At 41.9% G+C, this 41,325-nt stretch carries 37 protein-coding genes and 2 pseudogenes; 23 read left to right on the forward strand and 16 right to left on the reverse strand.

Translation table 11 applies throughout. The annotated features are described in order from the left end of the window. From HHA43_RS09655 to rimI, 3 genes and pseudogenes are all read left to right on the forward strand, one after another. Positions 1-120: pseudogene (locus HHA43_RS09655) on the forward strand (elongation factor Tu); the annotation flags it as partial. A gap of 288 nt (positions 121-408) precedes the next feature. After that, complete coding sequence (locus HHA43_RS09660; RefSeq protein WP_168542534.1) at positions 409-1,290, forward strand: metal-dependent hydrolase; 882 nt, start codon at positions 409-411, stop codon at positions 1,288-1,290. Between the two features lie 106 nt (positions 1,291-1,396). Beyond that, positions 1,397-1,855, forward strand: a complete 459-nt coding sequence (rimI, locus tag HHA43_RS09665; RefSeq protein WP_168461469.1) for a ribosomal protein S18-alanine N-acetyltransferase — start codon at positions 1,397-1,399, stop codon at positions 1,853-1,855. A 40-nt stretch (positions 1,856-1,895) separates the two neighbouring features. Here the strand turns inward: rimI and HHA43_RS09670 are convergent, their stop codons facing one another. The 3 genes from HHA43_RS09670 to trxB all read right to left on the reverse strand — a co-directional run bounded on the left by HHA43_RS09670 (position 1,896) and on the right by trxB (position 4,533). Further along, a complete protein-coding gene (locus tag HHA43_RS09670) occupies positions 1,896-2,711 on the reverse strand; it encodes an arginyltransferase (protein ID WP_168418252.1) in 816 nt (271 codons plus the stop codon). Positions 2,712-2,735: 24 nt separating this feature from the next. Then, positions 2,736-3,467: a leucyl/phenylalanyl-tRNA--protein transferase gene (gene aat / locus HHA43_RS09675; RefSeq protein ID WP_168418251.1), complete on the reverse strand. Its 732-nt coding sequence runs from the start codon at positions 3,465-3,467 to the stop codon at positions 2,736-2,738. A 112-nt stretch (positions 3,468-3,579) separates the two neighbouring features. After that, positions 3,580-4,533 (reverse strand): thioredoxin-disulfide reductase, encoded by a 954-nt coding sequence (trxB, locus tag HHA43_RS09680; protein ID WP_168418250.1) that lies wholly within the window; start codon positions 4,531-4,533, stop codon positions 3,580-3,582. Positions 4,534-4,851: 318 nt separating this feature from the next. Between trxB and HHA43_RS09685 the strand changes: the two genes are divergently transcribed. Continuing rightward, positions 4,852-8,016, forward strand: a complete 3,165-nt coding sequence (locus HHA43_RS09685) for a DNA translocase FtsK (protein WP_168542536.1) — start codon at positions 4,852-4,854, stop codon at positions 8,014-8,016. A 108-nt stretch (positions 8,017-8,124) separates the two neighbouring features. Here the strand turns inward: HHA43_RS09685 and HHA43_RS09690 are convergent, their stop codons facing one another. The 6 genes from HHA43_RS09690 to HHA43_RS09715 all read right to left on the reverse strand — a co-directional run bounded on the left by HHA43_RS09690 (position 8,125) and on the right by HHA43_RS09715 (position 12,525). Continuing rightward, positions 8,125-8,412 carry a PA4642 family protein gene (locus tag HHA43_RS09690; protein WP_168418248.1) on the reverse strand — a complete coding sequence of 96 codons (288 nt, stop codon included), beginning with the start codon at positions 8,410-8,412 and terminating at the stop codon, positions 8,125-8,127. Positions 8,413-8,505: 93 nt separating this feature from the next. After that, positions 8,506-8,778, reverse strand: coding sequence for a cell division topological specificity factor MinE (minE, locus tag HHA43_RS09695; RefSeq protein WP_004975292.1), 273 nt, complete (start codon positions 8,776-8,778; stop codon positions 8,506-8,508). 2 nt (positions 8,779-8,780) lie between these two features. Further along, positions 8,781-9,593: a septum site-determining protein MinD gene (gene minD, locus HHA43_RS09700; RefSeq protein ID WP_004975294.1), complete on the reverse strand. Its 813-nt coding sequence runs from the start codon at positions 9,591-9,593 to the stop codon at positions 8,781-8,783. A 68-nt stretch (positions 9,594-9,661) separates the two neighbouring features. Continuing rightward, positions 9,662-10,384 carry a septum site-determining protein MinC gene (minC, locus tag HHA43_RS09705; protein ID WP_168418247.1) on the reverse strand — a complete coding sequence of 241 codons (723 nt, stop codon included), beginning with the start codon at positions 10,382-10,384 and terminating at the stop codon, positions 9,662-9,664. Between the two features lie 139 nt (positions 10,385-10,523). Then, positions 10,524-11,582 carry a preprotein translocase subunit SecA gene (locus tag HHA43_RS09710; protein ID WP_168542538.1) on the reverse strand — a complete coding sequence of 353 codons (1,059 nt, stop codon included), beginning with the start codon at positions 11,580-11,582 and terminating at the stop codon, positions 10,524-10,526. A gap of 16 nt (positions 11,583-11,598) precedes the next feature. Beyond that, positions 11,599-12,525 carry an acyltransferase gene (locus tag HHA43_RS09715; RefSeq protein ID WP_168418245.1) on the reverse strand — a complete coding sequence of 309 codons (927 nt, stop codon included), beginning with the start codon at positions 12,523-12,525 and terminating at the stop codon, positions 11,599-11,601. A 257-nt stretch (positions 12,526-12,782) separates the two neighbouring features. Here HHA43_RS09715 and HHA43_RS09720 point away from each other — a divergent pair, with 257 nt between their 5' ends. The 10 genes from HHA43_RS09720 (at position 12,783) to HHA43_RS09765 (ending at position 23,032) form a co-directional block, all read left to right on the forward strand. Further along, positions 12,783-13,436, forward strand: a complete 654-nt coding sequence (locus HHA43_RS09720; RefSeq protein ID WP_168418244.1) for an OmpA family protein — start codon at positions 12,783-12,785, stop codon at positions 13,434-13,436. A 178-nt stretch (positions 13,437-13,614) separates the two neighbouring features. Continuing rightward, positions 13,615-15,654, forward strand: a complete 2,040-nt coding sequence (locus HHA43_RS09725) for a UvrD-helicase domain-containing protein (RefSeq protein WP_168418243.1) — start codon at positions 13,615-13,617, stop codon at positions 15,652-15,654. 83 nt (positions 15,655-15,737) lie between these two features. Further along, positions 15,738-16,190: a dUTP diphosphatase gene (gene dut / locus HHA43_RS09730; RefSeq protein WP_168418242.1), complete on the forward strand. Its 453-nt coding sequence runs from the start codon at positions 15,738-15,740 to the stop codon at positions 16,188-16,190. 237 nt (positions 16,191-16,427) lie between these two features. Further along, positions 16,428-17,867, forward strand: a complete 1,440-nt coding sequence (locus tag HHA43_RS09735) for a phosphomannomutase/phosphoglucomutase (RefSeq protein WP_168461474.1) — start codon at positions 16,428-16,430, stop codon at positions 17,865-17,867. A gap of 10 nt (positions 17,868-17,877) precedes the next feature. Continuing rightward, positions 17,878-18,783 (forward strand): acetylglutamate kinase, encoded by a 906-nt coding sequence (gene argB, locus HHA43_RS09740; RefSeq protein WP_168461476.1) that lies wholly within the window; start codon positions 17,878-17,880, stop codon positions 18,781-18,783. A gap of 213 nt (positions 18,784-18,996) precedes the next feature. Beyond that, a complete protein-coding gene (locus tag HHA43_RS09745) occupies positions 18,997-19,797 on the forward strand; it encodes a GNAT family N-acetyltransferase (RefSeq protein WP_168461497.1) in 801 nt (266 codons plus the stop codon). 90 nt (positions 19,798-19,887) lie between these two features. After that, positions 19,888-20,736: a class II glutamine amidotransferase gene (locus HHA43_RS09750; RefSeq protein WP_168526187.1), complete on the forward strand. Its 849-nt coding sequence runs from the start codon at positions 19,888-19,890 to the stop codon at positions 20,734-20,736. 262 nt (positions 20,737-20,998) lie between these two features. Further along, the gene (locus tag HHA43_RS09755; protein ID WP_168418238.1) at positions 20,999-21,454 is read left to right on the forward strand and encodes a bacteriohemerythrin; all 456 of its coding nucleotides are present in this window, start codon (positions 20,999-21,001) and stop codon (positions 21,452-21,454) included. A 175-nt stretch (positions 21,455-21,629) separates the two neighbouring features. Further along, positions 21,630-22,715, forward strand: coding sequence for a hypothetical protein (locus tag HHA43_RS09760; RefSeq protein WP_168526189.1), 1,086 nt, complete (start codon positions 21,630-21,632; stop codon positions 22,713-22,715). Then, entirely contained in the window at positions 22,712-23,032 is a 321-nt protein-coding gene (locus tag HHA43_RS09765) for an RnfH family protein (protein WP_168461480.1), read from the forward strand. The genes HHA43_RS09760 and HHA43_RS09765 overlap by 4 nt, the downstream gene beginning before the upstream one ends. A 45-nt stretch (positions 23,033-23,077) precedes the next feature. Here the strand turns inward: HHA43_RS09765 and HHA43_RS09770 are convergent, their stop codons facing one another. After that, positions 23,078-23,476 carry an outer membrane protein assembly factor BamE gene (locus HHA43_RS09770; protein ID WP_168418235.1) on the reverse strand — a complete coding sequence of 133 codons (399 nt, stop codon included), beginning with the start codon at positions 23,474-23,476 and terminating at the stop codon, positions 23,078-23,080. Between the two features lie 112 nt (positions 23,477-23,588). Between HHA43_RS09770 and fur the strand changes: the two genes are divergently transcribed. Then, positions 23,589-24,026 (forward strand): ferric iron uptake transcriptional regulator, encoded by a 438-nt coding sequence (gene fur / locus HHA43_RS09775; RefSeq protein ID WP_004975325.1) that lies wholly within the window; start codon positions 23,589-23,591, stop codon positions 24,024-24,026. A gap of 57 nt (positions 24,027-24,083) precedes the next feature. Here the strand turns inward: fur and HHA43_RS09780 are convergent, their stop codons facing one another. Continuing rightward, positions 24,084-25,202 (reverse strand): PilT/PilU family type 4a pilus ATPase, encoded by a 1,119-nt coding sequence (locus HHA43_RS09780; protein ID WP_168418234.1) that lies wholly within the window; start codon positions 25,200-25,202, stop codon positions 24,084-24,086. A 21-nt stretch (positions 25,203-25,223) separates the two neighbouring features. Continuing rightward, positions 25,224-26,261, reverse strand: coding sequence for a type IV pilus twitching motility protein PilT (locus HHA43_RS09785; protein WP_168418233.1), 1,038 nt, complete (start codon positions 26,259-26,261; stop codon positions 25,224-25,226). 124 nt (positions 26,262-26,385) lie between these two features. On the opposite strand from HHA43_RS09785, the gene HHA43_RS09790 reads away from it, so the two are divergent. Then, positions 26,386-27,075, forward strand: a complete 690-nt coding sequence (locus tag HHA43_RS09790; RefSeq protein ID WP_168461499.1) for a YggS family pyridoxal phosphate-dependent enzyme — start codon at positions 26,386-26,388, stop codon at positions 27,073-27,075. A gap of 435 nt (positions 27,076-27,510) precedes the next feature. After that, positions 27,511-27,756, forward strand: a complete 246-nt coding sequence (locus HHA43_RS09795) for a hypothetical protein (RefSeq protein WP_168461482.1) — start codon at positions 27,511-27,513, stop codon at positions 27,754-27,756. A gap of 89 nt (positions 27,757-27,845) precedes the next feature. Here HHA43_RS09795 and HHA43_RS09800 read toward each other — a convergent pair whose 3' ends face one another. Together HHA43_RS09800 and HHA43_RS09805 are read right to left on the reverse strand one after the other, a co-directional pair. Beyond that, complete coding sequence (locus tag HHA43_RS09800) at positions 27,846-31,457, reverse strand: AAA family ATPase (protein ID WP_168542540.1); 3,612 nt, start codon at positions 31,455-31,457, stop codon at positions 27,846-27,848. A 9-nt stretch (positions 31,458-31,466) separates the two neighbouring features. Beyond that, complete coding sequence (locus tag HHA43_RS09805; protein WP_168418229.1) at positions 31,467-32,717, reverse strand: exonuclease SbcCD subunit D; 1,251 nt, start codon at positions 32,715-32,717, stop codon at positions 31,467-31,469. Positions 32,718-32,966: 249 nt separating this feature from the next. Between HHA43_RS09805 and HHA43_RS09810 the strand changes: the two genes are divergently transcribed. From HHA43_RS09810 to HHA43_RS09820, 3 genes are all read left to right on the forward strand, one after another. Next, a complete protein-coding gene (locus HHA43_RS09810) occupies positions 32,967-33,929 on the forward strand; it encodes a GGDEF domain-containing protein (RefSeq protein ID WP_168418228.1) in 963 nt (320 codons plus the stop codon). A 319-nt stretch (positions 33,930-34,248) separates the two neighbouring features. After that, positions 34,249-34,695: an ABZJ_00895 family protein gene (locus HHA43_RS09815; RefSeq protein WP_168418227.1), complete on the forward strand. Its 447-nt coding sequence runs from the start codon at positions 34,249-34,251 to the stop codon at positions 34,693-34,695. Between the two features lie 136 nt (positions 34,696-34,831). Then, on the forward strand, positions 34,832-35,752 hold the full coding sequence (locus HHA43_RS09820; RefSeq protein ID WP_168418226.1) for a TIGR01777 family oxidoreductase: 921 nt from the start codon (positions 34,832-34,834) through the stop codon (positions 35,750-35,752). A gap of 21 nt (positions 35,753-35,773) precedes the next feature. Here the strand turns inward: HHA43_RS09820 and HHA43_RS09825 are convergent, their stop codons facing one another. Both HHA43_RS09825 and hemB read right to left on the reverse strand, forming a co-directional pair. After that, positions 35,774-36,892 carry an NAD(P)/FAD-dependent oxidoreductase gene (locus tag HHA43_RS09825; RefSeq protein WP_168418225.1) on the reverse strand — a complete coding sequence of 373 codons (1,119 nt, stop codon included), beginning with the start codon at positions 36,890-36,892 and terminating at the stop codon, positions 35,774-35,776. A 14-nt stretch (positions 36,893-36,906) separates the two neighbouring features. Beyond that, positions 36,907-37,920, reverse strand: a complete 1,014-nt coding sequence (gene hemB / locus HHA43_RS09830) for a porphobilinogen synthase (protein WP_168418224.1) — start codon at positions 37,918-37,920, stop codon at positions 36,907-36,909. A 120-nt stretch (positions 37,921-38,040) separates the two neighbouring features. On the opposite strand from hemB, the gene HHA43_RS09835 reads away from it, so the two are divergent. The 3 genes and pseudogenes from HHA43_RS09835 to HHA43_RS09845 all read left to right on the forward strand — a co-directional run bounded on the left by HHA43_RS09835 (position 38,041) and on the right by HHA43_RS09845 (position 41,093). After that, positions 38,041-38,538, forward strand: coding sequence for a thioesterase family protein (locus HHA43_RS09835; protein WP_154320424.1), 498 nt, complete (start codon positions 38,041-38,043; stop codon positions 38,536-38,538). Positions 38,539-38,723: 185 nt separating this feature from the next. After that, positions 38,724-39,500 (forward strand): annotated as a pseudogene (locus HHA43_RS09840) (thermostable hemolysin). Further along, complete coding sequence (locus HHA43_RS09845; protein WP_228278943.1) at positions 39,501-41,093, forward strand: AMP-binding protein; 1,593 nt, start codon at positions 39,501-39,503, stop codon at positions 41,091-41,093. The last annotated feature ends 232 nt before the right edge of the window (positions 41,094-41,325 follow it).

Genomic DNA, 41,325 nt, shown 5'->3' on the forward strand with positions numbered 1-41,325 from the left:
AACGTAGAAATGTCAGTAGAATTAATCCACCCAATCGCAATGGACGCTGGTTTACGCTTCGCGATCCGTGAAGGTGGTCGTACTGTAGGTGCTGGTGTTGTTGCTAAAGTAACAGCATAATCACTGTATAGTGTGAAAAAGCGCTCCATTTGGAGCGCTTTTTTTATGGTTATTTTTTATCTAAATCACAAAACAAATTTAAAGTATTGCTATTTGTGCTTTTGCACCACAAAAACAATTTCACTCATCATTATTTTCGTTCCTCATGTCCTGAACTGACAATTTGCTGTCCTTAACTGCACTTAAACAAAAACGAGAAAACTTTAAGATGAAAGCAAGTCAAAAATAAGAAATACGTCGGTTACTGAATAGATGTATTGGTTTTGCAGTAATCGAGGGAGATAAAATATGAATGCTAAAGTCAGTATTAGTCAGCGAGCAGGAGCAAGTTTCCCTGTACGTCGCATGAATTTTAACTTTGATACAGTGCCAGAATATTGGATGAGTGGGAATGCTGGTCTTACCCATTTTATGACTGCATTATCTGCTTTATTCCCTGCAGGTGAAAAGTTCTTTATAGACAGTGTGCGTGCTGTACGTTATCACCCAATGCTAAAAGACAATGCTGAATTGCAAAAAGAAATCAGCGCTTTTATTGGTCAAGAAGCCATGCATACACATGAGCATGTGGGCTTTAATGCTTCAGCGCAAAAGTTTGGACATGATGTTGATACTTTAGATCGTCATACTGATACAGTCATTCAGACTACACGCAAGCTGCTTGCCAAAATCGCAAAACCTGTTGGTATTACACAGGAAATGGTGGATTTAACTGCAACCACAGCCTTAGAGCATTTTACGGCTACGATTGCCTCACAGTTACTCAGCAATTCTCATATTCAAGAGTTGATGAGTGACGATACTATGAAAACCATGTGGTTATGGCATGCCATTGAAGAAAATGAACATAAAGCGGTTGCGTATGATGTATTTGAAGGTGTATTTGGTAAAGGCGTAAAAGCCTACGCATTACGAACATCATCATTAGTGATTTCAATGCTAACTTTATTTTTCGTGCAAAATTATTTTTTACTACGTTTACTCAAACAAGATCAGCAGTTGAATCTTGAAAACTTAAAAATGATTTATCGTTATGCTTATAGCCCATCGAAAGGCGTGATTACCGGTATGGCAAAAGAAATGTTGCTGTATTTTAAACCAAGTTTTCATCCTAATGATGTTGATACTACGAGTTTGTTGGATACATGGAAAGCCAAATTAGGCTTCTAAACTTTTCCCTTTGGTCAGGCAACGCACGTTGCTTTTTTTTTTGCTCGATTTTTTTGTTATGACTTCTATAATGCCTACATCTTAACACCTAACAAGATCATTTCTTATGATTCGATTAATGCAAGCTGGCGATGTGGCCGATGTTGTTGCAATTGAAAATTTGGTACAAAGCCATCCGTGGTCGGCTAAGCAGTTTGCTGAAGCGGTAGAAAACTATCACACCACGGTCATTGAGCAGGCGGGGAAAGTGGTGGCTTTTTGTATTTTGCAACCCGTGTTGGATGAAGCCAATTTGTTGTTGATGGCAGTGCATCCTAGTCAGCAAGGCAAGGGTTTGGGTTATCAATTGTTAGAACATTCAATTGCCGAGCTGAATAATCAACCTGTGCAAATTTTTTTGGAAGTGCGCGAAAGTAATGAGGCTGCAATTGCGCTGTATGAAAAATCAGGCTTTCATCAAATTGATTTACGTAAAAATTATTATCCTAAACCTGATGGCACACGTGAGCATGCCATTATTATGGTGAAATCTTGCAGCGACGATTTTGCCAGTTTGTTTAAGTAAACGTGAAATCTCAACACATTTAGTATGGGGTTACTGTATTTTATTTAATGATCGAGTTATTCCAACCCAAGGGCAGCGTCGTCATTAAGGAGTTTCCCAATTGCTGAACCTCATCTGCATTTAGACTGCGGTTAATGCGTCGCCATTGACCATCTAAAAGCAGTTCAAGTGGCACATATTGGGACTTGTAATTCATTTTGTTTGAATGTGGCACCCAATAGCCTAAGTAGACATATTGCAACCCCAAGTGTTGGGCTTGTTCAATCTGCTTTAACACTGCAAATGTTCCTAAGGAGCGACGGCTCTCGTCAGGATCAAAAAAAGTATAGACCGCAGAAATACCGTCATCTAAATAGTCGCAGGTCGACACACCAATTAAGCGATCTTCCTGCCACATTTCTAAAAAGAAACTGTGGGTGCAGCTGTGAATTAAAAACTTTTCAAACTGATCACGGCTAGGCGGGAACATATCGCCATCGGCATGACGTTCATTGATATAGCGTTCGTACAGCGCATAATGTACATCACTAGCATCTTGTGGTTGGGTAATTTGGATGTGTAAATCTTGATTGCGTTTCCATGCTTTCTTTTGGGTGCTGTTCATGCCAAATTCCGCAACAGGAACACGAGACGACAGGCACTGACGGCAAAGGTGACACTCAGGGCGATAGACAAAGTCACCACTGCGACGAAAACCTAGTCGAGATAATTCAGACAGGGTTACGACATCAATTTTATGTGCAGGGTCTAAAAATACCATGCGTGCAGATTTTTCAGATAAATAACTACAATCGTGCGGCGGGGTAATGTAATACTGCAAATCATTTAGCAGGGATTTTGGGTGATATGAATTCATTTTCAAGATCCCTCTCTGTTATTGTCATTCAAGTAGGCGCGCATACTGCGCTATTGTTTTACTTGAAAATACACTGTCCTGATATTTTTTCCAATTGATGGCGGGCTGTTTTACAACATCTTGTAACGATTTAAGGTAGTCTTGGCGAGAAAGTGTACATGCACCCAAGCTAAGCAAATGCTCATTGACCAATTGGCAGTCAATCCAAGCTAAGTTTTGTTCTTGGCCAATCAGCATCAAGCTATAAAATGCCATTTTGGATACATCGGTGCGATGACTAAACATCGACTCACCAAAACAGCCTTGACCAATGGTGACGCCATATAAGCCGCCCACTAAAGTATTTTGTTCCCAGACTTCAACACTATAGCCATAACCTGCTGCAAACAGCTGACAGTAACCTTGAATAATGTCATCAGATATCCACGTTTCGTTGGCATAACTACGCGGCAAGGCACAATGGCGAATGACCTGCTCAAAGGCGTGGTTAATGGTGATCCGATAATCTATTTTTTTCATGTTGCGGACTAAGGATTTGCTTGGGTGATAATCCTTCGGAAAAATCACACAACGCGGTTCTGGGCTCCACCAACAAATGGGCTCACCTTCTGAAAACCAAGGGAACAAACCATGCGTATAGGCTTCATATAAAGTGGCAGGGGAGAGGTCTGCACCGACACAAATCAAGCCTTCACCTTCAGGATCAACCTCAATTGGATCTGGAAAAATGAATGATGAAGCTGGGAGCGTTTGCATATCAAGAGCCGTATACAGTTTTATATGATCTGCTGCGCATCATACCTAAAAATGTTGTGATAAAAAAACCGCTCCTGAGAGCGGTTTGTGTCTTTAAGGTAATGAGCTGAGTTTATTCGCCTAAGGCATCTAAATACTTTTCTGCATCTAGCGCAGCCATACAGCCTGAACCTGCAGAAGTAATTGCCTGACGGTAAACTGAATCGGCAACATCACCAGCGGCAAATACGCCTGCAACAGAGGTTTGTGTTGCGTTGCCTGCTGTGCCGCTTTGCACTTGAATATAACCATCACGTAAGTTTAACTGACCTTCAAACATGCTGGTATTTGGTTTGTGACCAATCGCAACAAACAAGCCTGAAACTTCAACATCTTGAGTTGAACCATCAGTGGTTGATTTTAAACGTACCGATGTTACACCAGTGTTGTCACCTAAGACTTCATCGACCTGATTATTCCAAAGAATGCTGATTTTGCCTTCTTTTTCTTTGGCAAATAAGTGATCTTGCAAGATTTTTTCAGAACGTAGCGAATCACGGCGGTGTACTAAGGTTACATGCGAAGCAATATTGGAAAGATACAATGCTTCTTCTACAGCCGTGTTGCCACCGCCCACAACCATTACTTTTTGATTTTTATAGAAGAAACCATCACAGGTTGCGCATGCGCTAACGCCTTGACCCATAAATGCTGCTTCAGATTCTAAACCTAAGTATTGTGCAGTTGCACCTGTGCAAATAATGAGTGCATCACAGGTGAATTCTTCCATATCGCCTTTAAGTACAAATGGACGAACATTTAAATTCACTTCATTAATATGGTCATACACGATTTCTGTGCCAAAGCGTTCGGCATGGGCTTGCATACGTTCCATTAACGCAGGGCCAGTTAAACCTTCAGGATCTCCCGGCCAGTTGTCTACTTCAGTGGTGGTGGTCAGCTGACCACCTAATTGCAAGCCTGCAATTAATGTCGGTTTTAAGTTAGCACGTGCTGCATAAACTGCTGCACTATAACCCGCAGGGCCAGAACCTAAAATAATTAATCGTGAGTGACGAGCGCTCATGCACAGCATCCTTTTTTTATTTAGAAATTTATGAAATTATACGTGAAACAGAATGACTTTGCTGTGTGAATAAATTTGATATTACTGATCAGGTAAATCGATTTGAGCTATATAGAAAAAGTTAACAACACACTTCAATAATCTTGCATCTTTTTCTAGGCAACACGTGCATAATATAAGGTCTGCGATACGTTTTATCTTGTAATCTTCTTCAAGGTTGCATAGATCAATTCAACGCAGAGGCTCATTCAAATAAGTGGCTTTTTAGACCAACGAGCAAACAAAAACATTGATGAAGAATTGGCAACAGGACAGTATATGACTGCGGTGTCGGGTGCTTATGCACAGCGCTTAATAGTGACTTTATTTTTGGTCTCTTTTGGAATTTATCTGTTTCTTGCAACAGTGACCTATACTCCATTTGACCCGGGCTGGATGCATATTTCCAGTGATACCCAACAGGTTTCGAATGCCAGTGGGGTTGCAGGGGCGTGGATTGCCGATTTACTATTTGGATTTTTAGGCTGGGCTAGTTTGCTTATTCCTGCTTATTTATTTATTGAAGCGTTACAAGTTTGGTGGCCACGTAGTTTTTTAAACCGCCCATTTCGTTATGCTGCCCAGTTTTTTATTTTGCTCGCCAGTGCAAGCCTATTGTATTTGTTTTGGCAAGTCCCTGCCGATACGCTAGATAACGCATCTGGGGGGATTATCGGTTTTGAGCTTGGGCAGAGCTTATCACAGCTTTTAACCATTTATGGGGCTACTGCATTTTTAGTGGCGTTCTGGGTTTTACTGTTTACTTTGGCCTTTGGTGTAAAGTGGAACAGAACTTGGGCGACTTTAAAAGCAACACCTGCCTATCTACAAGATTTATTTTACCGTAATGTGCCTGAGCCAGAATCTGATTTTGAACGTGCTGCACCGCAAGTGAAAAAAACGGTGGTTGCTGCTGCGCCTGCGGTACAGGCCGAAACTACAGCTGCACATGATGATCGTACATCTACAGAAATTGCAGTTGCACAACAAAATCAACAGATTGAAACGCCACATCCTGCAGCGGAGCGTATGTTTAATCACATGCAGCAACGTGAAGAAGATGAACAGGCACAACAGCTTTTAGTTCAAGATGAAATTGATGATGTAGAGCTAGAAAAAACCATTGAAAAAGCACATCAATTGGAACAAGACAGCCAGCGTATTGTGGCAACAGGTGAAGTGTGGCGTGCCTTGCAGGAAAATACTGACTCACAGCATAACCAAGACATTCATGCACTATTGCGTGCTTCAGAAGAACCTGAACACCCAATCCAAAGCAATTCATTAAATGATGGATTACCAACTACGTCTATGCCGCAGTCTGGCAATAAATCATCGTTAGATTGGGATGACGACCAAATTTTTGATGAGCTGTTAGCGGCTGTACCACAAGGCAAAACCGCCAGTGATTTACATAGCCCATTCCAAAGTGACAGTCACGTAGAAACACCAGAAACAGAGCGTGATTACGCTCAGTATGAGGCAAAAAATAATGAGGCTTCAGTAGATTTTCAGCGTAATGAATCGCACTTTACGCCACCATCAGATCATCCTGTTGTAACGCCTAAGCAGGTCAGCCAAGACAATCGCACAGCGCATGAACTTGATGGTTTAGATGATTTACTGGTGGATGATCTTTTGGGTGATGAGCCATTTGATGATCATACTCAGAATCCAACAAACACAGTACGTAGCAGCAGTAGTTATGCGCAAAGCTCTGCTTTTGTGCAGGCACCAATTCAGACGGCAGCAACTGCAGCAACAGTCGCAGGCTCAGCAACAGCAGCGCAGACGGCTACAACTGAAAAAGTTGCCTTATCTAAGGAAGCTTTTGTAGAAGCATGGCAGGAAACAGCAGGCAAGCCACAAGATGAAGATGACTTCGATTTTGATGCGCCTTTGACCGATGCCAGCGGCCGTCCAATGTCACGCGCGATGCAGGTCGCAGAAAAGCGTCGTGATCTTTCTCCGCTACCAGGTTTGGAATTGTTGGATAAGGTTGACCCGAATAAAAAGGTCAATTTTACGGCAGAACAATTGGCGCGCTTGTCTGAGTTGCTGGAAATTAAGTTACAGGAATTCAATGTCAAAGCCAAAGTGGTTGAAGCACAACCTGGGCCTGTAGTGACACGTTTTGAACTGGATTTGGCACCTGGGGTGAAAGCGTCAAAAGTGACCAATATTTCTCGTGACTTGGCACGTTCTATGTCTATGGCATCGGTGCGTGTGGTGGAAGTCATTCCAGGCAAGCCGTACATTGGTATTGAAGTGCCAAACAGCACCCGAGAAATGGTGCGTTTGATTGAATTATTGCAAACCCCTGCTTTTGAAGATCCGAACGGTATTTTATCCATGGCGATGGGTAAAGATATTTCAGGCAATCCAGTGATTACAGAATTGGGCAAAGCACCACACATGCTAGTTGCAGGTACAACAGGTTCAGGTAAATCGGTTGCGGTGAACTCAATGATTTTATCGATGCTGCTGAAATATAAACCTGATCAATTGCGTTTAATTCTGATTGACCCGAAACAATTGGAATTGGCTAACTATAATGATATTCCACATTTATTGACACCTGTCGTGACTGATATGAAAGATGCAGTCAGTGCTTTGAATTGGTGTGTCAATGAAATGGAACGTCGTTATAAGTTAATGTCCTTCCTTAAAATTCGTAAGTTAAGCGACTATAACCGTAAGGTGGAAGAGGCGCTTGCTAGTGGTGAAGACCTGATTGATCCAACTTGGAAACCGAGTGATTCTGCTACACAGGAACGTGCTCCACGCTTAACTCCATTACCTTCTATTGTGATTGTGGCAGATGAGTTTGCCGATATGATTATGCAGGTCGGTAAAAAAGCAGAAGAAATGATTACCCGTTTGGCACAAAAATCACGTGCAGCAGGGATTCATTTATTGCTTGCGACTCAGCGTCCATCGGTAGATGTGATCACAGGTTTGATTAAAGCCAACATTCCAACCCGTGTGGCCTTGCGCGTAAACTCAAAAATTGACTCGCGCACTATTTTGGATGCAGGTGGTGCAGAAGACTTGCTTGGTCATGGTGATATGCTGTTCTTGGGGCCTGGTAAAATTGAACCAGAGCGTGTGCATGGTGCGTTTATTTCAGATGATGAAGTCAACCGTATTTGTGATGCATGGCGTGAACGTGGTGACCCAGACTATGTGGATGAAATCTTGACACCATTTGATGAAGAACCCTCTTCACGTGGTTTTGAAGATGGTGAAGGCAATCCAGACCGCGACGTGCTTTATGATCAGTGTGTGGCGTTTGTATTGGAAACACGCAAAGTTTCGACTTCGTCTTTACAGCGTAAATTTAGCTTAGGTTATAACCGTGCAGCACGTATTGTCGATCAAATGCAAGAACAAGGTATTGTCAGTGAGCAGGGGCCAAACGGAAAACGTGAAATTTTAGTTTAGTTTTTTCTCATTCTGTTTTATGTTAAAAAAATCCCGCAATGACGATTGCGGGATTTTTTATTTCATTATCTTTTGCTGAATTTAGCTAAAGAAAGACAGCTAAATCGTTTAGGCAAACTTAGCCAAAACTGCTAAAAACTCATCTTTTTGACGAGGGAATTCAGCAATCACGTCATGAATACGTTGACCTTCAGGATTGGTGGCATTCACGTCACGACCATCGGCAATAAACTGGGTCAATAAGCGCTCATAGTCGCTTGGACGCATGTGTTTAAAAGCATGATATAACACATGGAAATCTGCATTGACACCTGCAGGTGGCAACTGATTTAAGTAAGCAAACACACGTTCATCTGACCATGCTTCGTTAAAGGTTGCAGGTTGAGATAATGCCATAGCAATCTCCTTTATATTCTTTTGAAAAAATAGGGCAAAATAACTTGCGTTATTTTGCCCTGATTCAATTTGCTTGACTAATCAGTATTCAGATTATCGCTCTTCAGGCAAATTGATATTCATTTCTAGCATTTCAATATTGGCTTCTGAACGTACTGACATTTGAATGTGTTGTTCATCTACCCCACGCACGTAGCGGTTCACCACTTGCATGATTTCTTTCTTCATCTGATCAATTTTTTCTTGGCTTAAGCGTTTACCAAGACCTTGTTCAGAAGCAACAATCACTTTTAAGCGATCTTTTGCTGTTTGTGCGCTAGATGGCTTATCTTCACCGCTAAATAATTTGCTCCAAAATCCTGCCATGTCTACGCTCCAAATAATCGTGCTAACCAGCCCTTAGGTTTCGCTTCAATATGGCGAAACGGACGTTCTTCACCTAAGAATCGTGCAACCAAGTCATCATAAGCCTGACCTGCAGCAGCATCGCTATACAGAATGACAGGTTTACCTTCGTTTGATGCTTGAAGTACGCTCTTACATTCAGGAATTACGCCTAAAGTAGGGACACGTAAAATATCTTTAGAAATGTCATCAATCGTTAGCATTTCTTGTTTATCGGCACGTTCTGGGTTGTAACGTGTAATACACAGGTGCTTACGGATACGACCTTCGTTTTGTTCTACTTTTTTAGTTTTGCTGTCGAGCATACCAATAATACGGTCAGAGTCACGTACTGAAGAAATTTCAGGGTTGGTCACAATAATCGCTTCATCGGCATGATACATCGCTAAAATAGCACCGCGCTCAATCCCTGCAGGTGAGTCACAAATAATGTAATCAAACTCTTGTGCTAGCTCATCCATAATACGTGCCACGCCTTCATCGGTCAGGGCATCTTTATCACGGGTTTGAGAGGCTGGAAGAATATAAAGGTTTTCAATATCTTTATCGCGAATTAATGCTTGTTGTAAACGCGCTTCATTATTTAAAACATTCACAAAATCATAAACAACGCGACGTTCACAACCCATAATTAAGTCAAGGTTACGTAAACCCACGTCAAAATCGATAACAACAGTTTTGTGACCACGTAGGGCTAAACCTGTTGCAAAAGATGCACTTGTAGTGGTTTTACCTACGCCACCTTTGCCTGATGTTACGACAACAATTTTCGCCACCGAATCCACTCCTGTTATGGTTTAAATTCCCCTATATTTTTTGGGGATTTTTGGTGATTATTTATACATTAAAATTGTAGAGCTTCAAATACAAGCTCTTGGTTATCATTTAAGTAAATATGCACAGGTTTTTTGGTCACATGCTGTGGAATGTCGTCCGCAACGCAATATGTGCCTGCAATAGATACCAATTCTGCTTCAAGGGAATGGCAGAAAATTCGTGCTGTAATATTCCCGCCCGCGCCGGCAATGACTCTACCACGTACACTACCATAAATATGTATATTTCCTGAAGCAATCACTTCTGAACCGCTATTAATGCCTGCGGTTAAAATGATGTCGCCCTGATGCTGTACCAAACATTGACCTGTGCGCAAAATTTCATCGTGATACGACGTAATATGTGCCACTGCAGGTGCAGTTTCAGCGACTTGATTTTCAGCCTGTTGTTCTGCGGCGGGCTCAGGTTTAACTTCCACCACTTGTTCTTTGGTCGCTTTCACTTCCTGAAGTGGGCGGTCTTGTGGAATCACAGGAAATTGAATGGCACGTGCCTGATCGCCCAATAGTCCTTCGGTCACCGCAATTGGCTGTGCCTCTAAACTAATGAGTAATTGAATCAGTGCAATCAGTTCCTGTTCGACTGAACTTTCAATAACCACCAAAACACCTGGTGGAAATGATTTTTGCAACATTGGGCTTAGTTGCTGGCGGATCGCATCATGATCATTGGTGTCTAAGCTAATGCGAATCGCATTGACCAATCTGCCTTTTATCCGTATGTCAGCCATAATAATTCCTTAACACTTCTGACTCTGCTGGTTGTCGAAGTCATATTATAAATAGAGCAAATCCTAGAACAAATTGGGTGAATTCTCTAGTTGCATGACTAAAAATATTTATCCCAATCGTAAAAATGTTAAAACGCACTCATGAAATATTCTGTTGTTGTCCTTCATCTAAAATTTGTTGCCATTGTTTGACTTTTACTTGTTTGCGAATGGCTTCCAAACTTTCAAATACTGCTGACTCTACTAATTTATCAATATGCTGATTATGTTCAACTTCTATATGACTAATTTTTTCGGCAATCATTTGATACGTCGGGTTGCTGGACTGTGCGTTCGGTTGTGCAAAAGGTTCAATCAAGCCTTGGGTGATGTTTTCGCCTAGTCGCTGACCAATACTTTGAATTTGCTGTTCAATACGACCACCAACCAATGGAATCAGACGCAGAAGCTGAGTTAGCTCAGGTGTATCTTCAATGGCTTGATTGACTACCAGCCCTACATTTTTTGCAATTTGGTGGCGTTGGGCTTGCAACTCTTTACCCAAGGATTCTTGCAGAATATCCGCCAGTGCAATGGCCAGTAACTGACGATGCCGCTCGACCAAATCATCAATAAACTGTTTGTGTGTGGTGCTAGTGGTCAGTTCACGCTGTACGCCATTCAGCACAGTCAGTACCACTCGGCTACTCAGTTCTTCCATCAATAAGCTGTAATAGAAGTTGCCACGTTTATACCAACTATTTGGGATGACTTTATAACCGTGACTATGCAGGTTGTAGCCAATAGCAAAGGCGCGTAATAAACGTAAAAAACGTAGCTGTGGAATGATTGCGAGAATTTCATACCAGTGAATAAACGGAAAGAACCACCAGCGTTGATGATGCTTAAAAATAATAGCAATGCCCCAGCGCACACTCAATTCCACAATTAAAAATGTGGTAAACCAACCTTCGGTGATAATCACCCAAGGACGTAACTCGCCCCGATAAAACTGTAAGATTTCAGGCAGGCGAATAAAGTCGAACAGCCATTCACCAAAATCACTCATTAAAATGGCATTGGCACTTAAACAGAACAAGTTGAAGATGATTAAACCCATCAAAAACAAGTCATAAATTAAGGCAATTTTCCAACCCCATGAATCTTTACGCAGGGTATGGAATGAGGATTTGATTACAGGCTCTTCAGACTTTTTCATGGTTCACCTGATTGGGTTAGGCCGTCGGGGCAGCAAATTTTTGTTGCATGGATTCAATCAGCTGATCTTTTTCCAACCATAATTCATGCACCCATTGCTGGAAACGCTCACGGTATTCAGCATCATCTTCGTAATTACCACCCAAGACCCAGTCTGGAATGTTGATTTTTCGTAAATTTACCGCAATGCGAGGAACTTCTCCGAGCCAGAACTCGCTGTAGCCTGGCACACCATCTGGGTAAACAATGGTCATATCCACTAAAGCATCAATTTGATCGCCCAAAATATTCAAAGCCAGTGCTAAGCCACCCGCTTTAGGCTTTAATAAATGTTGATATGGCGATTGCTGCTGATCATGTTTTTCTTGAGTAAAGCGAGTGCCTTCTAAATAGTTGAGCAGGGTAAAGGGCTGACTCAACAACTGTTGACAAGCTTTACGTGCTTCTTCCATATCACGATCTTTCAGTTCAGGTTTTTTGGCAATCTGGGCTTTGGTATGCCTTTTCATCATTGGGAAGCCTAAAATTTTAAAGGCCTGACCCACAAATGGAATAAAGATCAGTTCCCACTTGGTAAAGAAGCGGGTCAGTGGCATGCGGGTTAAACCAAAATATTGATTGACCGTAGTGTCTACCCAGCTTTGGTGGTTACAGGTCATCAGGTAACGACCTTGCATGCTGAGCGCCAAGTCTTCATCAATACTGATGTCCCACTTTGTGTTGGGTAAAACATGGTCAATCAGCCAGTTATTCACACTTAGCCAACTGTTGGTAATTTGAATATTGGTTTCATCGACTTTGCGGGACTGTTTAAGCAGTTTGGTCAAGCCCAGCGCCAACACAGGTGGACCGTGAAAAAATGTACTGCCGGTAATGACAGTACCCACGGTGAGTCCTTTTGTGATTTTTTTTAATAAAGGGTGTTTTTTAGCTTGCGATGACATAAAAATCGGTCCTGAAGAAAAATCGTCCAATGCGTCACATATTGATTTATAGACTCAATATAAATGTTGTTTTTAAAATAAAAAAGTGTTGAAGTGAAAGTGTGTAGAAATTGTGATGAAGTTATACCAAGATTTGTACACGATCATGAAGATTTGTAAGCAAAAGTTTTTTTATTAACAAAAAATCAATGGTCTAAGTCTATTTTTTCATTCAATATTTGCATCATACAACAAAACACAAAGTAAGGAGGCATGCCATGCGTGCACTAGCAATTTCAGCAGCAGTCGTAGGGGCAATGGTTTTAACTGGTTGTCAATCGACTGGTAATAACCTTGGTGGTGTGGAATATGACAAAACTGCACTAGGCACAATTATTGGTGCTGCTGCGGGTTATGGTATTTCTAAAGGCAATGCAAATACAAGCGCACAAAATAACCGTGCTGCAGCAATTGGTGCTGTAGTTGGCGGTGCTGCAGGTGTTTATCTTGACAATAAAGAGAAAAAATTACGTCAGCAAATGGCGGGTACTGGTGTAGAAGTAAACCGTAATGCAGATGGTTCTGTTGGTTTGGTTATGCCTGGTAACATCACGTTTGATACCAACAAATCAAACATCAAACCTAACTTCTATACAACGCTGAACAAAGTTGCGCAAACGCTAACTGAAGATAACAAGAGCGGTATTTTAGTGACTGGTTATACTGACAGCACTGGTAATGACTCAATCAACATCCCATTGTCGCAAGCACGTGCTCAATCGGTTGCAAACTACTTGTCTAGCCGTGGTGTATCAACTTCACGTATTAATGCACAAGGTCACGGTGCTGCAAACCCAATCGCATCGAATGCGACTGCAGAAGGTCGTGAGCAAAACCGTCGTGTAGAAATCAGCATTTATGCAATCCAATAATTTGGCATAGCATAAGTTGTAAAGAACCGCCTTCGGGCGGTTTTTTCATGTCAAAAATTTAGTATTGTGTAGTTGCACACTCAGCAAATAGACAATGACGCCTAAAGCAGCATTTTAGATTAGTCATCTTAGTCTGAGATGACTATAATCGAGCTCGAACCGAAATAGAGGAAATACTATGTCACTGGCAAGTCAGTTAAACGACAAGCAACTTGAAGCGATGAAATACACTCAAGGACCCTTGTTAGTGCTTGCAGGGGCGGGTTCAGGTAAAACTTCGGTGATTACCCGAAAAATTGCTTATTTGGTTAAGCATTGCGGTATTCCTGCGTATCGGATTACAGCAATGACTTTTACCAACAAAGCTGCACGTGAAATGAAAGAGCGTGTGACCAAATTGTTGTCTCGCGAAGAAGCCAAAGGTTTGTCGGTGTCGACCTTCCACACCTTTGGTCTGAACTTGTTGCGTCTTGAATTAAAACATACGCCATTAAAAGCCAATTTCTCTATTTTAGATGCCGATGACTGCAAACGTATTCTGATGGATTTAATGCACCGTGATAATTTGTCAGGTGCAGAAAGCAAGGAACTGATTGCCAAAGCCATGAAGATGATTTCAGATTGGAAAAACGATCTGATAGCACCAGAGCAGGCACATACCACTTGTGAAACGCCAGAAGACATTCAGTTTGCGCATTTATATCAACTCTATGAACGTAATTTACGAGCTTACAACGCAGTCGATTTTGACGATTTGATTGTGATGCCGACTCGTTTATTGCAAGAAAATGCAGAAGTACGTGACAAGTGGCAGAACCGTGTTCGCTATTTATTGGTCGATGAGTATCAGGACACCAACACCGCACAGTATATTTTGGTGAAATTGCTGGTAGGGGTGATGGGGCAGTTCACCGCAGTAGGTGATGATGACCAATCTATTTACGCATGGCGTGGTGCCAAGCCAGAAAATATGGCTTTGCTTAAAGAAGACTTCCCAAATTTAAAAGTGATTAAACTTGAGCAGAACTACCGCTCGACCAGCCGTATTCTGAAAGCTGCCAATACCGTGATTGGTAATAATCCGCATATTTTTGACAAAAAACTGTGGTCAGATAAAGGTCATGGTGAAGTCATTCGGGTAATTACATGCCGTAACGATGATGATGAATCAGAACGCGTGGTGAAAGATTTACTCACACATAAATTGATGAACGGCAAGAGCTGGAAAGATTATGCGATTTTGTATCGTGGGAACTTTCAGGCACGTATTCTGGAAACCCAATTACGCCAAATGCAAATTCCTTACAAGCTTTCGGGGGGGCAGTCGTTCTTCGCACGTGCTGAAATCAAAGATATCATGAGCTATTTGCGTCTGATTATTAACCCAGAAGATGACAGTGCTTTTTTACGTATTATCAATACGCCTAAACGTGCCATTGGGCCTGTAACTTTAGAAAAACTGGGGCTATTCGCACAAGAAAATCATTTGTCTTTATTGGCAGCAGCAGGCGACCAGCGCTTAACCATGGCAATTCCCAAAAAAGCCACGACACAGTTGGCTGAGTTTGCAGATTTTATTAGCAATTTCACGCGTAACTTATTGGAAGATGATGAACCTGTGCCGATCATCCGTCAGATGATGCTAGAAGCAGGTTATATCGACTACATTAAAGAGCAAGCAGCCACACCTGCGCAGGAAAAAACCAAACTCGACAATATTGAAGTGCTGTATAGCAGTATTCAAAGTTTGATTAACCGCGCTGAAGATGTCGATGAAAAAAATATTGAAAGTGTGATTCGTAAAATGGTGCTGCTGGATATGCTTGAGCAGCAACAAGAAGAAGAAGACACCGACAAAGTCAATTTACTGACCTTGCACGCTTCTAAAGGTTTGGAATTTCCATACGTGTATTTGATTGGCTTGGAAGAAGAGTTGTTGCCACACAAAAACTCGATTGTGGCAGATACCGTTGAAGAAGAGCGCCGTTTAATGTACGTGGGCATTACTCGTGCACGTCAGGGCTTAACCATTACCTTGGCAGAACAGCGCAAGGCGGGTGGGCAAATGAAACAAATGACACCAAGCCGTTTCTTGGATGAATTGCCGCAAGATGAGCTGGAATGGCTCGGACGCAAGAAAAAACTGGCGGGTGATGTTGATCCAAAACAACAGGCACAGCATTATTTGGAAAATTTACGCGCGCTGATTAAACGCTAATCTAAGTTTAAAAACATACAGCTGTATTGATGCAGAAACTGCATCAAAAGCCACAGTAAAAATTGAAGAACAGGACAAATTTCATGAAAGTTCAAGTTAAAGTATTAGATTCACGTTTAGGTACAGAATGGCCTATGCCAACTTATGCCACTGCAGGTTCTGCGGGTCTGGACTTGCGTGCCTGTGTGGACAGCACTACTGTCATTGAACCGGGTCAAACGGTATTGGTAAAAACAGGTTTGGCAATTTATATTCAGGACACAGGCTTTGCAGGCATGATTTTGCCACGCTCAGGTTTAGGGCATAAACACGGTATTGTATTGGGTAACTTGGTCGGTTTAATCGATTCAGATTATCAAGGCGAGTTAATGGTATCTGTTTGGAACCGCAGCCAAACCGCGTTTAGTTTAGAGCCTGGTGAGCGTTTAGCGCAGTATGTATTAGTCCCTGTGGTACAGGCAGAATTTGAACAGGTCGATGAATTTGTGGCGACTGAACGTGGTGCAGGTGGCTTTGGGCATACAGGGAAAAACTAATTTTTTAGTCACTTAAACATAGTTTGTTCATTGAATTATAATGCTTGGTAAAGTTTCATCTGAAACTTTACCTGCAATTCTTGAAAAGTAACCAAATATGTACTAATAATGACAAGCATATTTCTAGATCATATGAGACGATAACGCATCCTTAAAAAAGTCTAATTAGAATTTTTAAAATTTATAGAGCTAAGATTTATTCAATTTATGTTGGCTCATTCTTGTAGTTGTAAGCCTATGAACCATCTACTATCTCCATTTCCTCTGCATATTTTTCGTGCTTATGACATTCGTGGTAAAGAAAGCGTATTAACAGCAAACCTCGTACATGCAATCGCACAAGGTTTAGTACAGCAGTATCAACAGCATCAACAGAACCAGATTAGTATCGGTTACGATGCTCGTTTAAATAGTCCCGCTTATGCGGAAATGATGCGACAGGTTTTTCTTGCGCATCATTTTCAAGTGACGATGGTGGGCTGTTGCTCAAGCCCGATGTTGTATTTTATGGCACGGCATACTGCAGGTAATGGCATTATGCTGACCGCCAGTCATAATCCAAAATCTGACAATGGTATTAAATGGATTATGCAGGGTGAACCGCCAACGCCTGAAATGATTCAGCAAGTGGCAATTGATGCCACACCATATTATGTGTTGAATCAAAGTAACAGTGGATGGGCTAATTCTGTCGCTACTACTTCACATGAATTTATAGAAGATGCTTGCCAGCAATATCAAAATGCCATGTTACAGGACATTCATTTGGCACGCCCTTATAAAGTGGTGCTGGATGGTATGTATGGCTCGGCAGGGCATTGCGCTGCATTGGTATTACAAAAAATGGGCTGTGAGGTGGTGGTACTACGCTGTGTGGCCAATGGACATTTTCCAGATCATGCGCCAGACCCATCTCAAGAAAAGCACTTACAACATTTAAAAACTGCGGTACTTGAACATCAGGCAGATATTGGCATTGCTTTAGATGGGGATGGTGACCGTGTGGTATTGCTGGATGAACAGGCAAAGGTTATTTCAGCAGACCGTTTGCTTTCCTTATTTGCAGAAATGTGTCTAAAAACCCATCCACAGCATGAGGTGGTGTTTGATGTAAAATGCTCCACTATGGTACGCAATACCGTGCGTGATTTAGGCGGTCAAGCGGTGATGATTCGTACAGGTAGTACTTTCTTGCGCCGTTATTTAGCTCAGTCGCAGGGTAAAGCCGTGTTTGGTGGCGAATATGCAGGGCATTATGTATTTAATGACGGGCGTGGTTTTGGCTATGACGATGGTATATACGCCGCCTTGCGGGTACTGGAATATTTAAGTCAAAGTGAAGCCGGTAGCATTTCAGCACTGATGCAGAAATATCCTGAGCGCTGCTGTACAGAAGATACTTATATTAGTACGCATAATATTGAACCAAGTACCGTTTTAAACGATGTAGAAAGCTGTAGTCAGCAGAGTGGCGCACAATTAAGTAAAATTGATGGTGTAAGACTTGATTTTGAAGATGGATTTGGCATTATTCGAGCATCCAATACGGGCGAATATTTTACGGTGCGTTTTGATGCCGATAATCCATCACGACTGAATGATATTCGCGATACATTTGTTTCCATGTTAAGTGAGCGATACCCTGAAATCGCCCAAGACATTCTAGATGCTCAATAAGGAGAGGCGAATGCCACATCAACAGACTGGTATCGACAAAGCACAAATTTTGACCGAAGCTTTGCCGTATATTCAACGTTTTGCGGGCAAGACCCTTGTTGTAAAGTATGGCGGCAATGCCATGACTGATCCTGAGCTGGAAAGTTCTTTTGCACGTGACATTGTGCTGCTTAAAACAGTCGGATTAAACCCGATTGTCGTGCATGGTGGCGGCCCACAAGTAGATTCTATGCTCAAGCAATTGGGACGTGAGTCTGACCGTATTGACGGTATGCGCGTGACCGATCCTGCCACTATGGAAGTGGTGGAAATGGTGCTCGGTGGTAGTGTGAACAAGTCCATTGTGAATTTAATTAACCAACATGGTGGTCGCGCCATTGGTTTAACAGGTAAAGATGGTAACTTGATTCGTGCACAAAAATTATTGATGCAAAAAACCACCGAAACAGGCGAAGTCGAGCAGATTGACCTTGGTTTAGTAGGTGAAGTGGTTGGGGTAAAAACTGACGTTTTAGAAATGTTTACCAGCAGCGACTTTATTCCTGTCATTGCACCTTTAGGTGTCGATGATGCAGGCAATACCTATAACATCAATGCCGATTTGGTGGCAGGTAAAGTTGCAGAAGCATTAGGTGCAGAAAAACTGATTCTACTCACCAATATTACTGGTGTGCTGGATGAAAATAAAAACTTATTGACCGGTTTGACTACGCAGGAAGTTGATCGTTTGATTGATACCGGTGTGATCTATGGCGGTATGATTCCTAAAGTTGGCTGTGCATTAGATGCAGTCAAAGGCGGTGTAATCAGCGCACATATTGTAGATGGTCGTGTGCCGCATGCAACCTTACTGGAAATCTTTACCGATCATGGAGTTGGTACTTTAATTACCAACCGAGTGCAGGCACGTAAGTAATAGTTCATTTGAGTGGGTTTGCACATTGTGCTAAGTCTGCAAAAGATTGAAAAGAGCTTCAAAGGAGGCTCTTTTTTTATGCCGTACAATAGTCATTTGTTGATTTTAAATGCCGAATCAGGCTGATTTGAGTAAAACAGAATTCTGCTAAAAATCAGTCATCATAGTGTCATGCAGCTGTCCTAGTGTAAGAGAAAACACGAGGTATCTATGATGCTGCAAAAATTAAATCAATACCGTCAACAATTAAGTTTTCCATTAAGCAAAGTTGGCAAAGCACAGAAAAAAAATAGCAAAGCCACACAATATGCGTTTGAATGGGTCGAAAATTTAAAACAATTACAAGAGGTACAACGCTTTCGTGCTCAGCAATTTTCTAAACAATTTGGCATTGAGTTTGCGTCAGGGTTAGACCAAGACTTATATGATTTTAGCTGTGAACATGCTGTGCTTAGAGATAAAGCAACGGGTGAAATTGTGGCGTATACCCGTTTAAAACTTTGGCAAGGGCATGAGCTAGCCAATAGTTATAGTGCACATGAATTTAAAATTATAGATGAATTGGGACATTTCTCAAATATTGTTGAAATGGGGCGAACTTGTGTGCATCCACGCTACCGTTCGGGAAAAACCTTGTCTATTTTATGGCTGAATTTGATTCCAAAAGTTTTATGGGAAATGCGTGCCAAACATTTAATTGGCTGTGTCAGTATTCGCTTGGAAGGTAATGAAGCACGTGCCTATTACACCCATCAAGCGATTCAGCAATTGTCTGAAAATCAACGCTGTGATATTCAATCTCAAGATGCATTTGTGCCGAGTTGTCCAAGTCATAGCTTTAGTCAAGATGAACGTATCCCTAAATTATTTGACGTGTATTTAAAAATGAATGCCAAACTCTCAACTCAGGCATTTTATGACCGCGAATTTAATTGTTTGGACTATTTTGTATTGTTAGATGTGAAGCAGATGGCAAAGCATTTTATTCGACAAAAGAAAGTCAAAGTGTCATAAGCCTGCAGTTCAAATTTTCTGATTTGAAATATCATGATGGCTGATGCACAATAATAAAATTAACTAATTATTGTGTATAGATAAAGCCTTATGTGTCAGTTGCTTGGAATGAATTGTGCGACACCTACCGATATTACCTTTTCATTTCGGGGATTTTCGCAGCGCGCTGGAATTACATCAGATCATTCAGATGGCTTTGGAATTGCTTTTTTTGAAGATAAAGCTTGTCGTTTATTTGTCGATAATCAGTCTGCAGTCGAGTCACCAATTGCCGAGCTGATCCGTAATTATCCAATTAAATCACGTAACGTGATTGCGCATATTCGTAAAGCCACACAAGGTAAAATTAATCTAGAAAACTCACATCCGTTTAGCCGTGAATTGTGGGGGCGTCAGTGGATTTTTGCCCATAATGGAGACTTACACGATTTTCATCCACGTTTGTCGGGACGTTTTACCCCTGTGGGTAATACTGACAGTGAGCGTTCATTTTGTTATTTACTTGATCAATTTGTTAATCGCTTTGGTTATGATGAACCGAGCTTGATGCAAATTTTTGACTTATTGGCAGAAATTTCCCCACAAATTGCAGAACATGGGACTTTTAATTTCTGCCTATCGAATGGACAAGCCTTGTTCAGTTATGCGGTCACCAAATTACATTGGTTGGTACGTGCCTATCCATTTCAACCTGCCCAATTGATTGATTTAGATGTTGAAGTCGATTTTAGTCAAGTCACCACACCAGACGATTGTGTCGCGGTGATTACCACAGAACCTTTAACGCAAAATGAAACTTGGACTGCATTTCAACCTGGCGAAATGATTTTATTCCAGCAGGGGCGTCCTGTTAAATCGCAAATGACGCATATTGAGCGTTTGGAACGTGAGCGTTTGAACCCTGAATTAAGGCGTGTGACCAAAGCTGATCAATATTAATCAGTCCGAGTCGTATATGTGAAAAATATTCATTTTATTTAGGTGTTTTTTCTTAAAATCAAGAATAAAAATGTGTGAATTGATTAATTAATAATTGATTCTTTTGGTCGGGTATTGCTATTGTTTTTAATGTAAATCAATTGGTTATGTTTGTTTTTAGTAGTTTTGGTTAATCCCTACTAAACCACTCCATTTTTATTTGTGCTAAATGCGGCTACCATTCATCAACGTGATTAATCATTTATTTCTGTAGGGTGATCGTATGAAGATGAAGTGGGTTCCAGAATACAATACTGGTATCGATGTGATTGACGATCAGCATAAACGTATCCTCGATTATATTAATGAAATTGTTGAAATTGGCGATGGTACTGATCGAGCTCGTGTAAAGCAGATTTTAGATAATATTATTGATTACACTCAATCCCATTTTACTTTTGAAGAGTCATTGCAAGAAGAAGCGGGGTATAAATACCGTGTACCGCATAAACGCGTGCATGATTTATTTATTAAGAAAATTGAATCTTACCGTGATCGTTTTGAGATGGGACATTCGATTGAAAGTGAATTACATGAAGTTTTATCTAAATGGTTAATTAATCATATTCAACACGATGACGCCGATTATGTGGGCGCTGTGAAAGAAAATATGATGGGTATTATTAAAGAAAAAGAGCAGAAGAAAGGTAAGGGGTGGTTTGCTCGTTTCTTCTCGTAATGACAAATACTGTTTACGCACAATATTGAATTGATGTGATAACAAGTGCTACAACAAAAATTATAAATTTGCGCAGCAAACTGTCTTTAGATAGTTTGCTTTTTTCTTTTTTGAGGTTTTGCTTTTCCTTGATGACAAAGGCAAAATAGCCGTAGATTTTTATTAGGACAGCATCATGCAGGACAATGCTATGTCACGATGGTTATCGCCGCTGATGGCATTTGGTTTATCTTTTATTATTATTGCCACTTTGGCACCTATGACCGGTATTCAGGTTGAGCGTCAGCTCGATTTTTGGTTACTTTGGTTGGGTACCATGGTGATTTTGGCATTACCAATCACCTATTTAGAAATTGCTTTAGCCAAGCGCTCTAAAAGTACCGCACTACAGGCATTGTCTGGTTTAACCCGTGATGCAGATGCTTCACCAAAATGGCGTATTGTAGGTTGGCTTGCGGTGGTGTTTATTCCGTTTTTGGCAGGTGGCTTGTTGTCCAATGCTGCGCAAATTCTGAATCAATACGCAGTAGAAGGTTTGGCCAGTAACATTGTACTGGTTATTCTTGCGGTTGTGGCATTGGCACTGTCATTGCTTGCACGTCAAATTTTACTGTTGTGTACTGCTGTAGCTGTCGTGGCTGCATTGGTTTTAGCCAATGTATTTGGTACCCAATTGCCTGCATGGCAAGTCACACCTATTGAATTAGGCGAGTGGGGGAGTGCAACAGTATTGGCTTTGGTTGCCAGCGGTTTGGGCATGGGGTTGTACTGGCAAACCAGTTTGGCGCAGGCGCAACAGCAAAATGCGGCAACATCAACCGTTTTACCCATCTGGATTGCACAATTATTGGCAGTCGTTGCTTTTGCCTTCTTTGCAGTACAAGCACAAATTCCTGCACTGGCGTTAGTGGTTGCCGCAGTTGCAGCTGCTGCCGTGTTATTACAATTGGCACGTGAGCAATTGGCACAGCGTCAAATGGCCGTTGCGATTCAATGGATTGTCTTAATTGCAGCAACACTGGTGTGGGCAGTGCCAGCCATTACTTCAGTATTTAATTTTGTGTTGTTGCTTTGGGGCTTGGTGATTTGCCTGATTTATGCCATTTTCGCAGGCTGGATTATGAAAATCAGCCATCTTCGTAAAGCTATGAACTTTAGCAGTGAAGCCTTGTATAACCTGTGGCGTATTGCAGTACGTGTTGTGTTGCCTATATCAATTGTAGTCGCTATTTTTGCATTGATTGGACAGTTTCTAGCATGAATCAAATGATGCAGGTTTGGGTTGCGTATGCAACACCTGAACAACAGTGGCATATTGCGGTTGCATTTCAGCAGGGTATGACCGTTGCTGATGCAATTCAAAAAAGTGGAATTGCTACACAAACCACTTTAGCAGAACCGTTGTCTGTGGGGATTTTTGGTGTAAGGGTTGAGCTGCAGCATCAATTGCAGGCAGGAGATCGGGTTGAAATTTATCGTGCTTTGACCATTAACCCGAAAGACATTCGGCGTAAGCGTGCTGAAAAGAACCCTGTAGGGCGTTATGCCAAAAGCAATCGCCTCAGACAATTGAAATGATTTGAAAAACCCCTCAGCGAGGGGTTTCTTTTTATTTTAAAGGGGCTATAGTGGTGGCGCGTTGAGAATCGCTTCTTTCGATCCTGGTAAGCCAGGTTGAGATTCTGGGATGGTTTCTAGGCCTTCAATTTTTTGCACGATACCAGTTTGATCGAAATAGATTTTCAAATGCTGACCATGCGCGGCAGGGATCTTGGCTTTTTTAGCATAAGTTCCTGGGATATAATTGTAAATGTAGTCCCAACGTAACGGGTTCATTGGATCGGAAATGGTTGGACTGCCCAGTAAAAAGCGAACTTGTTGGTGACTCATACCGACTTGGACTTTTGAAGCTTGCGCTTGGGTTAAAGGCGTACCCTGTGGAATATCTACTTTATAAACGCCCAAGGTCGAACAGCCTGCGAGCAGTGAAGTGACCAATAACGTCAACATGATTTTTTGCATTTTGCTACACTATCCCAAATTAATTATGATGCATTTGATCCAGTGTTAGATCATACTGCATCTTAACTTTGTTGCATATTCCAACTTTAATTTTGTTGAGAGACCTTTTTACATGCCTATTTCAAATCAAGAATTACGCAAAGCTGGACTTAAAGTTACCCTTCCACGAATTAAAATCCTAGAATTATTAGAAAATTCAAAACAACATCATTTAAGTGCAGAAGACATCTACAAAACTTTACTCGATCAGGGCGAAGATGTGGGTTTAGCAACTGTGTATCGTGTGTTAACACAGTTTGAAGCTGCTGGGATTATTGAGCGTCATAATTTTGAGAACAACCACTCTGTATTTGAAATTATGCAGGAAGATCACCACGACCATTTGGTGTGCTTGAACTGTAGTAAAGTAGTTGAATTTATTAATGATACTATTGAAAAAGAACAGCACGATGTGGCAGAAAAATTCGGTTTTGAATTAACGGGTCACTCGCTAAATTTATACGGTTATTGTGATGCGCCGGAATGTCGTGAAGCATTGCGTAAAAAATAAGTTAAAAATACAAAAAAGGCTTCCATTACGGAAGCCTTTTTCTTATCTGTTTTGAGTTTATTGCCCATCAAACGTGATATTCGATGTAGCATGCAATAAACGGTCGCCACCTTCTTCTGATAGCTTGATTTGTAGACGCAAGTCGTTTGGTGAGTCAGCGTGCTTGAGTGCATCTTTGTAGCTAATTTGCTTGGCTTTATACAGATCGTATAAGGCTTGGTCAAAGGTTTGCATGCCCAATTCACGTGAACGCTTCATCAAATCTTTAATTTCGTGTACATCACCTTTACGGATTAAATCTGCAATGAGCGGTGAGTTAATTAAAATTTCAATTGCAGCACGACGTGAGTTACCGTCAATAGTTGGAAGGAGTTGCTGCGCCACAATTGCTTTGAGGTTCAGCGATAAATCCATAAACAACTGGCCATGACGGTCTGCTTCAAAGAAGTGAATAATACGGTCAATGGCTTGGTTGGCGTTGTTGGCGTGCAGGGTTGCAAAAACCAAGTGACCGGTTTCGGCAAAGGCGATAGCATAATCCATGGTTTCGCGGGAACGAATCTCACCAATTAGAATCACATCTGGCGCTTGACGCAGGGTATTTTTTAATGCCACTTCAAATGAGTCGGTATCAATACCCACTTCACGTTGGGTAATAATACAGCCTGCATGTTCGTGTACAAATTCAATCGGGTCTTCAATAGTGATGATATGACCTTTGGAATTTTGGTTACGGTAACCAATAATTGATGCCAAAGAGGTCGATTTACCAGTACCAGTTGCACCCACAAAGATGATAATACCGCGTTTGGTCATTGCCAAATCTTTTAAAATTGGCGGCAGTTTTAACTCATCCATGGTTGGAATTTTGGTTTCAATTCGGCGCAGTACCATGCCAGGTTCATCACGTTGCTGAAATGCACTGACACGGAAACGTGCCGATTTTTCACGGTTGGTGATGGCAAAGTTACATTCACGTGTTTCGGCAAATTCCTTGCGCTGCTTTTCACTCATAATTGAGTTCAGTAACTGCCCGACAATTTCACCTGTCAGTTTGCTTTTGGCAACAGGCACAATTTGTCCATGAATTTTCATGGACGGTTCAACATCGGCAGTAATAAACAAGTCAGACGCTTTTTGCTGAATCATCAAATTCAGTAAATCATTAAAGTCCATCGCGTATCTCGAATTTTAAACTTATAAGAATGATTCAGGCTGCTTCGCAACAGTTCGTGCAGTCTGTGGACTAATTACACCGCGCGATACCAAGTTTTTCAGGCTTTGGTCGAGTGTAGTCATACCGTAGTTTGCACCAGTCTGAATAGCCGAATACATTTGCGCTACTTTGTTCTCACGAATCAAGTTACGTACCGCAGGAATACCAATCATGATTTCATGGGCTGCAACACGACCACCGCCATTTTTCTTCAGCAGAGACTGTGAAATGACGGCTTGTAGAGATTCAGATAACATGGCACGAACCATGTCCTTTTCTTCTGCAGGGAATACGTCAATGACACGGTCAATGGTTTTTGCCGCCGAGGTGGTGTGTAGCGTACCAAATACCAAGTGACCTGTTTCCGCAGCAGTCAGTGCCAAACGAATGGTTTCTAGGTCACGCATCTCACCCACCAAGATGATGTCAGGGTCTTCACGCAGCGCTGAACGCAGTGCTTCATTAAAGCCATGTGTATCACGGTGTACTTCACGTTGGTTAACCAAGCATTTTTTAGATTGGTGTACAAATTCGATAGGGTCTTCGACTGTTAAAATGTGGTCATAACGATTGTCGTTAATATAATCGATCATCGCCGCAAGGGTGGTCGATTTACCTGAACCCGTTGGCCCTGTCACCAAAACCAAACCGCGTGGATATTCACAAATATCCTTGAAGATTTGCCCCATGCCTAAATCTTCAAGTGTTAATACTTTTGATGGAATGGTACGGAATACCGCACCTGCACCACGGTTTTGGTTAAATGCGTTCACACGGAAACGTGCCACGCCAGGCACTTCAAAAGAAAAGTCAGTTTCTAGGTTTTCTTCAAAATCACGGCGTTGTTTATCATTCATAATGTCGTACACTAATTTGTGTACTTCTTTATGTTCTAATGCAGGTAAGTTAATACGACGTACTTCACCATCCACACGAATCAGTGGTGGCATACCAGCAGATAAGTGTAAATCCGAAGCGCCGTTTTTAGCGGAGAACGCCAATAATTCTGTAATGTCCATGAAAGTCCCCGAGATCAATTAAATCTTAATTATTTTGATAGAATAATACGGCTTTCCATCAGCTTAACCAACTGTTAGTTGCTGGGCAAGGTAAAAAAAGATGAATGAAATGAGAAATCCATCAATGAATAATTTGCAGCAATCACGTACTCAGGTTTTGGAGCAGATTCAACAGGCCTGTGAATTGGCACAGCGCAAGCCAGATACTGTTCAACTATTGGCTGTTTCCAAGACCCATCCGAGTGAAGCATTGCGTGCCATGTATGCGACAGGCCAGCGTGCTTTTGGTGAAAATTATTTGCAGGAAGCATTAGATAAAATGCAGGCCTTAAGTGATTTGGAGATTGAATGGCATTTTATTGGTCATGTGCAACGCAATAAAACCAAACATCTGGCAGAGAAATTTACATGGGTACATGGGGTGGATCGTTTGATTATTGCAGAGCGTTTGTCGAATCAGCGGGATGCTCAGCAAGCGCCACTCAATATTTGTTTACAGGTGAATATTGATGGTCAAGACACTAAAGATGGCTGCCAGCCTAGCGAAGTTTCAGCTTTAGTTCAGCAGATGAGTCAGTTGCCGAATTTAAAACTGCGCGGTTTGATGGTCATTCCTGCACCGAACAATACTTCAGCTTTTCAGCAGGCGAAACAACTCTTTGATGCGGTTAAAACTCAACATGCCCATCCTGAAGATTGGGATACGTTGAGTATGGGCATGTCAGGTGATTTAAATGCAGCAATTGCAGCAGGTTCAACCATGGTACGGGTGGGGACGGCTTTGTTTGGCGCGCGTGATTACTCTCAAGCATAATCATAGAGGATTACGATGCTCAGTCAGATAAAGTCTTGTACGTTTTAGCTGACACAGAATGCAGAATATTGCGGCTAGTACACAAGGCTGGATTTTCTTAATATGAACTTATCGGGAAACAGGGAGTTTCCTAAATAAGAACAATAAAAAATAGAACAACACGGAAGTGCTTGGTACGACAGGAGTTATACCAAAAACTGAATCTAGAAAGCCCCGACAGGATGTCGGGGCTTTTTTAGTTCTGTGCTATCTCTGTGCTATCTCTGTGCTATCAATGTTGTGATTTTTTAAATGGATTCAGTTGTATTTAGAAAGCATATTGAAGTTCTATCAAAGTGACGAACAGATCATTCTCAGGATTTATTCTCTAACCAGATGCTAATACGTGCAATCAGTAAAAAGAGCAAAAAACAGAACTGAAAAAAGCCGGTAAAGATGATGATCCAACCGCTATTTCCAGGTGTTTTTCTCGCCTCAAACTCAATGACTAAAGTGCAAATAGTCAGTATTATTTCAAAAATCAAAACCGCTTTAAAAACGGCAGGGCGAGGGAAGCGGACGAGCCAAGTGAGAAAAATAATACTCACACTAGGCAATATGCCAAATAAAAATATTGTTTTTATATCCATGAAAATCAGTGTCTATCGTGTTAATGATGCTCTCAACCAAGTAAATAATTAGACTAACTATTCTGAATAGTTTGAAAAATGATAGTTATCTTAACTCACTTGTAACTGTAATAATTTTTGGCATTTCGGGCAATGTCGCGGCTAGCCCACGACATTGATCTCACTTGCCCCAGCACCGACAGGATTGACCTGAATTTGTACAGGAATACGTTCATGCATTTCCTGAATGTGTGAGATCAGCACCACTTTGCGACCTTGACTTTGTAGATGATCTAAAGCGTTCATCACCATGTGTAAAGAAGTTGGGTCGAGTGTACCAAAACCTTCGTCAATGAATAGTGATTCCAGTTTCATTGAGCCAGAAGCCATATTGGCAATGGCAAGTGCTAAAGCCAAAGACACCAAGAAGGTTTCACCACCTGATAGCGATAGAACAGGACGAATTTCACTGTTCATATCCAAGTCAATAATGGCCAGACTCAGACTTTCAGGAATACGGTGTAATTGATAACGAGAACTGAGCGGTAACAATTGTTGGTTGGCGTATTCCACCAAAATATCTAAATGGTGTTCTTGGGCAATTTTCTTAAACTTAGTACCTTCTTTATGACCAATTAAATCGTAAATGCGTCCCCAACGATATTCTTCAGTTTTTATCTCTTCAATTTGAGTTTGATAACGTGCCAAAGTCGCTTGATTGCTGGCATGAATATGCAATTGAGCTTCAATTTCACTCAAGCTTTGTGCCTGTTGGGTTTTTTCGGCGAGCAGGGCAGTGAGTTTACTTTCTACATCCTCAAAACTAAGCTGCGGCTGTTGTTTTAAGTGTTTTTGGTATTGTTCTTCAAGCGTTTGCCAAGCAGTTTTAGCACTTTCCAAGCTATTGTGATGTTGCTGTAGCATGTTGCGCATTTGCAGATGATCAGCATAAGAAATCTGCAAACAGTCATGAATCACACTAGACAAAAACTCTGGATGTGCAGTTTGCCAAGTTTCAATATGCTGCATACATTGCGTTAGTTGCTGGGTGCGCTGCTGAATTTTACTGTCTAAGCCATGTTGTTGCAGTTGTAAGTTTTTGAGAGTTTGTTCTGCCTGATTGAGTGCATGGCGTTGTGTATCCAGTGCAATATTAAGTTGCTGTTGTTCCTGATCTAAAGCCTGTTGCCATTCCTGATAGGTTTGATATACCTGACCCGCATAGTTTTGTGTGAGTTGCTTAATTTGATCGCGCAGCGATATCCCTTCGGTCTTAATTTGTTGCAACTGCTGTTTTTTGTCCTGAAGTTGTTGCGCCAAAAAGCTGTGTTTTTGTTGGAGTTGCTGCTGCTGTTGAGTGAGCTGTTCCAGTGCTTTGAATTGAGCATCTTGCTGTTGATGTAACGCTTGGCGTTGCAACAAATGCTGTAAAGCATTTTGGTAGTAGTCATGGGGTTGGTGGAGCCAAGTCTGTTGTTGCGCTGTGCTTAAGTCAGCCACAATGGTTTGTAGACGTTGTGTCAGGTCTTGGCGTTGTTGAATGGTATATTTTAGTTGATCTGCCTGTTGTGTCGTACTGCGCCATTGTTTTAGGGTGTCGCTTGCTTGCTGAATAGCATGCTGCAACTGTTGAGTCGATTGATCTGTTGTAACCCACTGCTGTTGTACTTTTTCGATTTGATCTGCAATAGGGAACGCTGTATCTAAGGTGAAGGATAAAGACGCAGCCAGTTGCTGAGCTAGTGTTTGTTGTTGCTCAATTTGCTGTTGCAGCTCAAGGCCACGTTGTTGTTGTTGAGCATAGGTCACTTCAAATTGTGTGCTATCACGTTCTAACTGCTGCAACTGTTTTTGCGCCTGTACATATTCAGTTTTTGCGTGTTGCAGTTGCTGATCTTGTAATTGGTTTAAAGCTTCAGACAGTAAACTCTCATGCTGAATAAATGGATGTTCATGGCTACCACAGACCATACAGGCTTCATTAGGTTTGAGTTGAGCACGTAAGTCCTGCACACTTTGATGCTGCAATAAACGCTGTTGCTCAAAAACTTGTTGTAGCTGTTGTAAAGTCTGTTCTGCGATCAGTAGTTGTTGCTGTTGTGTTTGGATTTGAGCCTGTGTCTGCTTTTGTAAGCTTAAAGTTTCTTGTAGGCGGCTTTGCAACTGCGCGAATGAGCTTGCATATTGCTGCCATTGTTCCAAGGTCTGTTTAAGCTGCGCTAATACATGCAGATGCTTTGACGATTGCTGCAAATGTTGTTGATCTGTATATAACTGTTGCTCAAGTTGTTCATGGTTTTGATATTGCTGTTCCCAAGCCGCAATGTGTTGCAGCGCCTGCTGCTGTTGATCAATTAAGGCGTCTAAAGAAGCTTGAAACAGCTTTGGATTTTGCTGGCGCAATTGTTGTTCAAACTGCAGGTAGTCTTGCAGTCGTTGTATCGTAAGCGGCAAGGTTTCATCAAAAATAGCCCATTCTGCAGTGTGTTGTAATTGTTCAGCCAAGTGCTGTCGTTGTTTCTGCTGCTGCGCAAGTTGATGTTCAAGCGCATTTAAATCATTTTGCACAGGCTGAATTTGTTGCTGTTCAAATAGTTTTTGTGCTTCATCCAACGCTGTATATTGCTGTAATTTACCGGAAATTTCATGCTGTAACTGTGCTGCTGTATCAAGTTGGGGCTTTAATTGTGCAAAATGCTGTTGCCATGTTTGAAGATTTTTTTCAGCTTGGTGTTGCTGTGTGATAGCTTGCTGTTGAGCATGTTCTGCCTGCTGTAAAGTGGGTTGAAAGTCAGCCAGTTGCTGATTGAGTGTGTTTAGTTCTGCTTCTGATTGCTGACGTAGCACAAATTGCTCACGAATACTTTGAAATTCATCTAATTGTTGTAGCAATTGTTTTTGTGCTGTCAGTTGCAAGTCTGCATTGATTTGCACATCGTAAACTTCTTTTTTAGCTTGTGTACTGGCATACAGTTCATGGCGGTCTTTGTGCCATTTCAGGTCATTTTCATACAGCTTTTCAGTTTGACACAGCAAGGTGACTTGCTGACTTAGTTCATACTGTTGTGTTTCCAGACTTTTCAGTGCGTCGTCGCTGAGCAGCGTCACATGCCCCATCACACTTTCAAGCGCAGCACGTTTCTGTTTAATGTCACTGAATTTCGTTGCAGCCAACTTGCTGACTTCGGTAAAAATTTGTGAATTGGTTAAATATTCCAGTAAGTCAGCACGTTCATGATCTTTGGCTTTTAAAAATGCCCCAACTTCAGACTGCGCCAGTAATACTGCGCGGGTAAATTGCTCAAAACTTAAGCCAATTAGCTTTTCTACAATGGGTGTTGCTTCAGAAATCCTTTGATTTAAAACCCGTTGTTCATCTAGGCAGGTAATGGCACGTTCAACTTTTAAGTTGCCGTCGAGTTTGTTGTGTGCCCGTCGAATGTTCCATCGTGCAGAATAGCGCTTTTGATCGAGTGCAATAAATTCAAGTTCGGCAAAACCTGACGTGGTACCACGCCGTAAAATATGTTTCGAATCTTTTAAGGAAATTTCTTTGCCTGCAGCATCGGTCAGGCTGCCGGATGCACCTCTTAAACGTGGAATTTCATCGTATAACGCCAAACACATGGCATCGAGCAGGGTAGATTTACCTGCACCTGTTTTACCTGTAATGGCAATTAATCCTGCATGTGCAAGTGGATCATCTTCAAAATTAATTACATGTGTACCCGCTAAAGATGCCAAATTTTTTAAGCTCAGACGTAAAATTTTCATGGCAAATCCTTAAGCTTTATTTTGATCGAGTTCGTGTTGCGCTTCAGCCAAAAGCTGTAAAAAATCGCGTGTGGCATCCTGATCGGGTTGATAGCCCATTTTTTCCCATAAGCTCGCAAACAGTTTTTCTGGGGTCGGTGGCTCTAAGTCAATTTTGGAATGTTGAAGATTGGTGTCTTCATTTTTTTGAAAACGTCGGGCAATGCGTAATAAGCGGTAGCGGTTCGCAGGCAAAGCTTGTTCAATCTGCTGACGTAAATCGACAGGTGGTGGCGCATCACTCAAATATTCAATTTCCAGAAAATGACGTGCACATAAATCAGCGATTTCATCTTGAGGTAATTGAGCTAATTCGTTCATAAGCTCTGAAAGTTCACAGCGAACTCGAATTAGCTCTACACTGCGTGGAATCACCAGACTTTCACATTGAAAGCGTTGAGCGTCGGTACGGGTAGGGTCAATTTTGACTTCAAGGACTTGGTGCTTGTAATTGAGCTCACTAAATGACAAAGGAATGGGCGAGCCGCTATAGCGAATATGTGGCTGTCCAACCTGCTGTGGTTTATGTAAATGCCCGAGTGCCACATAGTCAATCACTTCATCAAACAATGCGGTGGATAGCGCTTCTTCATTACCCACTACAATTGGGCGTTCAGAGTCTGAAGTTTCAGCACCTTGCATGTGCGCATGTGACATTAAAATTAAGGCTTGATCGGGTTGTTTGCGAGCTTTGGCTTCGGCAATGAGTTGTTGATGCAAATAGGCAACTGCAGACTGAGTATTCGTCGTTTCTTCACTGATGCCAGTAATTTCTGCACTGCGTAAATAAGGCAGGGTAAGACACCATGCCACTATATTTTGTTCTGTATCATAAATTGGGACTAGCAGGCGGTCTAAATCTAGACGTTGTTCGGCAGTTTTTTTAACCACTCCAACTGCTTTAGCATTGAACTTAGATAAAAATGGTTCGACCTGCTCAATACGATAACCGGAGTCGTGATTCCCTGCGATCATCAAAGTTTGCATGTGGGGTGCGAGCGCGTGAGCATCCGTTAAGAATTGATAGAGCTGTTTTTGGGCGCTTGAGGCTGGATTGACCACATCAAAAATATCGCCCGCTATGAGTAGAGCGTTTGGCTGCTTGATTTTAATTTGAGCCAAGAGCCAATTTAGAAATTCGGTATGTTCATATTCACGTTCATGGTGGTGGAAAAATTGCCCCAAATGCCAATCAGAAGTATGTAAAAAATGAACCGTCATCGTTATAAAGCTCTTGGTTTTTTATGGGTTTAATATAAGAAATCTGGGGCAATAAGGCCAGCCACGATTGTTGTGCAGCGACATGAGCTGTCGTACATTTTCTGAATAATGAATATATTGGTCTGATCGTCTGCGTAAGAAATATACAGAATCTTAAAAAAACAGTACAGTATAGTGACAATCCGATTGAATCGGTTTTTTATTCATGCGCTTAAGTCATGAAATATTCACTATATTGGGGTGATGGACATGTCAGATCAACCTTTTTCACAGGATAAACTAGCAGGGACGCTCGAAGAAGATCAGATTTACAAGACCTTGTTAGAGTCTACCTTGGCAATTCCTTGGAAAATCGATTGGGCAACGAAAGAATACCGCTATGTCGGTCCGCAAATTGAAAAACTATTGGGTTGGCTGCCAAGCTCTTGGAAGTCTGTTGAAGATTGGGCAACACGGATGCATCCTGAAGATCGTGAACGCATTGTGGATATGTGTGTGGCGCAGTCGATTGCAGGTATTGACCATGAAGCAGACTATCGTGCACTGACAGCATCGGGCGATTATATTTGGGTGCGTGAAGTTGTGCATGTCGTCCGTGATGCAGAAGATAAAACCGAAAGTTTGGTCGGTTTTATGTTCGATATTTCTGAACGGAAAAAGCAGGAACAGGAATTAGAGCGTTTACGTACGCAGTTAGAAGAATATTCTTATCAAGATGGTCTCACGGGAATTGCCAACCGTCGTTTATTTAATGAGTTATTTCATCGTGAATGGTTGTCTGCGATACGCGAACAGTGTCCACTGTCGATGATTATGTTCGATATTGATTACTTCAAAAACTACAATGACCATTATGGGCATATACAGGGCGATGCCTGCCTACAAGAGGTCGCAAAAATATTAAAATCTTCTTTGTCACGTCCTAGAGATGTTGTGGCACGTTTTGGTGGAGAAGAGTTTGTGATGATTTTGCCAGACACATCAGCAGAGTCCGTAGCAGAATTGGCCAATCGCATCATACAAAACATTCGTGATGCCCATATTGAGCATGCACAATCTCCAATTGCACAGCATGTCACGATCAGTATGGGTGTAAAAACAGCCGTTATTGAGCCTACCGACGATAAAATAAAATTTCTGCATGATTTAGATCGTGCACTTTATCGTGCAAAACGGGCAGGTCGTAATTGTTATTTGAGTGAACCGACTTAGGTGCTCGTATCTAAAAAATACTCGTATCTAAAAAATAAAAGATCAAAAAATAAAGACCGACGATTCGAGTGATGATGAAATCGTCGGTCAAAGAAAACTTGCGATGCAGTAAAGCTTTGGCTGCTGTTCAAAACTTCACTGCATGCGATTTATTGCTTTAGTCAGGTCACCGAAAATATTGTGGATGCCAATACACATTAACGGTTGTTGTGACCTTGTAGCCTATATAACGTCAGGCTTTTGTATTCGGTTGACAATTTCATGAAAAAAAAATCAATTTTTTTTATACTAGGCTGAATCTTTTGTCTGAGTCATCTTTATGGTATCGCTAAGCCGTTATTTTATCTGGTTTTTCTTGTATTGCTTTGTGATGACCTGTATTTGTGGCGTATTGGCTGCATTATTACCTGCGGGTGTAGGCGGGATTTTAACTGCGGTGCCTTATTTGGTTGCCATGATTTTAGTGCTGTATAAGTTTTTAAAACAACAACACCGTGCGCCGAATGACAAGGAACGCAAGACATTTACTTTAGGATTTAGCCTGATTTTTTGGGGCTATAACTTGGCGTTTTTATTATTAGGTTTGGCGATATTTTCTCGCCAAAACCCAAGCATTTGGCAAGATTTTTTACAGTATTTGCAACAGCCGCAATTTATGAGTGTGGTGGTGATCATGTTCTTGTTGATCGCAATTCCATTGTATCTGCTGACCTATTGGTTTTATGGTAAACAGGCACAGCGTATGGCAGTTAAAATGTTTGGCTGATAAAAGAAGTTGTTAATATCTGATTTTCCTCAAATATACATGATCAGTTATGTGATGATGATTTGCTTAGACTTGAACATTCAGTCTAAATCACGTATAGCTAAAACTATATTTTTCATCATGCTGAGATTGGAAGATGCATAAACCTTTGGTACTGGTAACAGGGGCAAGTGGTTTTATTGGTTCACAATTGTTGCCGTTTTTATTGCAACAGGATTATCGGGTGGTGGGGCTAACCCGACAGCCCAATCGAGTATCCAAACATCCACAATTACGCTGGATTCAGCAGTTAGATGAACTCGACACCGACCAAATTGATTATGTGATTAATTTGGCGGGAGAAAGTATTGGGCAGGGCAGATGGACAGCAGCACGCAAACAAAAATTGCTTGATAGTCGAGTTCAGACCACACTGCACTTATATCAATATCTTGAAAAGCGCCGTATTTTCCCCAAGTGTATTATTTCAGGCTCGGCAGTGGGGTATTACGGAATTGACCCGCAGGAACAATGGTCAGCAGTATGTACCGAACACAGTGCAGCACAAGATATTTTTATGTCGCAGTTGTGCCAGCAATGGGAACAGGCTGCGTTAAGCTTCAGCCAGCAAAATACTAAAATTATGCGCTTGGGCGTGGTGTTTGGGCGCGGTGGTGGCATTTTACCGCAAATGTTATTACCAATTCGTTTAAATGCCGTCGGGCGGATTGGGCATGGACGTCAACCTGTGGCATGGGTGCATTTGCAAGATGTTTTAGAGGCTATTTTATGGCTGATGACCAATCCTGTTGAGGCACAAATTTTGAATGTGGTGGCACCTGAAATGAGCAGTCAGCAATATTTTGCAGAAACGGCAGCACAGTTGTTAAAGCGCCGCCCATTGTTTGTGCTGCCAGCTTTGGTACTGCGCTGGTTACTGGGTGAACAATCACAATTGGTCTTAAATGGACAATATGTTGAATCGCAAGCTTTAGTGCAGGCAGGTTACCATTTTAAATATCCAAAACTTGCACAGGCGTTAGAGGCTTGTTTAGGTTCAGCAGTACCCTCAAAATAAAAGAGGGTAATGTGCTGAGTATTATGCGCAGATTGGATCAGCTTGTAGCTGTTTCGGGTCATAGGCTGCAGGATTAACCAAAGTCTCTTGCCCAAGCATGAGTTGTCTTAATAGCTGTGCCGAGGCTGTGCCCATACATAAGCCATTACGGAAATGTCCAAAATTCAACCATACATTATTAAAGTTTGGCGTTTGGCCAATATAAGGCACACCTGTTGGTGAAGCAGGACGTAACCCCGCCCATTGTTTCACAATTGGAAACTGCGCCAATTCAGGAACCATTTCCAAACAAGCGCTTAAAATATCCTGCTTAATTTGAGGATCAGGGTGAGTATCAAAACCGACTTGACGCATACTCGAACCGCACAACACATGTCCGTCACAGCGTGGAATGAGATACATCACTTTGTTCATGCACATGGTAGGCAACCATTGCGCAGGGGTTTTAAACAACAGCATTTGTCCTTGAACAGGCTGTACAGGAATACTTAAACCAAGTTGTGCTGCCCATTGCTGTGACCATGCCCCAGTAGTGACAATAAAGTGATCTGCATGGTGTAACTGACCATCTTCACTTTGAATGGCTTGTGCGTGATCGCCCTGCAACTGAAATTGCTGGATAGGGCAATGCTCCAAAAATTGTACTTTGGGATGCTGCTTTAAATATTGGGTCAAAGATTGCAATAAGCGTGGATTACGTACATTGGCCAATTGCGAAAAATACAAGGCGTGTTTAAATTTTGCAGCAATGTGCGGGTTAACTTGTTCAAGTTGTTCCTGATTTAAATAGTCACACTGCTGCATTGGCTCATTATGCTGCGTAGCATAATTTAGACCAATCTCAAAATCATCTTCATCAAAAATTAACATGCCTGTTTCATGGATTTCAAAATCAATGCCAGTAATTGGTTTGAGTTTTTCATTCCACGCGAGGTATTGTGGTTTGGCAAATTTGGCTAAGTCATTAACCGCTTGAGGATAGCGCCACGGATACATGGGAGAAAGAATCCCACCGCCCGCCCATGACGCGGCTTGAGCTGCCTGTTGTTGATCAAAAATACTGATAGAGCAACCTTGCTCTACCAGTTCAAGTGCAGACAACAAACCGCTGATGCCTGCACCAATGATTGCAATATGCATGAAAGCTCGCCTGTTTATGCCATGTCTTTAAGTTTGAGCGCAGCTTCTTCGGCAAAGTATGTCCAAATACCATCTGCACCCGCACGGCGGCAGCTCATCAGTGATTCAATAATCACGCTGTCCGACAACCAACCATTTTGAATGGCTGCAGCAAGCATGGCATATTCACCACTGACCTGATATACAAACGTAGGCACAGCAAAAGTATCTTTCACTTCACGGACAATGTCTAAATAAGGCATACCAGGTTTAACAATGACCATGTCTGCACCTTCTTGAATATCCAGTGCAATTTCATGCAAGGCTTCGGCACGGTTGCCAATATCCATTTGATAATTGTATTTATTGCCACCTTTTAGGTTGCTTGCAGAGCCGACTGCATCACGGAATGGGCCGTAAAAGCTAGAGGCATATTTGGCAGAGTAGGCCATAATTGAGGTGTAAATATGGCCGTTGCTTTCTAAGGCCTGACGAATAGCACCGATGCGACCATCCATCATGTCACTTGGTGCAACCACGTCAGCACCCGCTTCAGCATGGCTTAAGGCTTGCTTAATCAGACATTCAACGGTTTCATCATTCAGCACATAACCTGTGTCATCAATAATGCCGTCTTGACCATGGGTGGTGTAAGGGTCAAGTGCGCCATCGGTAATCAGTACCATGTCTGGTAATTCTTTTTTTAGCAGGCGGAGCGTGTTTTGCACCAAGCCATCTTCACGCCATGCTGCTTCAGCAGTCAGGCTTTTGTCTTCTTGAGGAGTCACTGGAAACAAAGCCAGTTTGGTCACGCCCAGCTGCATTAAACGCTCGGCTTTTTTCAGTAATAAGTCGGCAGATAAGCGCTGGATATTCGGCATACTTGGAATATCTTGGGTTTGATTCTGACCTGGTAAAACAAATACAGGGTAAATCAGGTGATCAGTCGTTAGATGCGTTTCACGCACCATGGCGCGTAATTGATCATTTTTACGAATACGACGCATACGAGTGGCAGGAAATGCAGGACGATTGAACGTGTAGGTCATAAAAATCTCGCTGATCAGTATTAAACTAGGAGACTATTGTAGCCCCTTAAGTTTGATTTGGGCATACATTGGCTGTTTTTATTGTTTGGAAATTGAGTTGTTTGGACATTTGGGCACGTTATGAGTAATGCAGAGAAAAGCTGGACTGGAAATATACATTTGGGTGCGAAGGTGGATATAGATGTTGTGCTAAGACAATTGGTTCATGCCTTTAATAGCTCGCCATTTTTTCAGCACAATGGCATGAGTATGCGTGTGGTAGATGGTCAAATTGAAGCCTATATTGAAATGCAGCCTTATATGGTGGGCAATGTCGCATTTCAAATTTTACATGGCGGCGTGGCTGCAACTATTTTGGACAGTGTGGGTGGGATTGTGGCGATGGGAGAGCTGTATAAAAAGACAGAACCTGAAACCTTGCCCGATACCATTAAAAAAGTTACCCGTTTGGCCACAGTAGATATGCGAGTAGATTATTTAGCACCAGGACGTGGTAAATATTTTATTGCCCGTGCAGAAACCCTACGCTTAGGTCGTAAAGGCTGTACCATGCGCATGACCATGGTGAATGATGAAGATAAACCAATTGCGACAGCCATTGCATCGTACGCTTATTAAGATTAGAGGCTATGCGCTCAATTGGATTTCCGAGCGCTGTTTTTGAAAAATGAGGAGTTGAGCCATCAGCTCCTTTTTTTGTGCGAAAAAAATTGGAATTGTGACAGTTTGTAGCGGCTTAAGTTTTGTTTAAGTTTGGGTTTCTATCTTGAGCCTTGAGTGATTTCAGATACAACCTCATGCACATGATCAAGTTTAGTTTTGATGGACATTCATCTAGCACAGCGCATTTTTTGGATGCTCATTTTAGTCAGAAAAAAAATCAGCAAGCCTGTGGTTTGCATAAATATCTACAAACGACACCTTTACTAGAGCCACATTTCAAACCGACCTATTCAGCACAAACAGCGGATACTGTCCCTGCAATTTATATAGAAAATAACACACAGCATTTAAGCATCAAAACTGTGGAGCGTAGTGCCACTGAACGCTGGGCACTGGAAAACTTTATTCGTGATAAATATCAGAAAGTCCATCAGGCAAGTATTTCCAGTTTTTCAGACACGCTTTTTGCAGGCTATGCCGATGCTGAAATACAAGTCGCGATTGGTCTGCAGCAGCTCAAAACCGCACATGCTTTTTTAGAACAGTATTTAGATGCACCCATCGAAAATATTTTAAGTCAGCTCAGTGCAATGCCTGTATCTAGAACCTAGATTGTCGAAATTGGCAACTTGGCAGCGCAAGACATGAGTAAAGCTAAATTGATGGTGGCTTTTTTGGTGTTTTATTTATCACAAAACAATGTGCAGTGGGCAGTTTGCACAGGTACTGCCGCCGTGCGTTATGTGTTGCAAAACATGGGGCTGCATTTTCATGTGTTGGAAAAGGCAAATCCAGAAGTATTGGGCGCTGCACAGCAACAATGGGGTAGCTATTATCAGCAGAAACCTTATGTGCTTGCTATTAATGTTGCCGCAGCTTTCGCAGTAACACAGCCACAGTACCATTTTCAGAACTAAATGTTCATTCAGATTGTTCAGCCTGAACAGATGAAGCACAGTATAGAAGGTAAACCCATGCAGCACTTGTTTGAATCGCTTGCACGCCATGCGCAACAGTTTCCTGATCGTGAAGCTATTGTGACTGCACAGAAGACACTCAGTTATGCAGATTTACAGCAACGGGTAACGCAACTAAGTCTTGAGTTTAGCCACTCTAAGGCACAGCGTTTAGCGCTGTGGGGCAGCAATACAGTAGATTGGATTGTGGTGGATTTGGCTGCTCAAAAAGCAGGCATGACCGTGATACCAGTGCCTTTGTTTTTCACAGCCGCACAGATACAACATTTACTGCAAGACAGTCAGACCGATTTGTTGTGTGTGTTAAGTGATTCAGCTGAAATTCCACAAGTTTTACAGCCTGTCCTTGGAGAAATGCAGCTACAAACTCAGGCTACATCTGCGTTATTTCAAGGGCAACTATTTAGCGTACAACAGCTGGATGCATCACCGCACGAGACATTTAGGGCTGTAGCGCACCCTGTTAAAGTTACCTATACATCAGGCAGCACGGGCACACCCAAAGGTGTGTGTTTATCTGCCGCAACTATTCAGTCGATTACCACTGCATTGAGTCAAGCATTGCAAAGCAGCCAACTTGGGCGGCATTTATGCCTAATTCCCTTTGCAACCTTATTGGAAAATATTGCAGGCGTGTATGTGTCCTTAAACATGGGGCGTGCGGTGGTGGTTGGCGCGGTGAATCAATTTGGCTTGATGTCTAATCATCAGTTTGATGTCGCACGTTTTGTGCATGCTGTACAAAAATATCAGATTGAAAGCGTGATTTTATTACCGCAAATGCTCAAGGCAATTGTGGAATATTTAGCCTTAAATGCCGATGTGGATTTGAGCTCACTCAAATTTATTGCAGTGGGTGGGGGCAAGGTGTCGGCAGACTTATTGAAACAATCACAGCAGTTTAATTTACCTGTTTATGAAGGTTATGGCTTGTCTGAATGTGCTTCAGTGGTCAGTCTGAATGTACCTGAAGCCAGAAAAATTGGCAGTGTGGGACGAGTGTTGCCGCATGTACAGGTGAAAATCGCAACCGATGGTGAAGTGGTGGTGAAAGGCAATGCCATGCTGGGTTATATGCATGAGCTGCAAGCAGGTCAAACAGAGGTCGCAGAAATTCACACAGGTGATGCAGGCTATTTCGATGCAGAGGGTTATCTTTATATTACAGGGCGTATCAAACAAGTCATTATCAGTAGCTTTGGGCGCAATATTTCCCCTGAATGGGTTGAAGCTAATAGTCTGAGTGAATCCGAAATTCAGCAGATTGCCATATTTGGCGAAGCACAGCCTTATTTATCTGCGGTGATTTATGCTGCAGCAGAAACTTCAGATGCACAGCTGGCTACCGCTATTCAGCGCGCCAATACGCGTATGCCTGACTATGCCCAAATTCAGCAATGGTGTCGTGCGCCACAAGCCTTTTCTTTAACCAATCACATGCTGACTGATAACGGCAAGCTGCGCAGAGCTGTAATTCAACAACATTTTCAAAGTGCTTTGACTACATCAGCACAGCAGCTTGCCACGGCTTAACCTGAAGTTTCAGCTTGATGAGTGCTATTAAACACAGCAAATACTCAAAATTAGTGAGATAAATTCCATGAATATTGCACAAAAACAGTTGAGCAGTTCCCAACAGCAGATCAAAGCACAATTGGTCGAACAGGGTTGGGTGCTGCTTAGAAATGAAGAGTAATTAACTATAACTAAAAATATAGACAAATATTTGCATAAGTGCTCATTTTGTCTATGTCGATTCAGTAGT

This window comes from Acinetobacter sp. A2, from assembly GCF_012371325.1.
Taxonomy (GTDB): Bacteria; Pseudomonadota; Gammaproteobacteria; order Pseudomonadales; family Moraxellaceae; genus Acinetobacter.

What these genes read in the sequence shown, in the direction of transcription:
- HHA43_RS09785 (WP_168418233.1), bottom strand. Translation starts at nt 26,261, where the DNA reads ATGGACATTACAGAATTATTGGCGTTCTCCGCTAAAAACGGCGCTTCG.
- minE (WP_004975292.1), bottom strand. Translation starts at nt 8,778, where the DNA reads ATGGCAGGATTTTGGAGCAAATTATTTAGCGGTGAAGATAAGCCATCT.
- argB (WP_168461476.1), top strand. Translation starts at nt 17,878, where the DNA reads ATGCCACATCAACAGACTGGTATCGACAAAGCACAAATTTTGACCGAA.
- HHA43_RS09660 (WP_168542534.1), top strand. Translation starts at nt 409, where the DNA reads ATGAATGCTAAAGTCAGTATTAGTCAGCGAGCAGGAGCAAGTTTCCCT.
- HHA43_RS09670 (WP_168418252.1), bottom strand. Translation starts at nt 2,711, where the DNA reads ATGAATTCATATCACCCAAAATCCCTGCTAAATGATTTGCAGTATTAC.
- HHA43_RS09750 (WP_168526187.1), top strand. Translation starts at nt 19,888, where the DNA reads ATGTGTCAGTTGCTTGGAATGAATTGTGCGACACCTACCGATATTACC.
- HHA43_RS09710 (WP_168542538.1), bottom strand. Translation starts at nt 11,582, where the DNA reads ATGAAAAAGTCTGAAGAGCCTGTAATCAAATCCTCATTCCATACCCTG.
- HHA43_RS09745 (WP_168461497.1), top strand. Translation starts at nt 18,997, where the DNA reads ATGCTGCAAAAATTAAATCAATACCGTCAACAATTAAGTTTTCCATTA.
- HHA43_RS09725 (WP_168418243.1), top strand. Translation starts at nt 13,615, where the DNA reads ATGTCACTGGCAAGTCAGTTAAACGACAAGCAACTTGAAGCGATGAAA.
- HHA43_RS09765 (WP_168461480.1), top strand. Translation starts at nt 22,712, where the DNA reads ATGAATCAAATGATGCAGGTTTGGGTTGCGTATGCAACACCTGAACAA.
- HHA43_RS09760 (WP_168526189.1), top strand. Translation starts at nt 21,630, where the DNA reads ATGCAGGACAATGCTATGTCACGATGGTTATCGCCGCTGATGGCATTT.
- trxB (WP_168418250.1), bottom strand. Translation starts at nt 4,533, where the DNA reads ATGAGCGCTCGTCACTCACGATTAATTATTTTAGGTTCTGGCCCTGCG.
- minC (WP_168418247.1), bottom strand. Translation starts at nt 10,384, where the DNA reads ATGGCTGACATACGGATAAAAGGCAGATTGGTCAATGCGATTCGCATT.
- dut (WP_168418242.1), top strand. Translation starts at nt 15,738, where the DNA reads ATGAAAGTTCAAGTTAAAGTATTAGATTCACGTTTAGGTACAGAATGG.
- HHA43_RS09820 (WP_168418226.1), top strand. Translation starts at nt 34,832, where the DNA reads ATGCATAAACCTTTGGTACTGGTAACAGGGGCAAGTGGTTTTATTGGT.
- HHA43_RS09790 (WP_168461499.1), top strand. Translation starts at nt 26,386, where the DNA reads ATGAATAATTTGCAGCAATCACGTACTCAGGTTTTGGAGCAGATTCAA.
- HHA43_RS09755 (WP_168418238.1), top strand. Translation starts at nt 20,999, where the DNA reads ATGAAGATGAAGTGGGTTCCAGAATACAATACTGGTATCGATGTGATT.
- HHA43_RS09800 (WP_168542540.1), bottom strand. Translation starts at nt 31,457, where the DNA reads ATGAAAATTTTACGTCTGAGCTTAAAAAATTTGGCATCTTTAGCGGGT.
- HHA43_RS09825 (WP_168418225.1), bottom strand. Translation starts at nt 36,892, where the DNA reads ATGCATATTGCAATCATTGGTGCAGGCATCAGCGGTTTGTTGTCTGCA.
- HHA43_RS09805 (WP_168418229.1), bottom strand. Translation starts at nt 32,717, where the DNA reads ATGACGGTTCATTTTTTACATACTTCTGATTGGCATTTGGGGCAATTT.
- HHA43_RS09835 (WP_154320424.1), top strand. Translation starts at nt 38,041, where the DNA reads ATGAGTAATGCAGAGAAAAGCTGGACTGGAAATATACATTTGGGTGCG.
- fur (WP_004975325.1), top strand. Translation starts at nt 23,589, where the DNA reads ATGCCTATTTCAAATCAAGAATTACGCAAAGCTGGACTTAAAGTTACC.
- rimI (WP_168461469.1), top strand. Translation starts at nt 1,397, where the DNA reads ATGATTCGATTAATGCAAGCTGGCGATGTGGCCGATGTTGTTGCAATT.
- hemB (WP_168418224.1), bottom strand. Translation starts at nt 37,920, where the DNA reads ATGACCTACACGTTCAATCGTCCTGCATTTCCTGCCACTCGTATGCGT.
- HHA43_RS09770 (WP_168418235.1), bottom strand. Translation starts at nt 23,476, where the DNA reads ATGCAAAAAATCATGTTGACGTTATTGGTCACTTCACTGCTCGCAGGC.
- HHA43_RS09720 (WP_168418244.1), top strand. Translation starts at nt 12,783, where the DNA reads ATGCGTGCACTAGCAATTTCAGCAGCAGTCGTAGGGGCAATGGTTTTA.
- HHA43_RS09795 (WP_168461482.1), top strand. Translation starts at nt 27,511, where the DNA reads ATGATGATCCAACCGCTATTTCCAGGTGTTTTTCTCGCCTCAAACTCA.
- HHA43_RS09685 (WP_168542536.1), top strand. Translation starts at nt 4,852, where the DNA reads ATGACTGCGGTGTCGGGTGCTTATGCACAGCGCTTAATAGTGACTTTA.
- HHA43_RS09780 (WP_168418234.1), bottom strand. Translation starts at nt 25,202, where the DNA reads ATGGACTTTAATGATTTACTGAATTTGATGATTCAGCAAAAAGCGTCT.
- HHA43_RS09715 (WP_168418245.1), bottom strand. Translation starts at nt 12,525, where the DNA reads ATGTCATCGCAAGCTAAAAAACACCCTTTATTAAAAAAAATCACAAAA.
- aat (WP_168418251.1), bottom strand. Translation starts at nt 3,467, where the DNA reads ATGCAAACGCTCCCAGCTTCATCATTCATTTTTCCAGATCCAATTGAG.
- HHA43_RS09815 (WP_168418227.1), top strand. Translation starts at nt 34,249, where the DNA reads ATGGTATCGCTAAGCCGTTATTTTATCTGGTTTTTCTTGTATTGCTTT.
- HHA43_RS09690 (WP_168418248.1), bottom strand. Translation starts at nt 8,412, where the DNA reads ATGGCATTATCTCAACCTGCAACCTTTAACGAAGCATGGTCAGATGAA.
- HHA43_RS09845 (WP_228278943.1), top strand. Translation starts at nt 39,501, where the DNA reads ATGTTCATTCAGATTGTTCAGCCTGAACAGATGAAGCACAGTATAGAA.
- HHA43_RS09810 (WP_168418228.1), top strand. Translation starts at nt 32,967, where the DNA reads ATGTCAGATCAACCTTTTTCACAGGATAAACTAGCAGGGACGCTCGAA.
- HHA43_RS09735 (WP_168461474.1), top strand. Translation starts at nt 16,428, where the DNA reads ATGAACCATCTACTATCTCCATTTCCTCTGCATATTTTTCGTGCTTAT.